The 56,724-nt window shown below is 64.5% G+C and carries 53 protein-coding genes and 2 tRNA genes (1 of these 55 only partly in view); 19 read left to right on the top strand and 36 right to left on the bottom strand.

The annotated features are described in order from the left end of the window. The 5 genes from AB6724_RS16205 to AB6724_RS16185 all read left to right on the top strand — a co-directional run. On the top strand, positions 1-620 hold the 3' portion of the coding sequence (locus AB6724_RS16205) for an ornithine carbamoyltransferase (protein ID WP_369339558.1). Its footprint begins 175 nt before the window's first position; only the last 620 of its 795 coding nucleotides appear in the window; its start codon lies off the left edge, out of view; it ends in the stop codon at positions 618-620. 75 nt (positions 621-695) lie between these two features. Continuing rightward, positions 696-1,100: a GFA family protein gene (locus AB6724_RS16200; RefSeq protein ID WP_369339557.1), complete on the top strand. Its 405-nt coding sequence runs from the start codon at positions 696-698 to the stop codon at positions 1,098-1,100. Between the two features lie 107 nt (positions 1,101-1,207). Next, complete coding sequence (locus AB6724_RS16195) at positions 1,208-1,603, top strand: VOC family protein (RefSeq protein WP_369339556.1); 396 nt, start codon at positions 1,208-1,210, stop codon at positions 1,601-1,603. Between the two features lie 96 nt (positions 1,604-1,699). Then, positions 1,700-2,287 (top strand): hypothetical protein, encoded by a 588-nt coding sequence (locus AB6724_RS16190; protein ID WP_369339555.1) that lies wholly within the window; start codon positions 1,700-1,702, stop codon positions 2,285-2,287. A gap of 89 nt (positions 2,288-2,376) precedes the next feature. Further along, positions 2,377-2,997: a DUF938 domain-containing protein gene (locus tag AB6724_RS16185; RefSeq protein ID WP_369339554.1), complete on the top strand. Its 621-nt coding sequence runs from the start codon at positions 2,377-2,379 to the stop codon at positions 2,995-2,997. Between the two features lie 74 nt (positions 2,998-3,071). Here the strand turns inward: AB6724_RS16185 and AB6724_RS16180 are convergent, their stop codons facing one another. The 8 genes from AB6724_RS16180 to AB6724_RS16145 all read right to left on the bottom strand — a co-directional run bounded on the left by AB6724_RS16180 (position 3,072) and on the right by AB6724_RS16145 (position 11,054). Continuing rightward, complete coding sequence (locus AB6724_RS16180) at positions 3,072-3,947, bottom strand: LOG family protein (RefSeq protein WP_369339553.1); 876 nt, start codon at positions 3,945-3,947, stop codon at positions 3,072-3,074. Positions 3,948-4,171: 224 nt separating this feature from the next. Continuing rightward, positions 4,172-4,549: a fluoride efflux transporter CrcB gene (crcB, locus tag AB6724_RS16175; RefSeq protein ID WP_369339552.1), complete on the bottom strand. Its 378-nt coding sequence runs from the start codon at positions 4,547-4,549 to the stop codon at positions 4,172-4,174. Positions 4,550-4,592: 43 nt separating this feature from the next. Further along, positions 4,593-5,021 carry a monovalent cation/H(+) antiporter subunit G gene (locus AB6724_RS16170; protein ID WP_369339551.1) on the bottom strand — a complete coding sequence of 143 codons (429 nt, stop codon included), beginning with the start codon at positions 5,019-5,021 and terminating at the stop codon, positions 4,593-4,595. Beyond that, entirely contained in the window at positions 5,018-5,296 is a 279-nt protein-coding gene (locus AB6724_RS16165; RefSeq protein WP_369339550.1) for a K+/H+ antiporter subunit F, read from the bottom strand. Before AB6724_RS16165 ends, AB6724_RS16170 begins: the two co-directional genes overlap by 4 nt. Continuing rightward, positions 5,293-5,793 (bottom strand): Na+/H+ antiporter subunit E, encoded by a 501-nt coding sequence (locus tag AB6724_RS16160; protein WP_369339549.1) that lies wholly within the window; start codon positions 5,791-5,793, stop codon positions 5,293-5,295. Before AB6724_RS16160 ends, AB6724_RS16165 begins: the two co-directional genes overlap by 4 nt. Then, positions 5,790-7,589: a monovalent cation/H+ antiporter subunit D gene (locus AB6724_RS16155; RefSeq protein WP_369339548.1), complete on the bottom strand. Its 1,800-nt coding sequence runs from the start codon at positions 7,587-7,589 to the stop codon at positions 5,790-5,792. The genes AB6724_RS16160 and AB6724_RS16155 overlap by 4 nt, the downstream gene beginning before the upstream one ends. Further along, positions 7,586-7,951, bottom strand: a complete 366-nt coding sequence (locus AB6724_RS16150; RefSeq protein ID WP_369339547.1) for a Na+/H+ antiporter subunit C — start codon at positions 7,949-7,951, stop codon at positions 7,586-7,588. The genes AB6724_RS16155 and AB6724_RS16150 overlap by 4 nt, the downstream gene beginning before the upstream one ends. A gap of 124 nt (positions 7,952-8,075) precedes the next feature. Next, positions 8,076-11,054: a monovalent cation/H+ antiporter subunit A gene (locus AB6724_RS16145; protein WP_369339546.1), complete on the bottom strand. Its 2,979-nt coding sequence runs from the start codon at positions 11,052-11,054 to the stop codon at positions 8,076-8,078. 304 nt (positions 11,055-11,358) lie between these two features. Between AB6724_RS16145 and AB6724_RS16140 the strand changes: the two genes are divergently transcribed. From AB6724_RS16140 to murI, 5 genes are all read left to right on the top strand, one after another. After that, positions 11,359-11,958 (top strand): hypothetical protein, encoded by a 600-nt coding sequence (locus tag AB6724_RS16140; RefSeq protein ID WP_369339545.1) that lies wholly within the window; start codon positions 11,359-11,361, stop codon positions 11,956-11,958. A gap of 70 nt (positions 11,959-12,028) precedes the next feature. Further along, entirely contained in the window at positions 12,029-12,490 is a 462-nt protein-coding gene (locus AB6724_RS16135) for a methyltransferase family protein (protein WP_369339544.1), read from the top strand. 103 nt (positions 12,491-12,593) lie between these two features. Then, positions 12,594-13,112: a 2-thiouracil desulfurase family protein gene (locus AB6724_RS16130; RefSeq protein ID WP_369339591.1), complete on the top strand. Its 519-nt coding sequence runs from the start codon at positions 12,594-12,596 to the stop codon at positions 13,110-13,112. An 85-nt stretch (positions 13,113-13,197) separates the two neighbouring features. Further along, positions 13,198-13,737, top strand: a complete 540-nt coding sequence (locus AB6724_RS16125; protein WP_369339543.1) for a hypothetical protein — start codon at positions 13,198-13,200, stop codon at positions 13,735-13,737. A 90-nt stretch (positions 13,738-13,827) separates the two neighbouring features. Next, complete coding sequence (murI, locus tag AB6724_RS16120) at positions 13,828-14,721, top strand: glutamate racemase (protein ID WP_369339542.1); 894 nt, start codon at positions 13,828-13,830, stop codon at positions 14,719-14,721. A gap of 5 nt (positions 14,722-14,726) precedes the next feature. Here murI and AB6724_RS16115 read toward each other — a convergent pair whose 3' ends face one another. The 10 genes from AB6724_RS16115 to AB6724_RS16070 form a co-directional block, all read right to left on the bottom strand. Continuing rightward, on the bottom strand, positions 14,727-15,308 hold the full coding sequence (locus AB6724_RS16115) for a YgjP-like metallopeptidase domain-containing protein (RefSeq protein ID WP_369339541.1): 582 nt from the start codon (positions 15,306-15,308) through the stop codon (positions 14,727-14,729). Positions 15,309-15,384: 76 nt separating this feature from the next. After that, positions 15,385-16,014, bottom strand: a complete 630-nt coding sequence (locus tag AB6724_RS16110) for a DUF6806 family protein (protein ID WP_369339540.1) — start codon at positions 16,012-16,014, stop codon at positions 15,385-15,387. A 181-nt stretch (positions 16,015-16,195) separates the two neighbouring features. Continuing rightward, positions 16,196-16,744 (bottom strand): LysE family translocator, encoded by a 549-nt coding sequence (locus AB6724_RS16105; protein ID WP_369339539.1) that lies wholly within the window; start codon positions 16,742-16,744, stop codon positions 16,196-16,198. A gap of 271 nt (positions 16,745-17,015) precedes the next feature. Continuing rightward, positions 17,016-17,104: transfer RNA gene (locus AB6724_RS16100), tRNA-Leu, on the bottom strand. A 100-nt stretch (positions 17,105-17,204) separates the two neighbouring features. Next, positions 17,205-17,280, bottom strand: a tRNA-Gly gene (locus AB6724_RS16095). Positions 17,281-17,377: 97 nt separating this feature from the next. After that, positions 17,378-19,000: a FadD3 family acyl-CoA ligase gene (locus AB6724_RS16090; protein WP_369339538.1), complete on the bottom strand. Its 1,623-nt coding sequence runs from the start codon at positions 18,998-19,000 to the stop codon at positions 17,378-17,380. Between the two features lie 3 nt (positions 19,001-19,003). Continuing rightward, complete coding sequence (locus AB6724_RS16085) at positions 19,004-20,077, bottom strand: 2Fe-2S iron-sulfur cluster-binding protein (RefSeq protein WP_369339537.1); 1,074 nt, start codon at positions 20,075-20,077, stop codon at positions 19,004-19,006. 85 nt (positions 20,078-20,162) lie between these two features. Then, entirely contained in the window at positions 20,163-21,887 is a 1,725-nt protein-coding gene (locus AB6724_RS16080) for an FAD-binding protein (protein ID WP_369339536.1), read from the bottom strand. A 13-nt stretch (positions 21,888-21,900) separates the two neighbouring features. After that, positions 21,901-23,631 (bottom strand): FAD-dependent oxidoreductase, encoded by a 1,731-nt coding sequence (locus AB6724_RS16075; protein ID WP_369339535.1) that lies wholly within the window; start codon positions 23,629-23,631, stop codon positions 21,901-21,903. A 100-nt stretch (positions 23,632-23,731) separates the two neighbouring features. Beyond that, complete coding sequence (locus tag AB6724_RS16070) at positions 23,732-24,919, bottom strand: acyl-CoA dehydrogenase family protein (protein WP_369339534.1); 1,188 nt, start codon at positions 24,917-24,919, stop codon at positions 23,732-23,734. A 289-nt stretch (positions 24,920-25,208) separates the two neighbouring features. Between AB6724_RS16070 and AB6724_RS16065 the strand changes: the two genes are divergently transcribed. The 5 genes from AB6724_RS16065 to tesG all read left to right on the top strand — a co-directional run bounded on the left by AB6724_RS16065 (position 25,209) and on the right by tesG (position 29,879). Continuing rightward, positions 25,209-26,186: a flavin reductase gene (locus tag AB6724_RS16065; protein WP_369339533.1), complete on the top strand. Its 978-nt coding sequence runs from the start codon at positions 25,209-25,211 to the stop codon at positions 26,184-26,186. Positions 26,187-26,262: 76 nt separating this feature from the next. Beyond that, entirely contained in the window at positions 26,263-27,102 is an 840-nt protein-coding gene (locus tag AB6724_RS16060) for an alpha/beta fold hydrolase (RefSeq protein ID WP_369339532.1), read from the top strand. Positions 27,103-27,106: 4 nt separating this feature from the next. Then, positions 27,107-27,901, top strand: coding sequence for a 2-hydroxyhexa-2,4-dienoate hydratase TesE (tesE, locus tag AB6724_RS16055; RefSeq protein WP_369339531.1), 795 nt, complete (start codon positions 27,107-27,109; stop codon positions 27,899-27,901). 6 nt (positions 27,902-27,907) lie between these two features. Continuing rightward, on the top strand, positions 27,908-28,828 hold the full coding sequence (gene tesF / locus AB6724_RS16050) for an acetaldehyde dehydrogenase TesF (protein WP_369339530.1): 921 nt from the start codon (positions 27,908-27,910) through the stop codon (positions 28,826-28,828). A 16-nt stretch (positions 28,829-28,844) separates the two neighbouring features. Next, positions 28,845-29,879: a 4-hydroxy-2-oxovalerate aldolase TesG gene (gene tesG, locus AB6724_RS16045; RefSeq protein ID WP_369339529.1), complete on the top strand. Its 1,035-nt coding sequence runs from the start codon at positions 28,845-28,847 to the stop codon at positions 29,877-29,879. Between the two features lie 194 nt (positions 29,880-30,073). Here tesG and AB6724_RS16040 read toward each other — a convergent pair whose 3' ends face one another. The 4 genes from AB6724_RS16040 to AB6724_RS16025 all read right to left on the bottom strand — a co-directional run bounded on the left by AB6724_RS16040 (position 30,074) and on the right by AB6724_RS16025 (position 34,088). After that, positions 30,074-30,652: a class I SAM-dependent methyltransferase gene (locus tag AB6724_RS16040; protein WP_369339528.1), complete on the bottom strand. Its 579-nt coding sequence runs from the start codon at positions 30,650-30,652 to the stop codon at positions 30,074-30,076. A 25-nt stretch (positions 30,653-30,677) separates the two neighbouring features. Beyond that, a complete protein-coding gene (locus AB6724_RS16035; RefSeq protein ID WP_369339527.1) occupies positions 30,678-31,571 on the bottom strand; it encodes a phosphatase PAP2 family protein in 894 nt (297 codons plus the stop codon). A 359-nt stretch (positions 31,572-31,930) separates the two neighbouring features. Then, entirely contained in the window at positions 31,931-32,869 is a 939-nt protein-coding gene (locus AB6724_RS16030; RefSeq protein ID WP_369339526.1) for a bifunctional OB-fold nucleic acid binding domain-containing protein/MaoC family dehydratase, read from the bottom strand. Between the two features lie 4 nt (positions 32,870-32,873). Continuing rightward, positions 32,874-34,088: a thiolase family protein gene (locus AB6724_RS16025; protein ID WP_369339525.1), complete on the bottom strand. Its 1,215-nt coding sequence runs from the start codon at positions 34,086-34,088 to the stop codon at positions 32,874-32,876. A gap of 215 nt (positions 34,089-34,303) precedes the next feature. Between AB6724_RS16025 and AB6724_RS16020 the strand changes: the two genes are divergently transcribed. From AB6724_RS16020 to AB6724_RS16010, 3 genes are read left to right on the top strand one after another with little or no spacing between them, the layout of a single operon-like run. Next, on the top strand, positions 34,304-35,305 hold the full coding sequence (locus tag AB6724_RS16020; protein WP_369339524.1) for a WD40/YVTN/BNR-like repeat-containing protein: 1,002 nt from the start codon (positions 34,304-34,306) through the stop codon (positions 35,303-35,305). Then, the gene (locus tag AB6724_RS16015) at positions 35,302-37,779 is read left to right on the top strand and encodes an efflux RND transporter permease subunit (protein WP_369339523.1); all 2,478 of its coding nucleotides are present in this window, start codon (positions 35,302-35,304) and stop codon (positions 37,777-37,779) included. The genes AB6724_RS16020 and AB6724_RS16015 overlap by 4 nt, the downstream gene beginning before the upstream one ends. Then, positions 37,779-38,243 carry a nuclear transport factor 2 family protein gene (locus tag AB6724_RS16010; RefSeq protein ID WP_369339522.1) on the top strand — a complete coding sequence of 155 codons (465 nt, stop codon included), beginning with the start codon at positions 37,779-37,781 and terminating at the stop codon, positions 38,241-38,243. The genes AB6724_RS16015 and AB6724_RS16010 overlap by 1 nt, the downstream gene beginning before the upstream one ends. A gap of 222 nt (positions 38,244-38,465) precedes the next feature. Here the strand turns inward: AB6724_RS16010 and AB6724_RS16005 are convergent, their stop codons facing one another. The 14 genes from AB6724_RS16005 to AB6724_RS15940 all read right to left on the bottom strand — a co-directional run bounded on the left by AB6724_RS16005 (position 38,466) and on the right by AB6724_RS15940 (position 55,610). Further along, positions 38,466-39,569, bottom strand: a complete 1,104-nt coding sequence (locus AB6724_RS16005) for a dienelactone hydrolase family protein (protein ID WP_369339521.1) — start codon at positions 39,567-39,569, stop codon at positions 38,466-38,468. A 72-nt stretch (positions 39,570-39,641) separates the two neighbouring features. Next, positions 39,642-41,132, bottom strand: a complete 1,491-nt coding sequence (locus AB6724_RS16000) for a DUF1302 domain-containing protein (protein WP_369339520.1) — start codon at positions 41,130-41,132, stop codon at positions 39,642-39,644. Positions 41,133-41,167: 35 nt separating this feature from the next. Continuing rightward, entirely contained in the window at positions 41,168-42,547 is a 1,380-nt protein-coding gene (locus AB6724_RS15995; RefSeq protein WP_369339519.1) for a DUF1329 domain-containing protein, read from the bottom strand. A 276-nt stretch (positions 42,548-42,823) separates the two neighbouring features. Further along, positions 42,824-44,539 (bottom strand): class I adenylate-forming enzyme family protein, encoded by a 1,716-nt coding sequence (locus AB6724_RS15990; RefSeq protein ID WP_369339518.1) that lies wholly within the window; start codon positions 44,537-44,539, stop codon positions 42,824-42,826. A 1-nt stretch (position 44,540) separates the two neighbouring features. Beyond that, complete coding sequence (locus tag AB6724_RS15985; RefSeq protein ID WP_369339517.1) at positions 44,541-45,668, bottom strand: acyl-CoA dehydrogenase family protein; 1,128 nt, start codon at positions 45,666-45,668, stop codon at positions 44,541-44,543. A gap of 118 nt (positions 45,669-45,786) precedes the next feature. After that, complete coding sequence (locus AB6724_RS15980) at positions 45,787-46,980, bottom strand: acyl-CoA dehydrogenase family protein (RefSeq protein WP_369339516.1); 1,194 nt, start codon at positions 46,978-46,980, stop codon at positions 45,787-45,789. 11 nt (positions 46,981-46,991) lie between these two features. Further along, positions 46,992-48,059, bottom strand: coding sequence for an MBL fold metallo-hydrolase (locus AB6724_RS15975; protein WP_369339515.1), 1,068 nt, complete (start codon positions 48,057-48,059; stop codon positions 46,992-46,994). Then, entirely contained in the window at positions 48,052-49,863 is a 1,812-nt protein-coding gene (locus tag AB6724_RS15970; protein ID WP_369339514.1) for a long-chain-acyl-CoA synthetase, read from the bottom strand. Before AB6724_RS15970 ends, AB6724_RS15975 begins: the two co-directional genes overlap by 8 nt. 30 nt (positions 49,864-49,893) lie before the next feature. After that, on the bottom strand, positions 49,894-51,075 hold the full coding sequence (locus tag AB6724_RS15965) for an acyl-CoA dehydrogenase family protein (RefSeq protein ID WP_369339513.1): 1,182 nt from the start codon (positions 51,073-51,075) through the stop codon (positions 49,894-49,896). Positions 51,076-51,091: 16 nt separating this feature from the next. After that, positions 51,092-52,264 (bottom strand): lipid-transfer protein, encoded by a 1,173-nt coding sequence (locus AB6724_RS15960; protein ID WP_369339590.1) that lies wholly within the window; start codon positions 52,262-52,264, stop codon positions 51,092-51,094. 31 nt (positions 52,265-52,295) lie between these two features. Next, on the bottom strand, positions 52,296-52,712 hold the full coding sequence (locus AB6724_RS15955) for a MaoC family dehydratase (RefSeq protein ID WP_369339512.1): 417 nt from the start codon (positions 52,710-52,712) through the stop codon (positions 52,296-52,298). 16 nt (positions 52,713-52,728) lie between these two features. Next, on the bottom strand, positions 52,729-53,832 hold the full coding sequence (locus AB6724_RS15950) for an acyl-CoA dehydrogenase family protein (protein WP_369339511.1): 1,104 nt from the start codon (positions 53,830-53,832) through the stop codon (positions 52,729-52,731). 17 nt (positions 53,833-53,849) lie between these two features. Then, positions 53,850-54,800 (bottom strand): Zn-ribbon domain-containing OB-fold protein, encoded by a 951-nt coding sequence (locus AB6724_RS15945; RefSeq protein ID WP_369339510.1) that lies wholly within the window; start codon positions 54,798-54,800, stop codon positions 53,850-53,852. A gap of 18 nt (positions 54,801-54,818) precedes the next feature. After that, the gene (locus AB6724_RS15940; RefSeq protein ID WP_369339509.1) at positions 54,819-55,610 is read right to left on the bottom strand and encodes an SDR family oxidoreductase; all 792 of its coding nucleotides are present in this window, start codon (positions 55,608-55,610) and stop codon (positions 54,819-54,821) included. 108 nt (positions 55,611-55,718) lie between these two features. Here AB6724_RS15940 and AB6724_RS15935 point away from each other — a divergent pair, with 108 nt between their 5' ends. After that, on the top strand, positions 55,719-56,531 hold the full coding sequence (locus AB6724_RS15935; protein ID WP_369339508.1) for an enoyl-CoA hydratase: 813 nt from the start codon (positions 55,719-55,721) through the stop codon (positions 56,529-56,531). Positions 56,532-56,724 lie beyond the last annotated feature (193 nt).

The following is a 56,724-nucleotide window of genomic DNA, read 5'->3' as shown; positions in this document are numbered from 1 at the left end:
TCGAGCTGCCCAATCTGCTCAAGACCGCCGAACCCGTCGCAGATCTGGCCGGCTATCTCGATCCCTTCTATGCTTTGTACGTGGTCCGCGAATCCGACCACGACAGGCTGGCGGCTTTCGCCCGGGCCAGCTCCCGCCCGGTGATCAATGCCATGTCGGGCCGCGGCCACCCCTGCGAAGTGCTCACGGATGCCTGCTACATAGACCGCAGCATCAAGCCCTTGAACGCCGCCACGATCTGCCTCTGGGGCCCGACCACCAATGTCTTTCGCTCCTGGCATGAACTGGCCGCCGTGCTCGGCTTCACGCTCATCCAGGTCTGCGATGAGCGCCATCACGATGCCACGCTGCCGGTCCGGTTCAGAACCAGCGCCCCGGAATATGCCGATGTAGTCATCACCGACGGCTGGCCCGCGGGCTCGGAAGCAGGCGCGACCGCGCTCGATGCCCCACACCTCGCGCGTATGGGCTCGCCCGCGCTGCTGCCAACGCCGCCTTTCGGCCTTGGCCGCGAGCTGCTGATCGATCCGCTGGAATACCCCGGCTTTGTCGGCTACCGGCAGAAAATGCTGCTGCTTGCCGTGCAAAAAGCCATTCTCAGATATTTATTACCGGCTTAAGCCTTGCCGGAAAAGCGCAGGCCGCCATCCTTTTCAAGACAAGGCGGAATGCAGTTCACAACCATAGAGCGGGAGATGAGTATGAAGGGCAGTTGTCTGTGCGGAGCCATCGAAGTCACGACCCAGGACCACCACGAAGCCGGCCTGTGCCATTGCAGCATGTGCCGGCGCTGGACGGGTGGGCCCATGTTCGCGGTCCACTGCGGCTCCGATGTGCAGTTCAAGGGCGAAGCGCCCGCCGTCTACCGCTCGTCCGAATGGGCCGAGCGCGGCTTCTGCGCCAAGTGCGGCACCCATCTGTTCTACCACCTGCTGCCGGCCAACGAATACGTGCTGTCGCTGGGACTGTTCCAGGAGCAGCCATTCAAGCTGACCGACGAGATCTTTATCGACGAGAAGCCCGCCTACTACGAGTTCAGGAACGAGACCCGCAAAATGACGGGGCAGGAGGTCTTTGACCGCTTCGCCTCGGGCGGCTGAGGACTCAAGGCTTTTCCGGTGCCTGCCCAGCAGGCGCCGGCAGCCTCGCTTTCATGAATTCAGCGCAGTGGCCGGATGCCGGCCGCCGCGCTCCGGAGGAGAGTTCCGTGATCGATCTTCACGCCAGCGATCTGCGCGGTTTTGTGCCCGCCAGGGATTTCGCGCTTTCCAAAGCCTTCTACCGGGCGCTGGGCTGCGCGCTGGAATGGTCGGACGAAGGCCTGGCTCTGTTCAGGCTGGGGACGTCGCGCTTTTACCTGCAGCCCTATTACGTCAAGGACTGGGCCGAGAACTCCATGCTGCACATCAGCGTGCAGGACGCTGCCCGCTGCCATGCGGACATTGCCGACCTGCTGGAGTCCGGCCGCTTTGCGCCGGCCCGGGTTGCACCGCCCAAGCACGAGCCCTATGGCGCCCTGGTCACCTATGTCTGGGATCCGTCTGGAGTGCTGCTGCATCTGGCCCAGTGGGACAGTTCGTCCGGAAGCAGGTCCGGGCAATAGGGTAGGCCCTGAAGCGGTTTAGCCCCCAGCGCGGCCGCTTTCTTCTACGATGGTATTGCCGCGCCCGTGAGCGCCCCCCGGTACGAAGGAGCCTCCATGCGCCCCAACCTGCTTCTTGCCTGCACGCTAGCGGCGGCGACCATGCTGCTGACCGGCTGCCTGGTACCCGAGCGCTTTACGGCCAAGGTCCAGGTCCAGCCCGATGCAGCCTACAGCTATCGCTTCGTCGGTACGGCGGTGAATGCCATCGCCATCATGAAGCTCAGAAAACAAGGCGTCTTGAGCGAGAAAGATCATCAGGGCCTGGCCGCCGAGGCCGAGCAGCTCCGCCGCGATCCGGACGTCAGGAAGGCCGTCTACAAGGGCAATGCACGCTATCTGCTGGAGATGGAAGGCAAGCGCGAGCCCGGTCAGTCGCTGAAGCTGCTGGACATGCTCACCGTGCAGACCGATGCCGACGGCGTGATGACGATTGCCGCCAAGCTGCTCACGGACAAGGAGCTCAACGAGCTCGAACAGCTCGGCATCGCGGTCAACGGCACGCTGCTGGTCAGCCTGCCGCAGAATGCCGAAGTCATCGCGCAAAATGCCAGCACCACGCCCACGCCGGGCCAGCCGGCCTACCGCTGGAAAATCGGTCCTCCGGGCGCGCTGCCCGAAATCAAGCTCCGCATCAAACGCTAAGCCTGCATTCACCATGGCTGCTGCCCGCGGCAGCCCCGCCCGGCCGCCATGCTTTGCGCTTCGCAGATTGAGAACCTCCCCCTCCCGACATGCAACACGAACTTCCGTTTTCCCAGGCCTGCGAGAACAATCAGGCCGCCATCTTCGAGGTGCTGAAGACCGCCCTGGTCCATAGCCGCAGGCTGCTGGAAATCGGCTCGGGCACGGGCCAGCACAGCGTGTACCTCGCGCCGCGCCTGCCGCAGCTGATCTGGCAGACCAGCGATCTGGCCGAGAACCACGCGGGCATCCGGGCCTGGCATGCAGCGCATGGCGCGGCCAATCTGCGCGCACCGCTGGAGTTCGACCTGGCCTCCAGCCCCTGGCCGGGCGACGCCACGGAAGCCGCATTTGATGCGGTCTTCACCAGCAACACCTGCCATATCGTGGCCTGGCCGCTGGTGCAGCGCATGTTCGAGCTGACCGGCACGCATCTGCCCGAGGGCGGTGTCTTTGCGATCTATGGCCCCTTCAATTACGGCGGCCGCTTCACCAGCGACAGCAACCGGGCTTTCGACGCCTGGCTGCGCCAGCGCGATCCGGCCAGCGGCCTGCGCGATTTCGAGCAGATCCTGGCGCTGGCGGAAAAACACGGGCTGCAGCTGGTGCAGGACCAGGCCATGCCCGCCAACAATCGGACCCTGGTGTTCCACAAGACGCAGCTGCGCTGACCATGCCGGACCGGTCCGAGCGAACATAAAAAAAGCTGCCCGAAGGCTGCTTCTGCGCTTGCGCGATCCGCGCCTCAGCTGTGCCAACCCTTTTGATAGAACTGCTGGATCAGCGACCAGGCCTCGGCCGGATCGTCGGTGTAGCGGAACAGATTCAGGTCCTTGGCCGAGATCGTGCCCTCTTCGATCAGCACGTCGAAGTTCAGCACGCGCTTCCAGAACTCGGTGCCGAACAGGATCACGGGCACGGGCTTGCTCTTGCGCGTTTGCACCAGGGTCAGCATCTCGAACAGCTCGTCCATGGTGCCGAAGCCGCCGGGGAAGGCCACCAGTGCCTTGGCGCGCATCATGAAATGCATTTTGCGCAGCGCAAAGTAGTGGAACTTGAAGCTCAGGTCCTGCGTGATATAGGGGTTGCCGTGCTGCTCGTGGGGCAGGCCGATGTTGAGGCCGATATTGGGGGCGCCTGCATCATGGGCACCGCGGTTGGCGGCCTCCATGATGCCGGGGCCGCCGCCCGTGCAGATGTAGAAGCGCTCGTTGGGCGGCTGCTTCATGCCTTCGGTGGCCACGATGCGCGCAAAGCCGCGTGCGGCCTCGTAGCGCTGGGCGTTGCGCACCGCACGCTCGGCCAGGGCCATGCGCTGGGTGTCGCCGCTGGCACGGGCTTCGCTCAGCTGCTGCTGGGCCTGCTCGGCATCGACGAAGCGCGCGCTGCCGTAGACCACGATGGTGTGCTCTATGCCGCGTTCGATCTGGGCCAGATCGGGCTTGAGCAGCTCCAGCTGCATGCGGATGCCGCGGGTCTCGCGGCGGAACATGAACTCGGGATCGGCAAACGCCAGACGGTTGGACTGCGGCTCCAGTGGTTTGCCGTTGTGAGCTTCGTTGTGCAGTTCTGCCCAGGCATTGGCCAGATCGGTATCGGACAGGGGAGAAGAGATTTGCATGTTCCCTCGGTACTAAGAATGCTGAACAGCACGGACTACACCGATCTCTAAAGACTTGGTAGCACTGGCCGCCCATCCGCCAAACACTTCAAGATTAAATGCGCCTGCAGCGCAGATGATGCCTGAACTATACGCTCACAAAGCGATAGCCCCACGACAGTATTCCCTCTCTGACAGCATAAGCTGTTTGCTGCCATAGTGGTGAATGCTGCGGCGCGATATCTTCAGCGCCCGAACAGGAAGCTCCAGCTCTGCATGCCTATATAGGTCATGACCAGCGACCCCAGCAGATGCAGGGCCGACCAGCCCAGAGCCGTCGCCAGGCGCTGCTGCTGCAACAGGCCTATGACCTCCGCCGAGAAGCTCGAGAAGGTGGTGAGCGCTCCCAGAAAGCCGGTGATGATGGCCAGCCGCCATGCGGGATCCAGCTGCGGCATGGCCTGGAACAGCGCCACGCAGACGCCGATCAGATAGCCGCCAATCAGATTGGAGGCCAGCGTGCCCCAGGGCAGGCCGGCTCCGGTGCTGAGCCACAGGCCCAGCCACCAGCGCGAGAGCGCGCCTATGCAGGCGCCGGTGCAAATAGCAAGAATATTGAGCATGGCCGCCAATCTAGCGCAAGAGCGGCGAGTCTGCAGCGACGGCTCAAGGCTTGGCGGAGTCCGCGGCCTCGGCGGCCTCCGTCGCCTCTTCCTCCTCGACCGGCTCGTTGAGCACCAGGCTGCTCAAGGTGGGCGGCACGGCCTCGCCAGCGCGGCGCGAGCGGAACAGCGCGGCGCGCATCAGGAAGATGGTGGTGATGGGCACGGTCACGGCGATGAAGATCGCAATCAGCACCGAGTGCATGACAAAGCCCTGGCCGCTGACGGAAAAGTAAATCCATGTGGCGTGCATGCTGAGCCAGCAGCCCATGGTGGCAATGATGGAGGGCGAGTGCACACGCTCGAAATAGCTCTTGAGCCGCCACAGCCCCATGGAGCCTATGAGGGCGATCAGCGCGCCGCCGAACACCAGGGCGGCCACCAGGATCTGGGCCCACAGCGGCAGCTCCACGGCAATGGTTTCGGTGCTCATTCGATCACCTCGCCGCGCAGCAGGAACTTGGCCATGGCGGTGGAGCCCACGCAACCGAACAAGGCCACCAGCAGCGCCGCCTCGAAGTAATTGGTGCTGTCATACAGAATGCCCATGTCCAGCATGATGAGCATGCCGTTGAGATACATGCAGTCCAGCGCCAGCACCCGGTCCTGCGCATGCGGCCCCTTGAGCAGGCGCAGCACCGCGCAGCCCATGGCCACCACCAGCATGACCAGCGAAGCGATCAGCACCCAATAAAACCAGGGGTTCATTCGAAAATCTCCATCAGCGGGCGCTCATAGCATTGCTTGATGTGGTCCACCACCTGCTGCGCGGACTCCACTTCCAGCGCATGGATCAGCAGCACCGAGCGGTCGCGCGAAATCTCGGCCCAGGCCGTACCCGGCGTGATGCAGACGATCATGGCCAGCACCGCCAGGCCGTTGGGATCGCGCAGATCCAGCGGAATGGACACGAAAGCCGCGGGGTGGCGACGCATCCTGGGAAACAGCAGAAAGCGCAGCACATTGAAGTTGGACACCGAGGTATCCCAGACCACGCGCAGCGCCAGCTTGATGATGGTCAGCGGATGGCTCACGCGCACCGGCAGGGGACGCAGGCCGCGCAGCAGCACCGGAATGAGCAGGCCCAGAATCAGTCCCAGCAGAATCTGCCCGGCGCTGACCGAGCGGTTGAGCAGCAGCCACAGCAGCAGCAGGGCCACGGACAGCAGGGGTGCGGGGAAGATGCTCTTCACAATGGTTTTCATGGCTTGCTCCCCGGCTTCTGCGCCAGGGGCAGAACCGTGGGTGCGGCAATGCCGGGCACGGGCTGCGCCTGCATTTCCTGGGCCGCGGCACGCGCCGCCGCTTCGGGGCTGGCGCTCTCCTGCGCCTGTTTCTGCTGCGGCGCCGGGATCGGCGCCAGGCCCATCACGGTACGCACATAGACATCGGGCGAATGCAGGGCGTTGGCGGCCCGCAGCGTGTAGCGCATCACATCGTCGGCCTTGACGGTCAGGGCCACGCAGCACAGCAGCAGCGCAGCGATGGGCAGGGCCTCGGCCAGCTTGAGCGAGGGAGCGCTCTGCTCCGGGCTGGCCCAGAAATGGCGGATGCCGGCGCGCGTGAGCGCAATCAGCGCCAGCAACCCGGTGCCTATGAGCAGCGCCACCATGGTCCAGCCGGCCCAGCCGGCCTGCACGCCATTGGAGGTGCCCAGGCCCAGGGGGTTGAGCAAGGTGGTCAGCATGGCGAACTTGCCCACAAAGCCCGACAGCGGCGGCAGGCCCGAGATGAGCAGGGTGCAGACCAGAAAGCTCAGGCCGACGAAGGCCGCGGCCGCGGGGAAGGCCCGGCCTATCAGCAGTTCCTCGTCGTCGTCGAGATTGAAGCCTTCGGAGGGCAGCAGCTCGGCATTGAGGAACGGCGCTTCGTCGTCCTCATAGGGCTCGCCCGCATCGTCATCCGCGCGCCAGCGGTCCACCACATCGGCGATCAGGAACAGCGCCGCCACGGCCAGCGTGGAGCCCGGCAGATAATACAGCAGGCCCGCGGTCAGCAGGTTCTGCCCGAAGCCCGTGGCGGCCAGCAGGGTGCCCGAGGACAGAATCGCCGCAAAGCCGGCCAGATGCGTGAGCCGCTGCGAACCCAGCATGCCCAGGGCCCCGTAGGCCATGGTCAGCATGCCACCCACGATCAGCCAGGTGCTGCCGAACAGGGCCGAGGCACCGGCTTCGGAGCTGAACAGCAGCGTCCACAGCCTCAGGATCACATAGACGCCGACCTTGGTCATGAGCGCAAACAGCGCACCCACGGGGGCCGTGGCGGCGCTGTAGCCGGGCACCAGCCAGAAGTTGAGCGGCCAGACCGCGGCCTTGATCAGAAAAGCCGTGCCCAGCACGCCCGCGGCCGCATGCAGCAGGCCGCGGTCCGCGTCGCGCACCAGAGGGATGGCGCGCGCCAGATCCGCCATATTGAGCGTGCCCGTGATGCCGTAGAGCATGGACACGCCGATCAGGAACAGCGAGGACGCTGCCAGATTGATGGCGATGTAGTGCAGGCCGGCCTGGATGCGAGTGCGGCCCGAGCCATGCAGCAGCAGGCCGTAGGAGGCAGCGAGCATGATCTCGAAAAACACGAACAGATTGAACAGGTCGGCGGTGAGGAAGGCTCCGCTCAGCCCCATGAGCTGCAGCTGGAACAGCGGATGGAAATGCACCCCGGCCTTGTGCCAGCGCGCGGCCGAGAAGACCAGGGCCGCCAGCGCCACCACATAGGTCACCAGCAGCATCAGGGCCGTGAGCCTGTCCAGCGCCAGCGCGATGCCGAACGGTGCGGGCCAGTTGCCGGGCATGTAGACCGACATGGAGGAGCCCGCCTGATTGGCCCAGCCCAGCAGCATGACCACGACCACCAGTCCCAGGGCCGTGGACAGGATGTTCAGGCCCAGCTTGAGCCGCTGGCGCTCCTCGCGCAGAAACAGCATCAGCGCCGCCGTCAGCATGGGCAGCATGATGGGAGCCAGCATCAGATGCGGCATCAGGTACTCGGTCCAAGCCTTCATAGCATTTCCTGCTCGGTGCGCGAGTGCACGCCATCCACATGGTCGTTGCCCGAGGAGCCGCGCGAGGCCAGCAGCACCACCAGAAACAGCGCCGTCATGGCGAAGCCGATGACGATGGCCGTCAGCACCAGGGCCTGCGGCATGGGGTCGGCGTAATGGGCCAGATCGGTGGGTACGCCGTTTTGCAGCACCGGCGTCTTGTTGATGGCCAGCCCCTGGCGCCCCATGGAGAAAATAAACAGGTTGACCGCATACGACAGCAGCGCCAGCCCCATGATGACCTGATAGCTACGGGGGCGCAGCAGCAGCCAGACGCCCGAGCCCGTCAATATTCCGATGGCAATAGCAAGCACAATTTCCATTACTGCGCCCTCTGGTGGAAAGCTGGCGCGGCCAGGGATGCCGAGCAAGGGCCGCCCCGCAGCGAGGGCATCGTTCCCCTCCAGAAGAGAGAGGGGGAAGCGGCATAGCCGCTCAGGGGGTGTTTCATTGCAAACCTCCTCGTGCCAGAGCTTCGGCGGTAGCGGCCTGCACGGCGGCCTCGGCCTTTCTGGCTTCCTGTTCCTGCTCCTCCAGCATGCGCGCATGGAAGCGATGGCCGCGCACCGATTGGTGGGCAATCGCCGTCAATATCAGCATGGTGGAGCCGACCACGAGGGCAAACACCCCGATGTCAAAAAACGTGGCACTGGCGATGTGCACATGGCCGACCACGGGCAGATGCAGATCGAAGCTGTGACTGGTCAGGAAAGGATAGCCCGCGGCGATGGACCCCAGGCCCGTGCCCAGGGCGAACAGCAGGCCGGCCGCGATCCAGCGACGCGGATACAGCGGCAGGTGAGCCTCCACCCAGTGCGTGCCGGAGATGATGTACTGCATGAGCAGGGCCACCGAAAACACCAGCCCCGCCACAAAACCGCCGCCGGGCTGGTTGTGGCCGCGCACAAAGATATAGGCTGCGACCAGCGTTGCGAAAGGCAGCAGCAAGCGCACCAGCACGGCGGGCACCATGAGGTAGCCCACGGCCGTATCGCTGGCATTGCGCGGGTTGAGCAGATCGGTCTGCAGATCGCCCGGCACATAGCGCTGCTGCTCGGGGATGTCCATGGCTTCGCGCGCGGGGCGGAAGCGGCGCAGCAGCGCATAGATGACGATGGCCACGATGCCCAGCACCACGATCTCGCCGAAGGTGTCGAAGCCGCGGAAGTCCACCAGCATCACATTGACCACATTGGTGCCGCCGCCGCCGCTCAGCGCATGCTCGAGGAAAAAGGTGGAGGTGCTTTCATAGAACGGCCGGCTCATCATGGCGAACGCCAGCCAGGCCATGCCGCCGCCGGCGATCAGGGACAGCACCAGATCGCGCAGGCGGCGCGCCCTGGCGCGCGCGTCCACGTTGTCGGCGGTGCGCATGTTCTTGTCGCGCTTGGGCAGCCAGCGCAGGCCCAGCAGTATCAGCACCGTGGTCACGACCTCGACCACCAGCTGGGTCAGGGCCAGGTCGGGCGCGGAGAACCAGAGAAAGGTCAGCACCGTGCACAGCCCCGTGCCGCCCAGCATGATCAAGGCCGTCATACGGTGGTACTTGGCTTTCCAGGCCGTGCCCAGCGCGCCCAGGCCGCCTATGACCCAGAGCAGCACAAAGGCCGTGGAGGTCGGCAGGGTGCCGCGGTTGCCGAGCTTCAGGCCCCAGGTCCACAGCGGCAGCGCCGCCGCCGCCAGCGCCACGCAGACCAGCCACAGCATCTGCCACTGCAGGCGGCGCGTGGACAGCTTGCGCCGCCCCACCCTACCCAGCTGGGTGAGGCGGGCCAGCAGATTCTCGAAGATGCTGCGTCCGCTGACACGCCCCAGCACCGGCGTGGTGTCGAAGTGCCCGGCCTCGCGCTGCCAGCGCAGCATGGTGTAGAGCACGATGCCGCCGGTCAGGGCCACCAGGCTCATGATCAGCGGCATGTTCCAGCCATGCCAGATCGCCAGGCTGTACTCGGGCAGCTCGCCTCCCACCACGGGGGCTGCGGCGGTCGCCAGAAAGCCGCCCACGGCCCAGGCAGGGAAGATGCCGACGATCAGACAGGCCAGCACCAGCAGCTCCACCGGCACGCGCATCCAGTGCGGCGGCTCATGCGGCTCGTGCGGCAGGTCCGTGGCCTTGGGGCCATAAAACACATCGGCGGTAAAGCGCAGCGAATAGGCCACGCTGAACATGCCGGCCACCGTGGCCAGCACGGGCAGCACCGTCTTGATCCAGGGCGCAGCCTCCAGATAGACGGTCTCGGCAAAAAACATCTCCTTGGAGATAAAGCCGTTGAGCAAGGGCACGCCGGCCATGGCCGCGCTCGCCACGCAGGCCAGGGTGGCGGTGATCGGCATCATATGGCGCAGGCCCGAGAGACGGCGGATATCGCGCGTGCCGCTTTCATGGTCCACGATGCCGGCCGCCATGAAGAGCGAGGCCTTGAAGGTCGCGTGGTTCATGATGTGGAATACCGCCGCCACGGCGGCCAGCTTGCTGTTGAGCCCCAGCAGCAAGGTGATCAGCCCCAGATGCGAAATCGTGGAATAGGCCAGCAAACCCTTCAGATCATGCTGGAACATCGCGCAATAGCCGCCGATCAGCAAGGTCAGCGCCCCTGCGCCGCCGACCAGCCAGAACCAGGCATCGGTGTCGCCCAGCACCGGCCACATGCGCGCCAGCAGGAACACCCCGGCCTTGACCATGGTGGCCGAGTGCAGATAGGCCGAGACCGGCGTGGGCGCGGCCATGGCATTGGGCAGCCAGAACTGGAACGGGAACTGTGCACTTTTGGTCAGCGCGCCCAACAGGATCAGCACCAGCGCCACCGGATACAGATGGCTGCCGCGTATCTGCTGGCCGGCCGCCAGCACATTGTCCAGGTCATAGCTGCCCACGATATGGCCCAGCACCAGCATGCCAACCAGCATGGCCAGGCCGCCCGTGCCCGTCACCGTGAGCGCCATGCGCGCACCGCGCCGCGCGTCCTTGCGGTGGTACCAGTAGCCGATGAGCAGAAAGGAGAAAAGACTGGTCAGCTCCCAGAAGAACACCAGCTGGATGATGTTGCCCGAGAGCACCACGCCCGCCATGGCTCCCATGAAGGCCAGGAAAAAGGAGAAAAAGCGCGGCACCGGGTCGGCCGGCGACATGTAATAGCGCGCATAAAGCACGACCAGCGCGCCTATGCCGAACACCAGCATGGAAAACAGCCAGGCGAAGCCGTCCATGCGTATGACCAGATTCAGCCCCAGCGCCGGCAGCCACTCGAGCTCCTGCCTCAGCACCGCTCCGTCGGCCACTTCGGGGAACAGCAGCGCAACCTGAACGGCACAGGCCAGGGCAATGATGCCGGCCAGAGTGGACTCTGTATTGCGCGCGTTTGCGGGCAACAGGGCAGCCAGCAGGCTGCCTGCAAAGGGCAGGAGTATGAGGTAGATCAGGGGCATGGGCGATTTATTCTAGAGGCAGCTCCCATTTTTTCCGCTATAAAAACCTGAGCATTCGACAGACTTTAGACTACCGATAACCTGTACTTGATGTCCAGAAGTTCGTCGAATACGCAGCTTGCCGGCAAATGCGAATGCGGCTTCCTCAGCACACCAAGCTTCCGCAGGGTTTGCAGCCAACCCTCCGCTCCATGCATTTTTCCAGGCGCCAGCCCTCTGCCAATCCATGCATATCGCCGCCACCGGTGCTGCGCGACGTGGCGCTGGCCAATGCCCATCTGCACAAAACTCCTTGACCCCTGTCATGCCCGACCTTCAGCAACTCAAGCAACTTCTGGCGCCCTGGGGCGAGCTTCGCCCACAAGCGGCTTCCGACTGGCGCGGAACCCGCCCTCTTCCCCAGGAACTGGTCTGCCTGTATGAGCAGATCGGTCCCTGGGGCCAGGTGTTCCATGAGCGCGTAGGCCCCGTGGGGAGTACTCTTGCCGTGGGCGGCAACCCGGTCTGCATTCCGCCGTTGCACAAGCTGTTCGATCTGCAATCGGGTTACGCCTGGCGCTCCAGCCCCGCGCAGCCCCTGCCAGACTGGCCCGAGCACTGGCTGGTCGTCGCCGAACAAGGCGGCGACCCATTCATTCTGGATACCCTCGGCGGACAGGTGCTGTTTGCCTTCCACGGCGCGGGACGCTGGGAGCCCCGGCCGTTCGCCGGGGATCTGTTCACTGCCATAGGAGCTCTGGCAACGGTGGCCAACACCCATGAAACCTTGGGCGAGCAGGAGCTCGATCCCGACGAGGGACTGACTCCCCCGGGCCGCGCCAGGATCATGACCGAGCTGGCCCTGTTTCTGGGCAGCGAGGAGCAGGCCGGGCTTATGCTTGCGGCCTGGGAGTACTACGAATAGTCTGCCTCACCTCATCGCTGCACTCATCACTGCACGCGGTGCGGGCGGCGGTGCAAAAGCCGATACCACCATGAAAGCGCTGGAACTCAAGATACCGCCACCCGTCGTCGCCCTGCTCTGCGCGGCCGCCATGTATGCCGTCGGCCGTGCCGCGCCGGCCGCGGCCTTGGGAACGGCCGTCCCCGTCCTGTGGGTCGCCCTGCCTGCCTTGCTGGGTCTGAGCGCGGACCTGGCCGGAGTCTGGGCTTTTCACCGGCATCGCACCACCGTCAACCCTCTGACTCCGCAAAAATCTTCGGCCGTGGTGCAAAGCGGTATCTACCGCTTCACGCGCAACCCCATGTATCTGGGCATGGCGCTTTTGCTCACGGCCTGGTGGCTATGGCTGGGCAACTGGCTGTCCCTGCTGGTCCTGCCGGTGTTTGTGCTCTACATCACCGCGTTCCAGATCAAGCCCGAGGAGCGCATTCTGCTGGCCAAGTTCGGGACGCAATACCAAAGCTATCTGCTGCGCACCAGGCGCTGGATCTGAATTCAGGCCGCCAGCCGGAATATCGACCGCCGCAGCATCTGCGGCCAAGCCCATGACGATGACAAACTCCCCGAAACCATGCTCCATGCCCATCGAGAACGGCCTGCCCAGGATTCTGGTCAGCGCCTGCCTGCTGGGCCAGCCCGTGCGCTACGATGGCGGGCACAAGGCCGTGCAGCATCCGGTGTTGCAAGACTGGCTGACACAGGGGCTGGTCATAGCCAGCTGCCCCGAAGCGGCCGGCGGCCTGCCGACGCCGCGCCCCGCCGCCGAGATCGTGGCCCCGCCCCGGCCCCATGGCTCGGCTGGCATGGCCGTGCTGCAAGGACGGGCCCGGGTGCTCAGCGCTGATGGCGAGGATGTCTCCGCCGCATTCCGCAGCGGTGCCGAGCAGGCCCTGGCCCTGGCGCGCAAGCACGGGATTCGGCTTGCCGTGCTCAAGCAGTCGAGCCCGTCCTGCGGCGGCCGCGACATCTACGACGGCAGCTTTGGCGGCCGGCGCATTGCGGGCCAGGGCGTGACCGCGGCCTTGCTGAGCCAGGCCGGCATCGCGATATTCGATGAACAGCAGTGGGATGAGGCCCATGCCTGCTGGCTGGCAATAAGGCACGGGGTCGGCTAAAGCGCCCTGCCAAACTGAGCGCACAGCTACGCATTGAATAGCAGCAAGACATCCGGGCGGCGCGGAGATAGGCAATACTCAGGTCATGCGCTTTTTGCTGATCCCCTTGATGCTGGTTGCGGGCCTGGGCCTGCTGCTCTGTGCGCTCGCCCAGCTGGCGGCCATCGCCGGCCTGCTGCCCTCCCTACAGAGCCACCTGAGCGAGAGCGTGCAGACGGCGGCGGCCACCATTCTCGGCGGCGGCATTTTTGCGGTCTGGTTTCCCGCGGTGCTGCTGGCCCAGCGCATCAACAGCGGCGGTCGTGCCAAGTTTTCCTGGAAGCAGGTGCTGGCCGGCTGCCCGCCGTGGATGATCTATGCGGTCTATGGAATTTTTGCCTATGCCCTGGTCAACTTTCTGCTCGCCATCGCCAGCAGGGACACGGACATGGCCAAAGGTGTGCGCCTGTTCTCAGGTCATGCCATGGTGTTCTACGGCGCGGCTTTCTGCATTTTTTTCTCGAGCTGGAGACGGCCCGACCTGCTGCGCACCCGCTGCTGCCCGGCAGGCCATGAAGTGGCCCATGAGGACAGGTTCTGCCCCGTATGCGGCCTGGCCGTGACCCAGGGCGCCGAGGGCAGCTGATTCCCAAGCCCCTGTACGCAGCACCGATGCTCGAAGCGACGCATACTGACGCCCGGCTCCAGATTCAAACCCAGACCTTATCGCCCGCCCATGCCCACAACTTCCTCTCCCATAGGCATTTTTGACAGCGGTGTCGGCGGTCTCAGCGTGCTGCAGGCGCTGCGCCACGAGCTGCCCCATGAGAGCTTTGTGTATCTGGCCGACAGCGGCAACGCCCCCTACGGCGATGCACGCGGCGACGCCTTCGTCCAGGAGCGCACACTGGCCATCGCCCAGCATCTATGCGAGCGCCACGGCATCAAGATACTGGTCATCGCCTGCAACACGGCGACGGCAGCCGCCGTCGAGATGCTGCGCGCGCAGATGCCTGAGCTGCCCGTGATCGGCGTGGAGCCCGCGATCAAGCCCGCCTCCTTTTCCAGCCAGACCCACCATGTGGGCGTCATGGCCACACGCGGCACGGTCGGCAGCCAGCGTGTTGCCAGGCTCGTGGCCGAGCATGGCCAGCGTGCCCGCTTCCATCTCCAGGCCTGCGACGGCCTGGCCAAGGCGATAGAGCGCAGCACCGAACAGCCGCTGCCGCAGCAACCGGAAACCTCCGAAATCAGAGCACTCTGCGCAAAGTACACCAGCGCTTTAGGCAGTTTTGGCCTGAAAACCGGGCAGATGGATACGCTGGTGCTGGGCTGCACCCACTATGTGTTTGTCAAGGACGAGCTGCGCGCGCTGCTGGGGCCTGACATTCAGTTGCTGGACACCGGCGCGCCCGTCGCGCGCCAGACCCGCCGCATGCTGGAGCAGCGCGCCCTGCTCGCGCGCGAAACCGATGAACGGCAGCTGGCGCCGGCGCAGCAGATCCGGCTCGTGACCACGGGGGCGCTGCCCGCACTCGAGGCGGCCGCCCAGCGCTGGCTGGAGCTGCCCGCCAGCTGCTGCAGCCATGTGGACGTGAGCTCGCCCAGCGCGCTCGCCATTGCGGCCTGAGCCGCTCAGGTCCAAAGCGGCTCGCCGCCCGCGTCCAGATAGCTGAGATAAAAGCGCACATCGAATTCGAGCTGGTGGTAGTCCGGCTCCATATGCGTGCATAGCTGATAGAAGGCCTTGTCGTGATCCATGATGCGGATATGGGCCAGCTCATGCACGCAGATCATGCGCAGGAAAGCATCGGGCGCCTGCTTGAACATGGTGGCCACATGGATCTCGTGGCGAGCGTTGAGCTTGCCGCCATGCGCTATGGCGCGGCGCGTGTGCAGGCCCAGCGCATTGCGCACCACATGAATCTTGCTGTCGTAGGCCACCTTGTGCAGCTGGCCTGCATTGCGCAGATATTCGGCCTTGATCTCGTCCACATAGGCGTAGAGCGCCTTGTCCGTGCGCACCGCATGGGCCTGCGGATATTTGCGCCGCAGCCACTCCCCGGCCTTGCCCGCCTGCAGCCAGTCACGCACCTGGTTCTGCAGCGCAGGCGCATAGCCGCTCAGATACGGCAAAGCCAGCGCCGAGGCACCCGCCGCGGCCTCGCGCCGCGGCATGATCGCACCTGAGTACTTGGGCGTGGGAATGGGCTTCATATCGACGAAAAGCCCCAAAGGCGCTGCAGCCGCAGCGCCGGGGCTTGGTCTCGCTGGCGTCGGTTGACGACGACGCTCAATGCAGATGGCGCGGGCGGCGGTTGCCGCCATGGCCCGAACCCGAACCACCCAAGCCGCCGCGCGGCGGCTTGCCCAGCTCCAGCGAGCTGACCAGGGCCTCGAAACGCTCGGAGAACAGCTTGTCTATCTCCTGCACCACGCCGCCCAGCTCGGAGCCGTCGAAGTGGCGCTCCATGAGGTTGACGACATCCTGCACCAGCAGATCGCGCTGCACCTGCATGATGGCGGCGGGATTGGGGCCCACGAACAGCATCATGAAGTCATCGCGGCTCTGGACCTCGGGCGGAGCCTCTTCCTCATCGAACTCGGTGTCGTAGAACGTCACCTCGATGGCTGCGCCCTGGTCGGCCAGCTCGTTCAGGCCCATGCACATATCGTCCAGTGCCTGGCGGAAATCGTCGTCGCCGCGCACCGTCCAGCACATCTGCAGCACATGCTCCTTGGCATCGAACTGGATGCCCGGCTCCTCCTCGTAGAAGCTGGCCTCGCCGTCCGCCAGCGAGCGCGCACCCGCATAGGCCCACAAGGGGCGCAGCGCATCTTGCAGCTGCTCATACGTGACATCAGCACGGAGCAGAACCTGACCGTGGACATGGATTTCAAAAGCAGCGTTGTAACTAGACATCTTCATTCTCTTGGAGTGCAGGCCCCGCCAGCATGGCAGAACTACCGCCCCATCTTGCATCGAAGCCGGAGCTTTTCCAAGCTCCTTAACCAATGCCTGGCACCCCTGTGCCAAATAGCATTACAGAGAGAGATTTTCTCACCGAAGTCATAACCGCGCAGACTCGTGGACTCAACAGCGCTCAGAAGAAAATACCGTTGACCAGCAACCAGACCGAGAACCCCCACAGCGTCAATGCCGCCAGGCGCTGAAACACCTGGGGCTGCAGCCAGCGAACGCGGCCGGCCATGAGCACGGAGCCAAAGACAATCCACAGGCCGCCGATCGATGCCACCAACAGCACAAAGCTGCCCATGACTCCCGCATAGTTGGAGACGCTGAGCCAAGTCTGCACCGGAAACAGCGCCATCGCGAAGATCACGGCCTTGGGGTTGAGCAACGTCGCAATGAACAGTTCAAGGGGCTTGACCGAAACCAGCAGCTCCTGCAGCGGATCCCGCCTGGCTTGATACCAGAGCCGCAAGCCCAGTTTGGCGATATACAGGCCGCTGACCACCTTGATGAGGTTGATGACAAAAGGATAGTCATGCATCGTGGTGTTGAGCACCAGTCCCCAGATGCTGGTCGCACAGACATAGCCCAGACACTCAAAGGACAGCAAAGGAGCCGAGCGGCGCAGCCCCTGGCTGATACCCGAAGAGGCCAGCAAAGTATTCGTGGGCCCGGGCATGAGGAGAATGGTCGCAATGACCAGAAGAAAAGACCAATCTTTAACGTTCATCCCTGAACAAGCCCCGTGATCACGGCAGTACAGGGCATGTTTTGTTGCAATGCAGCAAGAATAACGACATCAAGAGGATTTTTCGATGCAGGGCACGGGAGCCGACAGGTTTCTGTCATCCATGTTTTAGGCGCCGAGAACGCTATTTTTCAGCGGCCGCAAAAGCAAAAAGGACTTCAAGGCCACAAGCCTGAAGTCCTCATCAACACCCTAAAAGAACTGGTGCCCCGAACCGGAATCGAACCGGTACGCTCCGTAAAGAGCGGCAGATTTTAAGTCTGCAGTGTCTACCAATTTCACCATCGGGGCCCACTTCAGGCGCTGGCGCATGCACCAGCGCAGAAGTATTGCATCAGCCATGCGACCAAGGCAATAAAAAAGGGAAGCTTTTGCTTCCCTTTTCAAAATTTGGAGCGGGAAAACGGGTTCGAACCGTCGACCTATACCTTGGCAAGGTATCGCTCTACCAACTGAGCTATTCCCGCATTTCTGAAAAGCATCTTGCTTCACAGAGCAGACTCAGATTATAGCCACGAATTTCACCCAGATTTGGGAAGCCGGCATTTTTTCGTTTTGCAGCCTTCAGGCCGGCTGTGCGGCCGCTTCCAGCTTCGCCTTGACGATCTGCACCAAGTCGCGCTTTTGCACCTTGTTGGAGGCGTTCACGGGCAGGCTGTCGAGCTGGAGCACAAAGCGCGGCACCTTGTAGTTGGCCATATTGGCACGGCACCAGGCGATGAACGCCTCGCGGTCCAGTCGCACGCCATTGCGTGCCACCACGCAGGCGCAGCCCACTTCGCCCATGCGCTCGTCGGCCACCCCCAGCACCGCCACCTGGGCCACGTCGGGGTGGTTGGAGAGCATGCGCTCGATCTCGGCCGGGTAGCAGTTGAAGCCGCCCACGATGAACATGTCCTTGAGGCGGTCGGTGATGCGCAGATAGCCGCGTTCGTCGAGCACGCCCACGTCGCCCGTGTGCAGCCAGCCATCGGCATCTATGGTTTCCGCCGTGGCCTGCTCGTCCTCGAAATAGCCTTGCATGATGTGATAGCCACGCAGCAGCACTTCGCCGGCTTCGCCGGCCGCCACGGGCAGCCCCTGCTCATCCACGCAGCGCACCTCGGTGCCGGGCAGGGCCTTGCCGCAGGTATTGGCCACCGTGCCCACATCATCGGCCGGATCACAGAGCGTGGCGCAGCCGCCGCACTCGGTCAGGCCGTAGGCCGTGGTCACATTCTTGATGCCCAGCTCTTCGCGCATGCGCCGGATCAGGATCGGCGGCACGGTGGAAGCACCGGTGACCGAGGACTGCATCGAACTCAGATCGAAGTTCTTGAGCCCCGGATGGGCCAGCATGGACAGGAACAGCGTGGGCGGCCCGGGCATGAAGCTGATGCGGTCGCTTTCGATGCGGCGCAAGATCGCGTCGGCGTCGAACACCTGCTCGGGATAGACGGTCGCACCCTGCAGCAGGGCCGCCACCCAGCCGGCCTTGTAGCCGAAAGTGTGGAAGAAGGGGTTGACGATCAGATAGCGGCTGCCCTCGCTCAGACCCACCACCTCGGACCAGGCCTTGAAGGCCAGAATCGTCGGCCGGTGCGCGCACATCACCCCCTTGGGGCGGCCCGTGGTGCCCGAGGTGAACATCAGGTCCGCCGTATCGTCGGGCCGGATCTGCGCTTCGCGCTGCAGCTGGGCCTGGGCATCGGTGCCCGCCGCCCTGGCCATGAACTGCTCCCAGCTCAGGTCGGCACTGGCCTGCACCTTGTCGCCCAGCACCACCAGATGCTCCAGCGTTGCCGGACGCAGGCCGCCGAGCAGGTCGGGGTAATAGTGGTTCAGGAAGTCGCCCACGCTGACCAGGACCTTGGCACGGCTGCGCTCCAGGATATCGGCGGCCTCGGCGCCCTTCATGCGCGTGTTCAGCGGCACCAGCACGGCGCCCGCGGCATGCACGCCGCAGGCCGCGACAATCCATTCGCTGAGATTGGGCGCCCACAGGGCCACGCGATCGCCGGCCTGCACCCCAAGCGTCATCAGCGCACGCGCCGCCTCGCGGCTGAGCTGCTGCAGCTGCTGGTAGCTGATGGACCTGCCATTCTCGACAATGGCCGCGCGGTCGGCGAAGCGGCCGGCCACATCGGCCAGCATGCCGGGCAGGGTCTGCCATGACTCCTGCGCCGCGCTCTGATTGATATTCGACATAAATTACTCCGGGAATTTGACGCGCAGCTTTTCGCTGGTGGGCACGGACTGGCAGGCCAGGGTCCACTTCTTGGCCAGGTCCTTGGCATCGAGCACCTCGTTGTGGCGCAGATGCACGCTGCCGTCCTGCACCTGGCACATGCAGGAAGCGCACATGCCGGCCTGGCAGGAGAACGGCACGTTGATGCCCGCGCGCAGGCCGGCTTCGAGCAGCGTTTCCGTGCCACCGCAGGTGAATTCGTATTCCTCGCCATCCAGGCGCAGCTGCACCACGGCCTCGTCGACGGCGGCCGCCACGGGAGCGGCCGCATCCTGCTGCTGCATCTGCTGCAGGGTTTCCTCGTCGGGCAGCGAGACGAAGCGCTCCACATGCACCTGCTCGGCGGCCATTCCCGCCTCGACCATGGCCGCCTGCGCCGCATCCATGAAGGGGCCGGGTCCGCAGATAAAGGCCTGACCCGCATCGGCAACCCAGGGCCTGGCCCAGGCCGCGAGCTGCTGCTGCGAGGGTGCGCCCTGGACCGAGTCCAGCCAGTGCACGATCTGCAGGCGCTGCGGGTATTCGGCGGCCAGCTGCTGCAGATCCTGCTTGAAGATCACCGAGCGCTCGTCGCGATTGGCATAGAACAGCACCACCTGGCCCTGGTGCTGCTTGAGCACGGTGCGCAGGATCGAGAAGACCGGCGTGATGCCGCTGCCGCCGGCCAGCAGCAGAAAGTTCTGCGCCAGATTCCTGGGCGAAAACAGGCCCGAGGGCGGCATGAGCTCGATGGTGTCGCCCACGCGCACCTTGTCGCAGACCCAGTTGGAGCCGCGCCCCTGGTGCACGCGCTTGACGGTCACGCGCAGCGCATCGTCCAGCGCCGGCGCACTGGACATGGAATAGCAGCGCGGCACATAGCGGCCTTCGATCGGCAGCCGCAAGGTCAGGAACTGGCCTGGACGGTAGCGGAACTGTTCCGCCAGGGTCTCGGGCACATCGAACACAATCGACTTGGTGTCATGCGTTTCGTCGATCACCGCACGCACCCGCAACGGGTGGTAGCGCGATGCGGCACCGTTGGCTTCACTGCTCATTTTTTATATACCCCTTACTCACTCACACTCTTTTGCGCAGCCTGGTGCCGACGCCCCGGCACCAGGCTGCCCCCACACCATGGGGTCAGGAACTCAGGCTTTCCATAGCCGCAGCCGGCTGCGCGACGGCCTGGTCACTTGCCAGCGCTGCCGCCTTGCCGGCGCGGCGGCCGGAGAACACGCAGTCGGCCAGCGACAGACCGCTGACATAGCGTGACGAGGCGATGCCGATCGCGGTGCGGCCCGCGGCATACAGGCCCGGAATATCCCGGCCCGCGCCATCGGTGACCGCACCGCTGTCCTCGTTCACCTGGAGGCCGCCGAGACTGAGCACGGCAATCGGGAACATCTTCTGGCTGATGGAGATATCGATGGCGAACAGCGAGCCGTCCTTGAATTCATGGCGCATGTCCCGGGACTTGCCCATGGGGTCGTCGCGTTCGCCGCGCGCCGCGGCATTGGCCGCATCGAACTGGCGCTGCAGCACCAGGGCATCGGCGCCTATCTTTTTGGCCAGATCGGCCACCGACCGCCCCTTGACCGCCACCTTGTACATCAGCGCCAGCGCTGGCATGGACTGGAACGCCCAGAGACCGCCGAACAGGCACTGCCAGGTCGCCTGGCGGCGCAGATGGCTGTCGATGATGAGCCAGGCCTTGCCGCCCTGGTTTTCCATCATCTCGTAGCCCAGCTTGGCGCCATAGACCTGCTCATTGCAAAAGCGCTCGCCCCTGGTGTTGACCACCAGGCCCTTGGGCCAGACCGAGGGCGGCGTGATGAAACGCCAGGCCGAGATATTGTTCAGATCCTGGCCTATGCCGCCCACCGACTGGCCCAGGCGCAGGCCCGAACCATCGCAGCCTGCGGCACCCGTGAGCCAGCCCGGCGTATAGGCCGGAGCATGCTGGTTCATGAGTTCGGAATTGAAGACATAGCCGCCCGTAGAGAGCACCACGGCCTGTCTGGCGCGGATGAAGCGCCTCTCGCCGATCTCGCTTTCGATCTGCGCGGCCTCGCGCCGGCCCGCCTGGGCGCGCGGCGCCTGGTACAGACGCCATTTGGCCACCAGTTCGTCGAGCTTCTTGTGGCGCTCGGTGCGCGCATCGCCGGCCGGCAACACCATGACCTCCACGCCCAGCACCCGGCCCGTATCCCGCTCGCGCACCAGGCGCTGCACGCGCGCCTGGGTCAGCGCACGCGCGCCCTGCGCCAAGGTGGACTGCTTGAGGGCCGCATAGAAGGTGGCGCCCGACTGCCCCTTGGCCACCACGCGGTGGCCGCGCGGTGCGGGCTTCTTGGCCAACTTGGGATTGCCGTAGGCCGGCACTACCTCGTTGCCCGAGTAGTACAGGTAAATGCCATCGGGCGGATACGAGGTCTTGTAAGCCGGCATGGTGGAGCCGAAGCTCACGCCCTGCTTTTCCAGCCACTGCAGATTCGCGACGCTGTCGCGGCTGAAGCGTGCAAGAGTCGCATCGCTGACCACGCCGTTGACTTCATGCTTGAGGTAGTCCGCCATGGCCTCGGGCGTGTCCTCGAAGCCGGCTTGCTTCTGGTAGGCCGTGCCGCCGCCCGCATAGACCACGCCACCCGAAAGCACGCTGGCACCGCCGCCGCCGAAGCGGTCTATCACCAGCACCTCGGCGCCCTGTTCGCGGGCCTCGATGGCCGCACTCGCACCCGCCGCGCCCCAGCCGACGACGACCACGTCCGCGGCGTCCGACCACAGGACTTCGTCGGCAGAGCCCACGTCCAGCGCCGCATCCACGGGATTGATGGTGCTGATTTGTTTTTGGGAACTGTTTTTCATCGCGCGCTCCTGCTCAGACGGCCTTGCCCAGCAACTGGGGGTTTTCGAGTGGCAGCGGCTTGCCCAACATGTCGGCCACCGCGCGGAAGGCAAAAGTCATGGCCGGACCCAACGTCGAGCCCGCGCCCGGATAGGTTGGCCCCATCACGGAAGCGGAGTTATTGCCCACGCAGTACAGACCCGCTATGGTCTGGCCCTGGGTGTCGAGCACGCGGCCCTCGCGATCGGTGAGCAGACCGCCCTTGGTGCCGATTTCTCCGGGCCAAAGGCGCATCGCATAGAACGGGCCTTTTTCTATGGGGCCGAGATTGGGGTTCTTCAGGCGCGGATCGCCGTAATAGCGGTCGAACACATTGCCGCCGCGATCAAAGTCCAGATCCTTGCCGGTCCTGGCATATTCGGTCATGCGGCGCGCGCTGTCCTTGAGACCCGCGGCATCGACACCGATCTGGGCCGCGAGTTCATCGAGCGTCTCACCCTTCCAATACACGGTATTGAGCCAGCTCTTGCGCAGCTTGCTGTCGGGCACGGCGGAGCCGGGCATCAGCGGCCCCATGGGGTTCCGGGCGCGGAAGCTGGCGTCGAACACGATCCAGGCCGGCACGCCGCCATGGCCCTTGGCATGCTCAGCCAGCATGGCCTGCTGGAACTCGGGATAGGGACCGGACTCGTCGAGAAAGCGCTGTCCCTTGGCATTGACCACCATGCAGCCCGGCAGGGAGCGCTCCACAAAGATGCCGCGGTATGAAGGCTCCTTGGGCACGTCCATCGTCGGCACGCCCCAGGACCAGTCCATCAGATGCAGCTGTGCCCCTGCGGCCTGGCCCGCACGGTGCGCATCGCCGGTGTTGCCGCCCACGGGGGTGGCCGTCCACTCGGCCTGGGTGGGCTTGTTCAAATACTGCTCGCGCATCTGCTGGTTGCGCTCGAAACCGCCTGCGCCCAACAGCACGCCGCGCCTGGCGCCGAGCTGCAGGCGTTGACCGTTTTTCTCGACGATGACGCCCGTCACGCGGCCCGCGCCATCCTGCACCAGTTCCTTGAGCGGGGCATTGCGCCACATCTCGACACCGGCCTTGCGCGCGGCCGTCAGCAGGCCCGCCACCAGCGCCTGGCCCCCGGTCAGGCGGCGGTCGCGGCACGTCTTGCTGCGCCAGGGGTAGTCAAGAAAGTACTTGAGCATCATGCCGATGATGGTGAAGCGCGATTTGAGCTCGCGCGACAGCATGGAATGGGCCTCGAACGCGCTGATGCTCATGCGGCCGAACAGCTGGTTGCCGGGCAGGCATGGGCGCATGGTCTCCAACGCCTCCAGGCCGAGCTTGGAAGCGTCGAAATCCATCGGGTCCATGGTGCGGCCGCCGGACTTGGAGCCCTCGATATGCGGGTAGTAGTCCGCGTACTTGGCCATGGCGCGGTAGGGAATGCCGATCTGGCGCAGATACTCGGCCATCTTGTTCGCGGTTTCCACATAGGCCAGCACCCGGTCATCCGTGGCCATGCCGCGCACGCAGCGCTTCATGTAGCTGAAAGCGGTGTCCAGATCGTCCTGGACGCCCGCACGCGGCTGGTCGTAGTTGAGCGGAATCCAGATGCCGCCACCCGACAGGGCCGAAGTGCCACCGAACAGATCGGCCTTCTCGACCACCAGGGTCTTGAGGCCTTGCTCCTGAGCGCGAATGGCGCCCAGCATGGCACCCGCGCCCGAACCCACGACGATCAGGTCATATTCTTGTTCTGCCATACCTTGTCTCCCGGAATACTTGTTTTATGGATGGACTGTTGCCAACGGATATCGGCGGCGGCCACCGCCGGGTTGCCGCCGCCGTCCCAGCCTGCTGCGATCAGACGAAGGGTTCCTGGTTGGGAATGCCCAGCACATGCGAGCCGTAGGCGCGCACATAGGCGTCGGTGTTGTTGGCGATATGGGTGCGGCCCTGGTGGATGTCGCGGAACACGCGCTCGATGGGGTTGGTCTTGAACGTGCCGCTGGCGGCGCAGGCGCGCATCAGCTCGTTGGCATGGAAGCCCGTGAGCTTGGGCACATAGGAGGCCTGGGCGCGCTGCAGCAGGCGCTCCTCGAGCGAGAGCTGGATGCCGGTCTTGGCGGCATCGACGATGCGCGCATAGTTGCGGAACAGCGTGAGCTTGAGCTGATCCAGCGCTATCGAGGCTTCGGTCACGGCGGTCTGGGCATTCACGTCCTCGGCCATCTTGTTGCCGTGCTTGCCCACATGGGAGATGGCGCGCTGGGTGAATGCGGCGATCGCGCCCTCCAGCGCGCCCAGGCAGGCCGTGGAGACCGCGCGCTGGAACACATGGGTGAAGGGAATGCGGAACAGCCAGCCGGTGTTTTCCTGGCGGCCGGGACAGCCCGCGTCGCTGTGGTCGTTGGTGTACTGGATGCGGTGGGCGGGCACGAAAGCGTTTTCCACCACGATGTCGTGGCTGCCCGTGCCGCGCAGGCCCAGCACGTCCCAGTTGTCCTCGATGCGGTAGTCGGACTTGGGCAGCAGAAAGGTCACATGCTCCAGGCCCGGCGTGCCATCGCGCTTGGGCAGCAGTCCGCCCAGGAACAGCCAGTCGCAGTGCTTGGAGCCGGTGGAGAAGCTCCAGCGGCCGCTGAACTTGAAGCCGCCTTCCACGGGCTCGGCCTTGCCCGTGGGCATATAGGTGGAGGCGATGCGCACGCCGCTGTCCTTGCCCCAGACATCCTGCTGGGCCTGGTCGGGGAACAGCGCCAGCTGCCAGGGGTGGACGCCGACCACGCCATAGATCCAGGCCGTGGACATGCAGCCCTTGGCCAGCTCCATCTGCACGCTGTAGAACACGCGCGGATCCATCTCATAGCCGCCCCAGCGCTTGGGTTGCAGCACGCGGAACAGACCTGCCTCGGCCATCTCGGCAATGGTCTCGTCGCTGATCCTGCCTTCACGGTCGGCCTGCTGGGCGCGTTCGGCCAGCTTGACGGCCAGGGCCTTGGCGCGCTCGATCACGGCGAGAGCATCCGGGGTGAGGTAGTTATCTGTCATGGCGTTCATTACAAGTCTCCAGTTGCCGCTCCACCGGGCGGCTTGTGGTGTGGTGGGCAAGGCATCGCGCCTATGGCAAAGAATGCTCTCACCATGCGAAAACGCATTCATCGTCCGATCAGACTAACGGCATCCATAGCGGCCCCCAGCGCCCCGCGGCGCGCTCTGCAGCCCTCCGGAAAACACCTGCCTAGGGCAAATACCGAGCACGTTTTTTCCCTGCTAGTCCATGTGAAGGATTCAAAAAAAAGCCGCTGGCAGCACTCTTGCAGCAAGGAGACCTTCAGCCATGCAAAGTACTGCAGCCACTTACGACCCCAAAGACTTCCGCCGCGCCCTGGGCATGTTCGGCACCGGGGTCACCATCGTCACCACCCGTGCCGAAAGCGGTGAGCCTGTGGGGATCACGGCCAACAGCTTCAACTCGGTCTCGCTGGAGCCGCCCATGGTGCTGTGGAGCCTGGCCAAGAACGCGCGCAGCCTGCCCGTGTTCCAGAGTGCCGACACCTGGAACGTGCACATCCTCTCCAACGAGCAAGAAGCCCTGTCCAACCGCTTCGCCAGGGCCGGCGAGGACAAGTTCTCGGGTCTGGCGCTGGACTCCGAGGCCGCCCATGCTCCCCTGCTGCAGGACTGCAGCGCGCGCTTCAAGTGCAAGACCGCTTTCCAGTACGACGGGGGCGACCACATCATCTTTGTGGGCGAGGTCACCGACTACGACGCCAACCCGCATCCGCCCCTGCTGTATGTGACGGGCGGCTACGCCCTGGCTTCGCGCAAGGCCCAGCCCATTGCCAGCGAACCCGCGGCCGACACCAACACCGCCTATTCCGAGAATCTCATCGGCTATCTGATGGGCCGCGCGCACTTCCAGTTTCTGAGCGGCCTGCGCAAGCCCATGGCCGACTTCGGCATGACCGACGTCGATTTCTACGTGCTCTCGCTGCTCAGCATCCAGCAGCCGCAGACGCCGGCCGAGATTGCCGCGCACATGGCTTATACCGGCACGGATATCGGTGCCGTGGCCCTGCAGTCGCTGATTCGCAAGGGCTGGGTCGAGGAAAGCCCGGAGCGCGAACGGTCGCTGCAGCTCACGCCCCAGGGCAACGAGGCCATCCTCCATGTGCTGGCGGCCGCCAAGGCCGTCGAGACCGACCTGATCGCCAGCCTGGGCGAAATGGAAGCCGCCACCCTGCGCAATCTACTCAAGAAAGCCATTGCCGCCACCGACCCCGGTCTGCCCAAGCTCTGGCAGGCCAAGACCTGAGCCCCCGTCAATGCTATCCCTCACCCGAAGGCAGGAGACAGCCTTCGCCTATCCACTCCAAGCATAAAGAACAGAGATGAGCACTTTTTCCATTCCAGAAGGCAAATATGTGGACATCGGCCTGGTGGCCGGTCTTCCCCAGCGCGTGCACTATCACGAGCAGGGCTCGGGCGACCCCGTGATCTTTCTGCACGGCGCCGGCACCGGTGCCAGCGGCTACAGCAACTTCAAGGGCAACTATCCCGAATTTGCCAAGGCCGGCTTACGCTCCATCGTGCCCGATCTGCTGGGCTACGGCCTGTCTTCCAAGACCGAAGAGCCCAAGCAGTACGACATGGACTTCTTCATCGCTGGCGTCAAGGGCCTGGTGGAGCAACTGGGGCTAAAGAACATCACCCTGCTGGGCAACTCGCTGGGCGGCGCGGTGGCCCTGGGCTATGCGCTCAAGTACCCAGAAGATGTCAAAAGCCTGATCCTCATGGCACCCGGTGGCGTGGAAGAGTTTGAAGCCTATATGGCCATGCCCGGCATTGCCAATATGTTCAATGTCTACAAATCGGGCAAGACCGGCCCCGAAGCCATGCGCGCCGTCATGAGCATGCAGGTGGTGGACCAGGCCCTGCTGACCGACGAGATCATCAACGAGCGCGCCCCGATTGCGCTGACACAGACCGAGGCCTCGCGCTCGCGCCTGTACATCCCCAATATGACCGAGCAGTTGCCGCAGCTGCAATGCAATGTCCTGGGCTTCTGGGGCATGCAGGATGCCTTCAACCCCGTGGGCGGCGCCGACAAGCTGGCCAAGGGCATCAAGAACTGCCGCGTCGTGCTGGTCAACCAGTGCGGTCACTGGGTGCAGGTCGAGCATCGCGAAATGTTCAACCGTACCTGCATCGACTTCATGAAAAACGGCTGAATCCATGAGCGACAAGCAATTCATTGAAACCCAGGGCCAGCGCCTGTATGAGGCGTTGCGCGCCGCCAGGACCCTGGCACCGCTGACCGACAGCCACCCCGAGATGACGGTGGAGGATGCCTATCACATCTCCCTGCACATGCTGCGCCTGCGCGAAGCCTCGGGCGAACGCGTGATCGGCAAGAAGATAGGCGTGACCTCCAAGCCCGTGCAGGACATGCTGAACGTGCACCAGCCCGACTTCGGCTTTCTGACCGACAGCATGGAATACGAAGACGGCGCTGCCGTCTCGCTCAAGCGGGCCGGCCTGATCCAGCCGCGCGCCGAGGGCGAGATCGCCTTCATGCTCAAGAAGGACCTGCAAGGCCCGGGCGTAACCAGGGAAGACGTGCTGGCCGCCACCGAGTGGGTAGCGCCCTGCTTCGAGATCGTGGACTCGCGCATCAACGACTGGAAGATCCGCATCCAGGACACGGTGGCCGACAACGCCTCCTGCGGCGTCTTCGTCATCGGCCGCCAGCACACCGATCCCGCCTCGCTAGACCTGGCCGCTGCCGCCATGCAGATGAGCAAGAACGGCCAGAGCGCGGGCTCGGGCCTGGGCAGCGCCGTGCAAGGCCATCCGGCCGAAGCCGTGGCCTGGCTGGCCAACACCCTGGGCGCTTTCGGCATTCCGTTCAAGGCCGGCGAAGTGATTCTCTCCGGCTCCCTCGCTCCCCTGGTGCCTGCGGCCGCCGGCGACTATTTCGAGATGGTCATCGAAGGCCTGGGCACCTGCTCCATTCAATTCACTGAGTAAGACACCATGACGCAAAAAAAGATCAAGTGCGCACTGATCGGTCCCGGCAATATCGGCACCGATCTGCTCATGAAACTGCAGCGCTCCCCGATTCTGGAGCCCGTGTGGATGGTCGGCATCGATCCTGAATCCGATGGCCTCAAGCGCGCCAAGGAATTCGGCCTCAAGACCACGGCCGAAGGCGTGGACGGCCTGCTGCCCTTCGTCAAGCAAGACGGCATCCAGATCGCCTTCGACGCCACCAGCGCCTATGTCCATGCCGAAAACAGCCGCAAGCTCAACGAGCTGGGCGTGCTGATGATCGACCTGACGCCCGCTGCCATCGGCCCCTATTGCGTGCCCAGCGTGAACCTGGCCGAGAAGGTCGCCGAAAAGGCCATGAACGTGAACATGGTCACCTGCGGCGGCCAGGCCACCATCCCCATGGTGGCTGCGGTATCGCGCGTGCAGGCCGTGAGCTATGGCGAGATCGTGGCCACGGTCTCCAGCCGCTCCGTCGGCCCCGGTACCCGCAAGAACATCGACGAGTTCACCCGCACCACGGCCGGTGCCGTCGAGAAGATCGGCGGCGCGCAAAAGGGCAAGGCCATCATCGTGATCAACCCGGCGGAGCCACCGCTGATCATGCGCGACACCATCCACTGCCTGACGGTGGACACGCCCAAGCCCGCCGAGATCGAAGCCTCGGTGCAGGCCATGATCAAGGAAGTGCAGAAATACGTGCCCGGCTACAAGCTGGTCAACGGCCCCGTGATCGACGGCAACCGCGTCTCCATCTACATGGAAGTGGAAGGCCTGGGCGACTACCTGCCCAAGTACGCGGGCAATCTGGACATCATGACCGCCGCCGCCGCGCGCACGGCCGAGATGTTTGCCGAAGAAATCCTGGCTGGCCGCTTTGAGCCCGCTGAAGCCGCACTGGCCTGATTTGCAGGAGAAAAGAATGAGCCTCAAAGGTAAGAAGATCACCGTCCACGACATGACGCTGCGTGACGGCATGCACCCCAAGCGCCACCAGATGACGCTGGAGCAGATGAAGTCCGTGGCCTGCGGCCTGGACGCCGCGGGCGTGCCGCTGATCGAAGTCACCCATGGCGACGGTCTGGGCGGCAGCTCGGTCAACTACGGCTTTCCTGCCCATACCGACGAAGAGTACCTGTCCACCGTCATCCCGCTGATGAAGCAGGCCAAAGTTTCGGCCCTGCTGCTGCCCGGCATTGGCACCGTCGATCACCTGAAGATGGCCCACGAGCTGGGCGTGTCCACCATCCGTGTGGCCACGCACTGCACCGAAGCCGACGTGTCCGAGCAGCATATCTCCATGGCCCGCAAGATGGGCATGGACACCGTGGGCTTTCTGATGATGGCCCATATGAACAGTGCCGCAGGCCTGGTCAAGCAGGCCAAGCTGATGGAGAGCTATGGCGCCAACTGCATCTACATCACCGACTCGGCCGGCTATATGCTGCCCGATGACGTGAAGGAGCGCCTGACCGCCGTGCGCCAGGCCCTCAAGCCCGAGACCGAGCTGGGCTTCCACGGCCACCACAACCTGGCCATGGGCATCGCCAATTCTCTGGCCGCCGTGGAAGTCGGCGCCAACCGCATCGACGCTGCGGCTGCAGGCCTGGGCGCGGGCGCGGGCAACACCCCCATGGAGGTGCTGGTCGCCGTCTGCGCACGCATGGGCATAGAGACCGGCGTGGACGTGTTCAAGATCCAGGACGTGGCCGAGGACCTGGTCGTGCCGCTGATGGACTTCCCCATCCGTATCGACCGCGACGCGCTCACGCTGGGCTATGCGGGCGTGTACGGCAGCTTCCTGCTGTTTGCCAAGCGTGCCGAAGCCAAGTACGGCATTCCCGCACGCGAGCTGCTGCTGGAGCTGGGCCGCCGCGGCATGGTGGGCGGCCAGGAAGACATGATCGAGGACACGGCCCTGACCATGGTGCGCCAGCGCCAGAAGGTAGCGGCCTAAGCCGGCTTCCGGCCTTTCATTTCCACTTGGTATTCGGGTTCAGCGGCTGCTTGGGGCGGCCACTGAACTCTTTTTTTGCGCCTGCTCCGGGCGCTTAGGCCTATGCCGGGGTCTGCAGGCATGAGGCACGACCGGGCCGCAGTCATCCCGGACAGCGGTCTGGACGATGCCGGCAGCTGAATGAACCGATGGAGTCAGGGGCTCGAAAACACCTCCACCCGCGCGGGCGGGAAGTTGGCCCACACGGTTTCGCAGCCGATCCGTTTCAGCCCTGCATCCTGCCAGGCCGACGCACCAAACGGCGCATAGGTGAACTGGATGATGCGACCGTCGCTCGCCAGCGAACGCACCCAGGTGGCCGTGATCTTGGCGACGGCGCTGCCGGGAAGCGAACGCAGTGGCAGGCAGGAGACCACCGCCTTGACTGCCGTCTGCCCGAGCACGGCTGGAAAATCGCCGGCATCTGCATGGACGACGCAGATATCCGGAAATCGCTCGGACAGGTAACAGGCGAACGGCTCGGACTTTTCTATGACGATCAAGCGGCTTGGCGCGATACCGCTGCGCAGCAGGGATTCCGTGATGACGCCCGTCCCCGCTCCCAGCTCTACCACCAGCCCCTGCTCCCCGTCGTCAATCAGCGACGCCATGACATCGCCGAGACGCGCCGAACTAGGGAGGATGGCTCCGATCTCGCGCGGCGCCCGGATGATCTCGTGCAGCAGCATGGCGCCAAGCGACAGATTTTTCGTTCTGTGATTTCCCAAACGCATACCTGCCTCGCGGGTTAGTTTGAAATTACCTGTTCAGGAAAAATCTGACGCGCTGCATCAGGTAGATGGAACACACGGTGACAGCACCGCCGCCTATCATGTCCACCAGATAGTGTCCGCCATTGATAGGAGTGGATATCAGCATGAGGACGTTCAGCGCCAGAACCCAGCGGAATATCCCAAGCTGTCGATACACATAGATGAGCAGCAAGGCAGTCGTCGTGTGAAACGAAGGGAAGGTCACAATACCCTTCATTTCGTCGAATGAGAACGCGGTCATGCTTCCATCCCGGAGTGCCAGGAAGTGAGGCAGGTGCACCGCGTTCTCCAGTCCTATGGAATAGTAGAACAGGGTACCCCCGGCGGGAAACAGGCCGGACAGCAGGGAGGTCAGAACCAGGGCTATCGTAGACGACCACCATAGCTCGTCGTTCCTGTCGCTTCTTCCTATATGGGCAAGGTAGATGATCGAAAAGAAGATCTGCGGCAGGCCGCTGAAATAGGCAATGGTGAGAATGGTGGCGACCAGCCTATGCTCCCGAACAAAAGCATAGAAGCTCAGCCAATGAAAGCCCAGGGCGAGATCGGCATTCGTGAACTCCTCATCCAGCAGGGGCAGGTTCAAGGTCGCGCAGAGATAGGTCAATATCGCGCCTATCAATGCAGCCACCACCCACAGGGCCGCGTAGTAAGACATCTCCGACAGCGCCCGGCTGCGCCCGGTCAAGCCATAGGCCGCGCTGATCGATATCAGCACCAGCGTTGCCCACAGGACAGGCTCGGTGCCCACAAAGACCAGTTTATGGGCCTGTATCCATGCCGCCTCCCCTCCAGCCAGGGCTGCGAGAAAAAGAACTGGAGCCAGCTTTCCAGCGCTTATGAACCGCCGGCCATCTGCGATCCCCTGCATCAAGCTCATCACGCCCCCCAACAGGTCAATGCAGCCAAGGTATCGCCCGGGCTGTCGCGCACCAAGGAAGTGCGCGCAGACCCAGTTCACGAAAATAGAACATGGCCGTCCGCTCCATCTTAATGAGCACCGGCTTGCCTGCACAACTCGACAGCATTCCCGTTGCTTTGTGTTTCATGCCGGCCCTAGAATGCCCGCCCGGCCTGCTGGCAACTCGTCAATGAGTCCTAGGATGGCCGTAGGTGTGAGCGACGCGGCACGTCAACATGCGCCGACACCGACATAGAAAAGGGCTTTGCTCCGGCAAAGCCCCAACCTGGAGAACGCAGACACCGCCCGGACGGCTACCACCGCCCGGGCTGCGGCGATCACATATAGAGAATCACCAGATCGTTGATGACCGAGGGGCGTTCCTGGCCCACCACATGGATGTTGAGCTCCATGGTCATCTGCACGCCGCTCTTGACCTGCTCCACGGACTTGATGCGGCTGCGCGCGCGGATCTTGCAGCCCGAGGGGACGGGGGTCGGGAAGCGCAGGCGGTCCGAGCCGTAGTTGACCATGTTGTTGAAGTCCACCACCTCGAAGTCCAGCGGAATGCGCAGCTGGCTGGCCAGCACCTGCACCAGCGCGCCGTGGGCGATGGTGGTGCCGAACGGGCTTTTCTCCCTGGCCTGCGCCGGGTCGGTGTGGATCCAGTAGTCGTCGCCGGAGAGCTTGGCGAAGTCGTTGATGACTTCCTGGCTCACGGTGAACTCGTTGGACCAGGGGCTGTACTCCTCGGACACCAGCGACTTCATGGCCTCGATGTCCTTGACCGAAATCCTGCGTCTGGGGGCTTCATCCTCGGCCACGGCCGCAGCGACAGGAGCTTCCTCAGCCTTGATCACCGCGGGGTGGCTGCCGGCCTTGTCGGTAAAGCGCAGCAGCGTGATTTCACCGGGGCGCTCGTCGAACACGGGGCGCACCGCCATGCCGATCCTCAGCGCCTCGGGCGGCACGCCGACCATGGTGGTGTTGATGCGCACGCCTTCCTTGAGTTCGACCACGGCCAGCGCCTGAGGCATCTCGTCCGTGAACTCGGGCATGGTGGGAATGCGCGCAACAGTGAAGCTGTAAAGCGTGCCCTCACCCGAGACTTTGCTCCACTTCAAGGAGCGTGAGCCGCAAGTGGGGCAATGGGTACGCGGAAAAAACAGTGAATGTCCACGATCGCATTGCTGAATGCGCACTTCGTGGGCCTTGAGGCCTTCCCAGTACGGAGCCGAGATTTCGGTCGGATGGGGCAGAGGTTTGTTCCAAGCCATGTTCTTACGCTCCCCGCAGGATCAAGGCGCCCTGCTCGCTCATCACACCGCCGGTGCCCGACACATAGGCCAGATCATGACGACCCAGCTGGCGCTCGCCCGCGCGCCCCTGGATCTGGTGGATGGCCTCTATCACCTGGGACATGCCGCCGGCCGTGCCTGACTGGCCGAAGCTCAACTGGCCGCCGTGCGTGTTCATGGGGAAATTGCCCTTGAAGGTGAAGTCGTTGCTGCGCAGGAAATCCATGCCCTTGCCTTTGGCACAGAAGCCCGCATCCTCCAGCGTCAGCATCACGGTGATGGTGTAGCAGTCGTAGATCTGCGCCATGTGCATGTCCGCTGGCTTGAGGCCCGCCATCTCGAAGGCCTTGGCCGACGCCGGGCCTATCGGGGTCTGCAGCATGTCTGCCATATAGGTGGGCGACTTGCTGCTCACATGTTCGCCGCAGCCGATGATGCTCACGGGACGGTTCTTCGTGGACCTGGCGCGGTCCGCGCGCGTGACTATCATGGCACCGCCACCGGCGGCCGGCAGCACGATCTCGAGCACGCGCAGGGGCTCGGCCACCATGCGCGAGTTCAGCACGTCGTCCACCGTCAGCGGCTGGCCGTAGAACATGGCGTTGGGGTTGTGGCAGGCGTTGAAGCGCTGGTCCACGCTGATGCGCGCCAGCGCCGCCGCGTCGTAGCCATAGATGGCGCCGTAGCGCTGGGCAATCATGGCGTAGCCGGTGTTCTGCGCCATATGGCCATAGGGCAGGTCCATTTCGGCCTCGGGCGCGCCGAAGCGGGTGCTGTGGCCGCCGAAGCGGCTGGCCTTCATCACCTCCCGGATATGGTCGTCGTGCTCGGAGATCGGTGCCATGCGCGCGGGCAGCACGCAGGCCACGGTGTTGCACAGGCCGAGCTCGATGGCAGCGGCCGCACGCCAGACCATGGCCACCGAACTGGCACCGCCCAGGTCCACGACCTCGGCGAAATTCAGGCGCACGCCCAGGTATTCGCCGGCCATGGCCGGCACAAAGCTGTTGGCCTCGTGGAAGTGCGGCGCGCTGGTGATCAGGCCATCGACCTCGGACAGCTCCATGCCCGCATCATCCAGCGCCTGCAGCGTCAGATCGGCGATCTGCTCCAGATGGAACATGCGCGGCGCTGTCGCGTACTTCTCAGGCTTGTACTGTGCAGCGCCGACCAGCGCTGCCTTTCCTTGCAAACCCATATGTCTCCCTATCAAGAAAGTGTGGCTTCATTGTGTGGAATGAAGCGGGCCGCAACCATCGTCAACACAGACTAAGACAGCCGCCCCGTAGATACCCGCGATTCTCGGGACAAACGTCCATTCGGACGATGCTTCAAAACCCTCGAAACAACAATCTCCGCCCTAGGTTTTTTGGCTCACGCATGGGCCGTCAAAAGACTGATAAAGGAGACAACGTGAAAACAGCCGTCGGTATCGGCGCAGCAGCATTGGTGGCATTCGCCTCTGCTCTGGCCTTTGCACCCCGCACCCCGCCACCGCTGGCGCCAAGCTCGATTGGCGTCGAAGGCAGCCATTTCAATGCCATCGACCAGGTCGGAAGCCGTCTGCTGACGGCCGGTGCCATGGGCGAAATCCTCTACTCCGACGACCGGGGCGCGCACTGGGCGCTGGCCAAGCTCAACCAGGACCGCCAGGCCCTGCTGGTCAGCATGGCTTTTGCCCCCGACAACAAGACCGGTCTGGCCGTGGGCCACGAAGGCTGGATTCTGCGCACCCGGGACGGCGGCAGCAGCTGGGAAGAAGTCGCTTTCACCAAGGAAAACGGCGAGCCGCTGATGTCGGTGGCGCGCCTGCCTTCGGGCGACTGGATCACCGTCGGCGCCTTCGGCAAGGCCATGGTCTCCAAGGACGGCGGCCAGAACTGGCAGCCCATGACGCTGCCCGCCGAGGTCGAGGACAAGCACCTGAACCGCATCGCCAGCTCTGCCGACAAGCAGCACTGGCTGATCGTGGGCGAGCGCGGCCTGGTGCTCAAATCCGATGACGCGGGCGCAACCTGGCAGGCCGAGCCCGCGTTCTACAACGGCTCCTTCTACAACGCCATGGCCACCAAGGACGGCGGCTGGCTGATCTACGGCATGCGCGGCAATGTCTTCCTGCAGGCCGCACCCGGTGCGCCATGGGCCAAGTCCGAAGTGCCCGCCGCAGTCTCCTTCTTCGGCCACGCCCAGGAACAGGACGGAACCATTGTTCTGGTCGGCCAGGGCAGCATGCTGGGCATCAGCAAGGACGGCGGCAAGAGCTTCGCGCTGCAGCGCGCCCAGGGCCGCGCCACGCTGACCGATATTGCGCTGACCGGCCCCGACAGCGGCTGGATCTCCAGCGATGGGGGCCTGCAACCCTTCTCCACCCGGGCCAAGGCGGCCTCTGCATCTGGCCAAGGAGCGAACCCATGACTCTTTCCGAACCCGTAAGCCGGCTGGACCGGCTCATTGCCGCCACGGCACGCTGGCTGATTTCCTGGAGCAAGACCATCGTCTCGCTCACGCTGATCGCCACGGCCCTGCTCGGCGTTTCCGCACTGCGCACCCACCTGGACCCGGGCTTCAACAAGCTGATTCCGCTGCGCCATGAGTACATGGCCGCCTTCCTCAAGCACGCGGCGACCTTCTCGGGCGCCAACCGTATCCTGGTGAGCGTGGAATGGAAGGGCCAGGGCGATATCTACAACAAGGAATTCCTGGATTCGCTGCGCGGCGTGACCGACGAGGTGTTCTTCACCCCCGGCGTCAACCGCGGTCAGGTGTATTCGCTGTTCACGCCAAACGTGAAATACATAGAAATCACCGAAGACGGCTATGTGGGCGAAGTGCTGATTCCCTCGCGCTTCGAAGCCAACGAACAGGGTTTGGCCCAGGTGCGCTCCAACGTGGCCAAGTCCGGCCAGATCGGCAGCCTGGTCAGCAACGACCTCAAGTCGGCCATGGTGCGCGCCGACCTGCTCGAAGTGGACCCCAAGACCGGCGAGAAGCTCGACTACCACCAGGTCGCCCAGCGCATGGAGGAGATCCGCAGCAAGTTCGAGAACAAGGACATCTCCATCCACATCATCGGCTTCTCCAAGGTCCTGGGCGATGTGATGGACGGCCTGTTCACGGTGATGACCTTCTTTGCCGTGGCCTTTGTGATCACCGCCGTCATGCTGCGCCTGTACACCCGCTCCACCAATCTCACCGTGGTCGGCCTGCTGGTCGCGCTGCTGCCCGTAATCTGGCTGCTGGGCCTGCTGCCGCTGGTGGGCTATGGCATCGACCCCATGTCGATCCTTGTGCCCTTTCTGATCTTCTCCATCGGGGTCTCGCATGCGGTGCAGATGACGGGCGCCTGGAAGCATGATGTGCGCGCCGGCCTGACATCCAAGCTGGCCGCCGAGAACGCCATTCGCAAGCTGGCCATTCCGGGCACGCTGGCGCTGCTGACCAATGCTCTGGGCTTCATGGTCATCATGCTGATCGACATTCCCATCGTGCACGAGCTGGGCCTGACCGCCTGCCTGGGTGTGCTGCTGATGATCATCACCAACAAGGTGTTCCTGCCCGCGGTGCTGGCCAATATCCGCCTCGAGAAGACCGCGCTGACGGCTGTCTCCTCCGACGCCAACGGCCGCAACACGCGCTGGTGGAAGCTCTCGGCGCTTGCCGAGTCGCGCCCCGCCCTGCTCACGCTGGCCGCGGCCATGGTCTTCCTGGTGGTCGGCACCTACGAATCGCGCGGCCTGCGCACCGGCGACATCGGCACCGGTGCGCCCGAGCTGCGCGCCGACTCGCGCTACAACCGCGACAACGACAACATCATCGGCCACTACTCCATAGGCATGGATGTGTTGTCCGTGTATGTGGAGACCTCCAACCTCACGGAAAGCTGCCTGAACTGGCCGGTGATGAACGCCGTGGAACGCTTCGAAGCGCACATGAGCCGCGTCGACGGCGTGCAGTCGGTCTCCACCGTCTCCGGCCTGGCCAAGATCGCGACCTCGGGCAATAACGAAGGCAATCCGCGCTGGGCCGCGCTGCAGCGCACCGAAGCCGCGCTGCGCTCGGGAGCCAAGGCCCTGTCGCCCGACCTGGGCCTGAACACCGAAGGCTGCCAAGTCATCAACCTGCAGGTCTTCCTCAAGGACCACGAAGGCTCCACGCTGACCCATGTGATGGGCGAGGCACGCAAGTTCATCGCGGCCGAGAAGACGCCCAATGTGAAGTTCCTGCTCGCGGGCGGCAATGCCGGCGTGGCGGCCGCGACCAACGAGGCCGTGGAACATGCCGAGGTACAGATGCTGGGCTCCATCTTCGGCGCCATCACCCTGCTGTGCTGGCTGACCTTCCGCAGCTGGCGCGCCGTGCTGTGCATCGTGGTGCCGCTGGCCATCGTGTCCATTCTCTGCAATGCGCTCATGGCCTGGCTGGGCATAGGCCTCAAGGTGCCCACCCTGCCCGTGGTGGCGCTGGGCGTGGGCGTGGGCGTGGACTATGGCATCTATCTGTTCGAGAGCATGCAGCACGCGCTGCGCGAGCGCGACATCACGCTGCGCGAGGCCTTCTACGAGGCCATGCGCCAGCGCGGCAACGCCGCCATCTTCACGGCGCTGACCATGTCGATAGGCGTGGGCACCTGGGCCTTCTCGGCGCTCAAGTTCCAGGCCGACATGGGCATTTTGCTGGCCTTCATGTTCCTGGTGAACATGCTGGGCGCCATCTTCCTGCTGCCCGCCATGGCCTGCTGGCTCAATGTGGAAGGCGCCGAGGCCAGGGCCCGCGCCAGACAGCTGCGCCGCCAGCCCCAGGCCGGCGCCGCCTCGGGCAGCGCAGCCATGCATGCCGGCGGCCGCATTCTCAAGCCCGAGCCCCAGTCCTCGGTGAACGGCAAGCTGTGATGCAAGCCGCAGCCAGCACAACGGAGCAGCTTCTGCTCGAACATGCTCTGGCCCAGGTGCTGACCCGCTATGCCACGGCATGCGATACGCGGAACTGGGAGCTGCTACAGCAGGTGTTCGCACCCGACTGCAGCACGCTCTACGGCGGCAGCTATGCCTGCCAGGGCCTGGACCAGGTCCGCCGCATGATCAGCTCGCATCTGGACGGTTGCGGCCCCACCCAGCATCTGCTGGGCAATCTGGAGGTGGACGCCAGCGATCCCAGCCGCATCCGCAGCAGGATCCAGGTGCGCGCGGCCCACCGCGGCCTGGGCGAGCGCTCGCAGCTGCGCTACGACGCCATCGGTTTCTACGAGGACAGCTGGGTGCAGCTGCCTCAGGGCTGGCGCATTCAGCAGCGCAGCATGACCATGCTGCTGGAGATCGGTGAGCGTTCGGTGCTGCAGCCAGCGCTTCGAAGCTGACGATAGACCCTAGATCCGGCTCCAAGCCACGCAGTTTGCTCTGCGTGGCTTTTTTCATCACAGCACCGGCAACCCAAGCCGCAGCTGCCGACCATATGAATGCGGTTCCGCACATGGCTTGCGGCGCAGATTGCACAAGCGTTCTACGGCAGAAACAACTTGTAGGCAGACAGAAAAAAGCCGGCATGACTGCCGGCTTGGGACTTGGTCTGCAGCCCAGCTCTAGAGCTCGAAGCGGGCCTTGAGAAACTGCAGCAGCTGCTTGCCCGCCAGGCTTCTGGCCGTTTCGTCGCGCCCGCTGATATAGCCGACCTTCACGCAATCGCCGAGCGCCTTGCTGCTTTGCACGCGGATCTGATAGCGGGTCTGGCGGTCCGGCTGAGCCCCGGCCGGAATCAGGGCGCGGCCGTTGAGCGTGGGCAGGTCCTTGTCGTTGAACTCGATGGTGCAGCCGGCCAGATACGGGCGCTCGGTCAGCTCGCGCGGCGTATTGCTTTCCCAGTCGTGGCCGGCCCGCGCATAGACCACCGTGCTGACATCGGAACCCGCCTGGCGCAACACCGCCTCCTGCTTGGCACAGGCCACCAGATCGTTGGAAGCATCTGCGCCGGCGCGAAAGCTCAGCAACGGCGCCCCCGTGGTCTTGCGCGTCGGTATGGCCGCATAGCAGGGGCCGTAGAAGTCCACATGCAGGGCAAAGGCCGGCAGCTGGGGCGCGAGCTTGTCCCGTATGCGTTCGTCCATGCTCATGCGCGCGGCAATGCCGCCCTTGGAAAAGCCCATGAGCCCGATGCGTTTGGCATCGATGGCCGGATGCTTGTTCAGGACCTTGAGCGCCGCATAGGCATCGGCCACGGCATCAAACTCCGAGGCTCCCATGATCTTGAGCGCATAAGGCATCTCCTCGCTGATGCCGCGCGGCTTGAAGCTGTCGACCACCAGGGCCGCGATGCCGTTGTCGGCCAGTGCCTGCGCGGTTTCGTTTTCGCGGCCGGGAATCACCCCGGCGCCGCCGGGCAGGATCACCATCGCGGGCACCGGCGTTCTGTCGCTCGCCGCGCGCGGCAGGATCAGCCGGCCCATGCCCATGGTGGCTTCGGCCTTGGCCGGCTGGTTCAGCAGCACATCGAGGTCGTAGGGGCTGCTGGACTTGTAGCGGATATCGCCCTGGGTATCGCTCTGCAGCACCGTGGAGGGCATCATCGGGACCACTTTCGGCAAGGGCGGCAAGGCATCGAATATGAACTGGGCCGAGGCCACGGTAGTCCACAGACACATCGCACCCATGCCGGCCAGGCGCCAGGTTTTTTCATTCAGGATTTGCATTTGCTTACTCCCAGGCTCAGACACAAAAGCCCGGCAAACCCGGGCTTTTGTGCAAGGCTTCGTCCGTGGGATTTAGAACGAGTACTTCACGGTCATGGACAGCTGATCGCGGTCGGCGAGGACGCGGTTGCGCAGCGGATCCGCGGAGGGGTTGCCCATGTAGTTGGTGTAGGTGACATTGACCGAGAGATTGCTCTTGCGCACAAAGGTCGCGCCGATGCTCAGACGGCTGTCGCCCTGGCCGCCGCCGAAGGTACCGACCATGGCGCGGCCGCTGATCTGGGACTGGTAGCTGATGGGCACGCTCAGGTCCCAGCCCTCGAAGATGCCGGGGTAGCCCAGGGTCAGGGTTCCACCCGCCACCAGGGAATTGCGGGTCTTGAAAGACAGGTTGTCGATGCTGCCCTCGTCGACGCTCATGACGCGCGAGCCCGAGACTTCGGCGGCCAGCGAGACATCGTCGGCAAAGCTGGTGCGGCCGATGTTGAAGATGCCGCCCACGTTGCCCTGGATCACATCCGAACGCACCGGCGTCGAGGCAGCACCCATCAGCACCGGGGTGCCCTTGCGATAGCTGGCTTCGCCAAAGGCCGAGAACATGCCGAAGGTCGTGCTGACCGTGGTGCCCAGCATCTTGATGCCGTCGAAGTACTTGACCTGATAGCCGCCGCCATTCATCACAATGCTTGGCGAACGATCCTTGTAGTCCAGGTAGTAGAGGCCCACCTCGGTTTCATCCGTCACGCGGTAACGCGAGCCGATGCCCCACTGGCCTGAGTTGTTCGGGCGGATGTCGTTGCCGCGCGGCAGGAAGCAGTTCGCACCGACCTTGTAGCCGCAGGTGGCGCCCGGGCCCAGCAGATTGGTGGTGCTGGTGTACATGCCCACGGCCGGCAGCAGGGTCTCGTGGAAGCCGAACTGGTAGTGGGCCAGCAGCGACAGTTTGGGAGTCACCTCGAGCGACGCGGAAATCTGGTCTTCGGGCAGCAGGATTTCCTTGATTTCCGCACCTGGAGATGCGGCCTTGGCCGCATCGCTGGGGCCCTGGGCACCAGCGATATTGGCAAAGTACATGGACTCGCCCCAGTTCACGACCTGCTTGCCCACGCGCACCGTGGCCCGGCTTTCGCCGAGGTTGAAGCTGGTGTAGGCATAGGTGTCGAGCAGGCGCGAATAGCCGCCGCCGTAGCGCTTGGCCGCCGAGGTGAACTGATTCGCCGGACCCGAGGTGCTGATGGGCCCCTTGTTGTCATTGGTCTGGTGATAGACATCGTCATAGAAGGTGCTGGCGTTCAGCACAAAACCACTATCGCCCTTGGACAAGCGGCTTTCCCACACCGCGCCAAGACGGTTCGCGGTCAGCGAACCCTTCTTGAAGTTGTTGTCACCGTCGGTGGCGATGACGGGCGAAGGATTCTCCAGACGCGTGGCGATGCCGTAACTCATGTTCAAGCGCCAGTCGAACTTCAGGCCGTCCCCCAGCTCGATGGTCTCCCCCGCGTGAACCGAACCCATGCCCAGGGCCAGCAGTGTCGCCACCGCAATGGGGGTGAGTTTCTTCATGTTGTTTTTCATAGTCAGTCGCTCGTTGGTAAAGCTTAGTTGCCGGCGTTGCGCGCGGCCTCAGGAGTGAACATGGAGGGCGTCAGGTCGCCCTTGTTCAGAACCGGTCCGAGAGGACGCTCCTGGAACAGGTTGTAGGCCATGTAGGAGCCCGAATTCAGGTCGTGGTAGAACGAGGTCCCCGCATGCCAGGCCTTGATATCGAACGAGTAATAGGTGTTGATGAAGGCGTGCTGCCACAGCTGGCTGCGCGCGTCGTACATATCGCTGGCCACCGCCTGGCCCGTGTCCTCGTCGACGAACAGCACGCGCTTGCCATACAGGTGGCGATAGCCTTCCTTGAGCGTGCCCTCCACCACCCAGACGCGGCGCAGCTCATAGCGCATGAAGTCGGGATTGGCGTGATGCTGCTTGAGCAGGTCCGCGTACTTGACCGTGGCCTGGTGGATCTTGTAGTTGTTGGCAGGGATGTACATCTCCTTCTTGCCAATCAGCTTCCAGTTGTAGCGCTCGGGCGAACCATTGAACAGGCGGTCGGAGTCGATGGTCATCTTGCCGCCGGTCCCCACCATGGGCTGGTCAAAGCCGTACTCGGGCACCTGGCGCACGCGGCGCGTGCCGGGGTCGTAGGCCCAGGCCAGACGCTTGTCCTTGCCGAAGTTGGTGGGCTCCACCGAGTTGGTCACGCCGCCTTTTTCGCGGTCCGGCAGCAGGCCCTTGGTCATGGTGTAGGCCATGGGTCCTTCCACGGGCTTGCCGAGGTTCTCGGGCTTGTTGACCATGTCCAGATTGCGATTGTCCTGGCGGCCATAGGTGATGGAGCCGTCGGAGAGCACGCTGGCCGTGTCGCGCACGATGGACTCCGTGTAGGCGCGCGTGGGCAGCAGGTTGTTCCAGATCACTTCCGTGCCGTTCTTGGGGATAGGGAAGTTGATGGCGCCGAAATGGCCTTTGACGCCCAGGCCGTTTTCCGTGACCTCGGACTCCAGCGCATTCTTCTTCAGCACCGCGCAGACCTCGTCGGTGTAGCGGAAGTCGCGATGGCCCTGATACACGGGAATCTGGAAAGTCTTGGCGTACTTCTTGAGCATGGCCTTCTGGCCGTCGCTCAGCTTGTCCGCGTACTTGTCCATGTTGTCGGCCGTGATGCTGAACAACGGCTTCTCGTCGGCATAGATGTCGGCGGGATGCTTGCCGCTGGCCTGCACATGGGCCACACCGGCCGGCGCGCCCACCCACTTGCCCGTGAACTCGGGAATCGTGCCTTCCTTGTTGGCCGCCTTGATGGCACCGACACAGGTCAGGTCCTTGCCCAGGTGATCTGCTTCGCTGGCCGGAACTTTTGCCCATGCCGACGCGGCCATCATCAAGCCCACCGCTACGGCAAGTGGAGTCTTGTTCGTCACAAACTTCATCTCTGTCTCCTAAGTTCTGAAACTTATTTTTGAAAGTGCTACAAACGGGTCTGAACCTGCGCCGAGCCCTTCTTGTTGCGCCATTTGCTGGCATTCGCATACTGGGGCTGGGAGGCTTTTTGCCCATCGTCTGATGGGACTACTGACAGACCCTAGCCACTCACCACCCAGGGCCGTACCCAATGAAAAAACCCGCCTCTGCAAGCGCAGCGGCGGGTTCAACCAGGGTAAACAGGGATGCCGATTTCTCGGCCTGTCACCTGCAGCTATCGAAGATCAGAGCGGGCCCATCAGCGGCTCGCATTCCTTGCGTATGGAGGCCTTGAGCATCTTGCCCGCGGGGTTGCGCGGCAGGGGCTGAACGCGCACCACAATCCTGCTGGGCACCTTGTAGCCGGCCAGGCGCTGGGAGACAAAATCGCGCAGCAGCGCTTCCGAAAGCCGGGCCTGGGGCTTGCCCACCACCACGGCCACGACCTGCTCGCCGGTCACCTCATGCGGCATGGAAAACACGGCGGCCTCCTCCAGCCCCTCGTGTTGCAGCAAGCAGGCTTCGACTTCGGCGGCGGCAATCTTTTCACCGCTGCGGTTGATCACGTCCTTGATGCGATCCACGATGGTGATGAAGCCTTCGTCGTCCACCACGCCTATGTCGCCGCTGCGAAACCAGCCGTCCTGCACGGCCTTGGCCGTGGAGGCGGCATCGCCCCAGTAGCCCCGCATCAGCGTGACGCCGCGCAGCCAGACCTCGCCGGCCTCGCCATGGGGCAGAGCCGCTCCGTCAAGGTCGGCAATGCGCACCTCGATCACGGGCGACAGGGTTCCGGAAGCCCGCGGATAGGCTTCAAACATCTTTCCCGAACTGCCCGCGCACACGCCGTTGGATTCGGTCAGGCCAAAGCCTATGCCCGACATGCGGCCGCCGAACTTGCCCAGCACCTCGTCGATCAGGCGCGGATGCAGGCCGCCGCCGCCAAAGCCCAGGCCCGAAAGATTGCCCGAGTACTCGGGGTCCATGAAATTCGGCAGGCCTATGAGCTGCTGCACCATGCTGGGCGCTCCGTTGAACTGGGTCACCTGCTCCTTGCGGATCAGCTCCAGCGCCTGCTGCGCATCCCAGCGGTACATGAAGACCAGGCGCCGGCCATGGCGCAGCGAGGCCAGCAGCTGCGCATGCAGGCCGCTGACATGGAACAGCGGCACGATGGACAGGGTGGTGGGCTGGAGCCTACGCGCCATGATGGCGGCCACCGCTTCCGGCGAGCTCATGGCGGCCAGAGCGCCGATGAAATCGATATTGAACACGGCCTGGCACACGGCGCGGTGTGTCGATTCCACGCCCTTGGCACGGCTGGTGGCCCCCGAGGTGAAAAGAATCAGCGCGGTGTCATCGGGCTGCAGCACGGGCGCCAGCCAGCCATCGTGGCCGCCCGCGATCAGCTGCGCCCAGGGCACATCGCCCCCCTCGCCATCGACCACCGCGACCTTGAGCGCACGACCCTGGATCGCCTGCTTCACGCGCTCATGGCGATCGGCATCGCAGATCAGCCAGACCGGCGTGGTGTCGTCGAGATTGGACATCAGCTCGCTGCTCAGGCCGAAGCTGTTGATGGGCACGGGAACGGCCCCGAGCAGCGCCACCGCGGCAAAGGCCACGACCCATTCGGGGCGGTTGCGCATGGCGATGGCCACGCGCTGGCCGGGCTTGAGGCCCTGCTGTTTCTGCAGCCGGCTGGCCAGCGCATCGACGGCGGCAAAAAAACGGTCGAAGGTCCAGCGATCCTCGCCATAGACCATGAACTCGGCCGCCCCATGGCTGCGGCCGGCGTTGATCAGCTGGGGCAGGGTCTGGAACGCATGGCGATAGGCCGCGACCATGCGGCCATCGCCGAGGCCGACCTGCTCCAACTCGAATGGAGCGCCGGGCCCGGTGAGCTGGGCGCGAATGCCGCGAAGCTTCTCGCCGATGGAAATCTCGGTGTTTGTCGTCATCTCAGAAACCTTTCAGCTGCGCGAAGCGCGCACGGTGGAAACCACCATCCCCCAGCAGTCTTTGCAGCACCCGGGCCCGCTTGAAGAACAGGCCTAGGTCCAGCTCATCCGTCACGCCTATGCCCCCATGCATCTGTATGGCCTCGTTGCACAGCTTCTCGCAGAGATCCGAGGCCCTGGCCTTGGCCAGGCTCGCATGTTCTGCCACCCCGGCCTCACGGCCCGAGTCGATCGCCTCCAGCGCGGCAAGCACGCAGCTCTCCAGCAGCTCCAGCTCCACATACAGACGGGAGGTACGGTGCTGCAGGGCCTGAAAAGAGCCTATGGGCACATCGAACTGCACGCGCTCCTTGAGATAGGCCACCGTGCGTCCGAACACCTCGCGCAGCAGGCCCAGGGCCTCGGCGGCCAGGCAGGCACGGGCGCGGTCCAGCACCTCATCCAGAGCCTTGGCCGCGGGCATGGCGACCAGGGCCATTTCGGCGCTCAGGGCGACTTGGTCGAAGCGCACGCGCGCCATATTGCGGCTGTCGATCATGGACTGGCGCTGCACGCTCACGCCGGGGGCGTCGGCGGGAACCAGCCACAGTCCGGGCGCGCCGGTGCTGGAGGCAGCGAGCACGATCAGCGCATTGGCTCCCACGCCATCGATCACAAAGTGTTTTTCACCGCTCAGGCTCCAGCCGCTTGCGGTCTGCTCGGCCACCGTCTCCAGCCTGGCGGACAGATGCCGCCCCGACTGCTCGTCCAGCGCCAGCGCGATACGCGCCTCGCCGCCGGCCAGCAAAGGCAGCCAGGAGATCTGCTGTACCTTGGAACCCGCACGGATCAGCAGTTCGGGTGCCATCACCGCCTGGCTCAGCAAGGGCTGGGCCGACAGATTGCGGCCTATCGCCTCGAATACTCCGCCCAGGCCCAGATAGCCTGCGGCCAGGCCCTCGTGCTCCTCGGGCAGCACCGCCACGGGCCAGCCCATCTCCACCATCTGCCGCCACAGCTGCCCGTCAAAGCCCTGCTCGGCCTTGGCGTCACGCAGGCGGCGCTGCTGGGCCACGGGGGCTTCTTCGGCCAGAAAAGCGGCCGCACTGTCCTTGAGCAGCTCCTGCTCCTGCGACAAAAGCATGGTCATATCGTTGTCTCCATATCCATTCGTTATCTGCAGCCACCGCTCGAGAGTGCCTCCCCTGAGCCTGAGCCAGTGACAGCCATCGCTCCCCTGGGAGAAAGCGGCGAAGCTGCCCAGAGGGTCAAGGCAGCTCCAGCACCCGCTTGGCAATGATGTTGAGCTGCACCTCGGAGCTGCCGCCCGCGATGGTGTAGCTCTTGGAGCGCAGCCAGGCGCGGCATACATCGATCTCGTCGGCGCTGAATTCCTCGCCCTCCCAGCCCAGGCCGCGCAGGCCCATGGCCTGCTCCAGCAGCTCGTACTTGGCGACCTCCTGTTCGGTCTGCACCAGCTTCATGATGCTGGAGGGGCCGGACACATCCTGGCGCGCCAGGGCTTTCTCGGTCACGCGGCGGTGGGTCAGCGCAAAAGCCTGGGCATCCATGAGCACAGCGGCCAGCCTGTCGCGCAGCGCCGGCTCCGCCACCCGGCCCTGCTCGTCCACCATATAGGGCAGCGCGGTCTTGAGCGCATCGTGCGACGGCGCACCGCCCTCGGTGAACTTGGACATGGCGGCGCGCTCGTGCTGCAGCAGCTTCTTGGCCAGGGCCCAGCCCTCGCCCTCCTTGCCCACAAGCTGGCGCACGGGCACGCGCACATCGTCGAAGAACACCTGGCAGAAGCTGGACTTGCCGCTGATCAGCTCGATAGGCTTGACCGTGACGCCCGGGCTCTTCATGTCGATCAGCAGAAAGCTGATGCCGTCCTGCTTCTTGCCCTCGTTGCCGGTGCGCACCAGCGCATACATCCAGTCGCCCTTGTCACCGTCCGAGGTCCAGATCTTGCCGCCGTTGACGATATAGGCCTCGCCCTGCTCGTCCGTCACGCGGCGTGCCGAGGTCTTGAGGCTGGCCAGGTCCGAGCCCGCATTGGGCTCGGAAAAGCCCTGGCACCAGCGCTGCTCGCCGCGCATCATGGGCACCAGGTGCTCGAGCTTCTGCTCATGCGTGCCGACCTCGACCAGCACCGGCCCCAGCATCCACACGCCCAGGTTGTACTGGGGCTGGCGGCAACCCAGGCGCGCCATCTCGGTCTCGAGAACGCGCGCTTCCTTGGGCGAAAGGCCGCCGCCGCCGTACTCCCTGGGCCAGGCTGGCGCAAACCAGCCGCGATCGCGCATGCGCTCGAACCACAGCTTCTGGTCCTCGTTCAGAAACTGCAGCTTGGAGCTGCCCCACACCATCTCCTCGGCCACAATGGGGCGGCGCATGCTAGCCGGGCAGTTCTGCTCCAGCCATTGCGCGACTTCCTGTTTGAATGTTTCCAGTTCCGTCATGGCTTCTCACCTCAGGCCAACGAAAAAAATTCGATATTGCCTGCTCCGGGCCGGCGCAAAAGCACTCCGGCCTGCTGGAGCAGGTTCAAATGGGCTATGGTTTCCCCTAGGGCCATCAAGCGGTCCACGGGGCTGCGCAAGCGCGGGAACAGCACCGGCACCAGCTCGGCCGCCGTGGCCCGCGCGGCCTCGCGCAGATGCTGCTGGATTTGCGCGAACTGCTGCTCATGGTGCTCCCGCACCTGATCCAGGCGCTCGTGCAGGCCGTAGAACACGCCCTGATGCGATGGCAGGACCAGCGTATCGGCCGGCAGCTGGCGCAGGCGCTGCAGAGACTCCAGCCAGGCCTGGAGCGGATTGCCTTCGGGCTCTATGGGGCTGACCATCACGTTCGAGGTGATGCGCGGCAGCACCTGATCGCCGGCCAGCAGGATGCCGTCGGCCTCGCTGTACAGGCAGGCATGCTCGGGGGAATGCCCCTCGCCCAACACGACGCGCCACTGGCGCTCCCCGATCTGCAGCAGCTCGCCGGGGCGTATGCGCTGGTAATGGCTGGGGTGCGGGGGCATGAACGGATCCTTGCGCATGGCACCGAGCATGGCCTCCAGCTCATCGGCCGTCACGCCGGCACGCGTGTAGAACTCGCGGTGCGCTTCGGGCAAGGGGTCGGGCGGCGGTCCCATGAGCGAGCGCAGCATCATGAATTCGCCATAGGTCATGTACAGCGGCACTTTGAAGCGCTGCTGCAACCAGCTGGCCGCACCCGCATGGTCGTAGTGGCAGTGGGTGCAGATCACGCGGGTCAGCGGCTGGCCCGCCAGCTTTTCCGTGAAGATCCGCTCCCAGAGCTCGAAGGTCGCGGGAATGCCCAGGCCCGTATCCACCAGGGCCCAGCCCTGGCCATCGCGCAGCAGATAGACGTTGATATGGTCCAGCGCCATGGGCATGGGCATGCGCAGCCACAGCAGGCCCGGCGCAATTTCCACATGGCTGCCGTCGGGCCTGGGCGGCTCGAACGGGTAGTCCAGCACATCGGCGGGCTTGGCACGCTCCCGCAGAGCCACGGCCGCGCTAGCCACGCAAGGCCTCCTCGATGGCCGCGGCGCTCAGCGGCACATAGGTCTGCAGCCTGTCGTTGCGCACGAACAGCGGATCGCCGGTCTGCGCGCCGTCATAGCCCTGCTTTTGCAGATCGACCTTGCGCAGCTTGTAGTTGCCCGTCATGTCGGGCGTGTCCATCAGGCGCACGAACAGCGGCGCCGCGTAGCGTGGCAGGCGGGCGATGGCCAGCTCCCAGAAGGCCTTGGGGTCGAAGCTGGCGCCCCCGTTCATGACCAGGGCCGCCATGCCCGCGCGGCCGCCGTGGCCCGGCACCTGCACGCCGTAGACAGTGATGGCGTCCAGACCGCCGAAATCGCCCAGCGCATCGCCGACCTCCATGGTCGAGACGTTCTCGCTCTTCCAGCGGAAGGTGTCGCCTATGCGGTCCACGAACCAGCAATAACCTTCCTCGTCGCAGCGCAGCAGGTCGCCCGAGGTCCACCACACATCGCCGGGCCGAAACACATTGCGCAGCAGCTTTTTCTCGGAAGCCTCGGCGTTGGTATAGCCCTCAAAGCGGCCGGCCACCACATCGGGGTAGTCGATCACCATGCCTATGGCTTCGCCGGGCTCGTTCACGCCGGCCAGCTGCAGAAAGCCGTTCTCGTCGCGGATGTAATCGCCTTTTTCCTGGTCGTAGCGCACCAGGCGCAGATTGGTTTTTTCCCAGAACGGCACGCGGCCGCAGGATCCCACGCGGTTGTCCAGATTGATGGTGTTGGTGTTGGACTCGGTGCCGCCCCAGCCTTCGTAGATCTGGAACTGCTCGCCGAAGCGCGCGGTCCACTGCTGCCAGATCTCGGGCGACAGGCCCGTGCCGGCCATTTTGCGCAGCGTGTGCTGCCGGTCGTCGGCCGCGGGCGGAACGCTGAGCAGAAAGCGGCAGATCTCGCCCACGTACTGGCAGAAGCTGATCTCGTGGCGCCGGATATCGTTCCAGAACTCGCTGCGGCTGAACTTGCGGCGCACCACGATGCGGGCCCCCGCGCTCATGGCCGTGGAGGTCAGCGACATGGACGCCGCACCGTGGTACAGCGGCAGGAAGCAGTAGAAGCAGTCGTCTCCGCTGATCTCCCACAGAATCTGCATGGAGTCGCCGGCCATCAGCCAGCGTGCATGGCTGATCACGGCGGCCTTGGGCAGGCCTGTCGTGCCCGAGGTGAAGATGTACTGGGCCGTATCGCCGGCCTTCACGCCTTCGCGCCAGGCCAGCGGCGTGTCCCCGCCGTCCTCGGCCATGGACAGGGCCTGCAGGTCGGCGCCGAACTGAGCGAGCACGCCGGCCTCGGCGCGGCGGTCTTCGTCGGGCCAGTGCCAGTAGTTCAGCGCTGTGTTCAGTCCCTCGGTAGCCGCAAAGCGGCCCGCGCACTCCTCGCCCACGATGACGGCATGGGACTGGGTCACCTCCAGCGCATGCACCAGGGGCTTGCCCGCCACATGGGTGTTGATGAACGCGGCCACGGCCCCGAGCTTGGCAATGCCGAACCAGGCAAAGAAGAAGGCCGCGCGATTCTCTATGGCCATGGCCACCACGTCGCCCTTCTTCACGCCCTGCGCGCGCAGGGCACGCGCCACCTGATTGGCACGCTGGTTGAACTGCGCATAGGTGTAGCGCACATCGCCTTCCGTCAGAAAGATGCGCTCGCCGAAATTGCGTGCGCACTCCTCGAGGCGGTCTGCCGTGGTGTAGGGCGTGGACGCCATATAGCGGGCCGCGACAGGGCCGCGCCGGTCCAGCTTCTGCTGGGTCTGCTCACGCGAAACAATGCCGGTTGCACTCATCCCGGGTCTCCTTGTTGTTATGGGCTGCGATCAGCGCTGCGGGCGCGGCAGGCCCAGGCCGAACTGGGCAATCAGCTCGCGCTGGATCTCGTTGGTGCCGCCGCCGAAAGTGTTGATGGGAGCCGCGCGCAGCTCGAACTCCAGCTCGCCCATCAGATAGGCGGCGGCCGAACCGCCGCGCACCAGGGAGCTGCTGCCCACGATGTCCATCAGGCGGTGCAGCACCTCCACCACGCCTTCGGAGCCATAGACCTTGGTGGCCGATGCCAGGCTCACGTCCATGGCGCCGGCCTCCAGGCTGGCCGCGATGCGGAAGTTGGTCAGCCGCATGGCCTCCAGCCGCGCATAGCACTCGGCCAGGCTTTGGCGCACCCAGGCCTGATCCACGGCGCGGCGGCCGCTCTCGTCCCTGGACTTGGCCCATTGCAGCACCTTGGTGAAGGGCGCGAACACCTTGTCGGACCAGGCCCCCAGGCCCAGCCGCTCGTGGTTGAGCTGGGAGGTGATGAGCTTCCAGCCGCCGTCGAGCTCGCCGATCAGGCGGCTGGCCGGCACTTCCACGTTGTCGTAGTAGGTGGCCGCGGTGAAGCTGCCCACGGTCTCGATCAGAGTATGCGAGAAGCCCTTGGCCTTGGTATCCACCACCATGATGGAGATGCCTTTGTGGCGCGCCAGTTCGGGATTGGTGCGCGCGGCCAGCCACACATAGTCGGCGGCTTCGATGCCCGAAGTCCAGAGCTTCTGGCCGTTGACCACGAAGTGGCCGCTGGCCAGGTCGCCCTTGAGCTCGGCCTGGGTCTTGAGCACCGCCAGGTCCGAACCCGCACCGGGCTCCGAATAGCCGATGGCGAAAATGATGTCGCCCGTGGCCATGCCGGGCAGGAACTCCTTCTTGAGCGCATCGGTTCCATGCTCCATGAGCGCCGGGCCCACGGTGCTGATGGTCACGAAAGGCAGGGGAGCCCCCGCGATATTGGCTTCCTCGAAGAAGATCAGCTGCTCGGTGGCCGACAGGCCCTGGCCGCCGTACTCCTTGGGCCAGCCTATGGCCAGCCAGCCGTCGCGGCCCATCTTGCGGATGGTGGCGCGGAACTCGTCGCCGCCCTCGGCGCCGCGCATGCGGGCCTTGAGCTCGGGCGTCATCAGCTGCTGGAAATAGTCGCGGCACTTCAGGCGCAGCGCATGCTGCTGCGGGGTCAAATCAATGAACATGGCTTGCCCCTTGCTATCAGATGTCGTCGCCCAGGATCAGGCCGCTGGTGGGCACGCCGGTACCTGCGGTCACCACCACGTTGTGCACCTTCTCGACCTGGTTGACCGAGCTGCCGCGTACCTGGCGCACGCCCTCGGCAATGCCGTTCATGCCGTGGATATAGGCTTCGCCGAGCTGGCCGCCATGGGTGTTCACGGGCAGACGGCCGCCGCGTGCATGCTGGCCGGCGCGCACAAAGTCCTTGGCCTCGCCGCGCTTGCAGAAGCCGAACTCCTCGAGCTGGGTCATGACGAAGGGCGTGAAATGGTCGTAGAGCACGGCGGTCTGGATGTCGTCGGGCGTCAAGCGGCTTTGCTTCCACAGCTGCTGCGCCACATGGCCCATCTCGGGCAGGCCCGTGATGTCCTCGCGGTAGAACGAGGTCATGGACTGCTGGCCTTCGCTCATGCCCTGGGCCGCGCCCTTGATGTAGACGGGCTTGGCCTTGAGGTCGCGCGCCCGCTCGCTGGAGGTGATGACCATGGCCACGGCGCCGTCGGACTCCTGGCAGCAGTCCAGCAGGTGCAGCGGATCGGCGATCCACTTGCTCTTCTGGTGCTCTTCCAGCGTGATGGGCTTGCCGTAGAAGAAGGCCGCGGGATTGGTCGCCGCAAAGTCGCGCACGGCCACGGCCACGCGGCCGAAGTCCTCGCTGGTGGCGCCGTAGGCGTGCATGTAGCGGCGCGCAAACATGCCTACCCAGGCCGCGGGCGTATGGAAGCCATGGGGCATGTACCAGCCGTAGTTCACGCTGTCGAAAAAGGGCTTGTCGCCGAAGTTATAGTCGCCGGTGCCGAAGCGGTACCAGCTGCGCTCGTTCATGGCGCGGTAGACCACCACGGTCTTGGCAATGCCGGTGGCCACGGCCATGGCCGCATGCAGCACGGGTGCGCAGGCGGCGCCGCCGCCATGGGGAACCTGCGAGAAAAAGCTCACCTGGCGCGAGCCCAGCAGACGCGCGATCTCGTACTCGGGCACCTTGTCCATGGTGTACGAGGAAAAGCCGTCCACCTCCTTGGGGTCTATGCCCGCATCGGCCAGGGCCGCCAGCGTGGCCTCCATGGCCAGGCGCAGCTCGGTGCGGCCGGAGTTCTTGGAAAATTCTGTAGCACCCAGCCCCACGATGGCGGCGCGGCCGGAAATATTCATATCGTTCACGGGAATGTCTCCGCTTCTGGTTTTAAGGCAGGGCCACTTGCACGGTGCCGCTGACATGGGAGCCCATGGAGTTGGCGCCCTTTAGCGTGACTTGCACGCTGCGCGTGGCGGCGTTCTTTTCGGTCACGGAGCCCGAGAACTTCATGGTGTCGCCCGGGTAGTTGGGGGCCCCCAGACGGATCTTCAGATCCATCAGGCGCGCCCCGGGGCCGGCCCAGCCCTCGACAAAGCTCTGCACCAGGCCATTGGTGGTCAGAATGTTCATGAAGATATGGGGCGAGCCCAGTCCGCGGGCCGCATCGCGGTCGTGGTGGCCGGGAAAATAGTCGCGCGTGGCGATGGCACCGCCGGCGATCAGGGGCACGGTGATGGGCACGCTGAGGGCCTGGAGTTCGTCGCCGACGTTGACCGATTCAAAGCGAAGTGTTTGGTGAGCCATGATGAGTGAGATTCCTTTAGCGGTCTTCGGGCAGGTCGTACTTCCAGCCTAGGTTGTCGTTGTCGGCCAGCCACTGGCCCAGCGCCTCGAGGTGGTGAGCGGCACCGCCGAACTCGGCGGCCAGCGCGCGGCACCAGAACATGAAGCGGTGCATGTGATAGGTCACGTCCACGCCCATGCCGCCGTGCACGTGCTGCGCCACGCGGCCGACCTTCAGGCCCAGCTCGTTGGACTGGGCGCGCAGCGCATGCGCCTGGGGCACGCAGGGCAGGCCCGCATCCAGGCGCCAGACCAGCTGGCACAGCGCGCTGCGCTGGGTCTGCATGAGGATGTAGCCGTCGGCCATCTGACCCTGGACCAGCTGGAAGCTGCCGATCGGGCGGTCGAACTGCTGGCGCTCGCTCACATATTCGACGGTGCGGCGCAGCTGCTCCTGGGTCACGCCCTGCTGCAAAGCGGCCAGACAGGCGATCGCCTGCTCGCTGACCCAGTCCGCGGCGCGGCCGCCCAGCACGGCCAGCACCGGGGTGTTGCTGAACGCGATGTCGGCCACGCCGCAGTAGTCCTGGCGCATGCCCGCCTCGCGCAGCACGCCTTCGGTCTGCAGATCGACCAGCACCATCTTCGGCACATCGGCTTCGACCGCCGCCACCAGTGCCAACCTGGCCTGGGCACCCAGGGCCACGGCCTGCAGCCTGCCGTTGAGCAGCCGGCCCTGCAGCCGCAGGCCCGCACCGCGGCTGGCCACCAGGCTCTCGAGCGACAGCGCCATCGGCTCGCCGTCCATGGCGGACCGCACCGCAGCCTCCAGGCCCGTGCCGAACTTGACCAGCGCGGCCGCGGCCACCTGCTGCGGCCACAGCGGCACCTGGGCCAGAGCCCGGCCCTGCTGCTCCAGCACGGCCAGCAGCTCGGTCGCGCCAAGGCCCAGGCCGCCCGCGGATTCGGGCACCAGAATGCTGTGCAGGCCGGCCGTCACGCATTGCTGCCACAGCTCCTGCATGAAGGGCTGTCCCGAGGCGTCGTGCTCGCGCAGCTTGTCGTCGCTGCAGTAGTCGGCGAACAGGCTTTGCGCCATGTCGGCAAACGCGCGCTGATCTTCGCTGAGTTGAAAGTCCATGACTGCTCTCCTCGCGCTCAGGCCACGGGGCGGAACTGCGGCAGGCTCAGGTCGCCGTCAAAGCGGTTGAACTCCACCTGCACCTGCTGTCCGATCTGGATCTCGCCGGGCTTGACCCCCACCAGCTGGGCAATCATGCGCGTGCCTTCCTCGAGCTCGATCAGGCCCACGGGATTCGGGTATTCGAACGGCGGCACTTCGGGGTAGTGCATGACCACGAAGGAATAGACCCGACCCTTGCCGCTGGCCTCGATCGCATCCCATTCGAAGGAATGGCACTTGGGGCAGACGGGACCGGGCGGATGGTGCAGATCGCCGCAGCTCTTGCAGCGCTGGATCATCAGCTTGCCCTGCTTCACGCCTTCCCAGAAGAAGCGGTTGTCGTCGCTCACGCCGGGGGCCGGGCGCCTGATCTGGGGAATGGCGGGCTCGGCCGCCGCCGGCGCGGGTGCATGAACCTGAGCGGGGCGGAACTTGAAGACGCGGAACATCAGCTGGCCGACCTTCTCGTCCCCGCCGTTGCTGGCGCCAATGGAGAAGTAATCCATGATCTGCGTGACGAAGTAGCCCGTGCCCAGCGCCGTGGTCTTCTGTTCGCTGATGGACTCCAGGCGCGTGGTGTAGTACAGGTCTTCGCCTTCGAGCACGTCGCGCTCGAACGTCAGCTCAGAGTTCACGGCCACCGTGGACGGGAAGTCGTGGGCCTCGATCAGCTTCAGCACCTCGTAAGGGTTCTCGGTGGTGGAGCCCGGTGGGTAGTTGTTCTGTACCGGTCCTTCCATGCACCAGACCTGGAGCATGGCGGGAGGAGCAATGGTCTTGCCGTCCGGGTTGCTCTTCACCTGTACGCCCATGAGCTCGCACCACTGGCGAATCATGGGGGCGTTGACCTTGTCCCAGGCATGGACGCGCCCGTACTGCTTGCCCACATATGCGCGGACCTCTGCCATCCAGTCTTGATCAGTCAAGATTGTCTCCTTTGAAATTCAGTGGCTTTTGGGCGTTGCCTCGGCGTTCGAGGCACCCAGGAATGCGGGGCGTTCGCCGCCGCCGTGCAGCAGCAGATTGGTGCCGCTCATATAGGCAGCGCGCGGCGATGCCACATAGAGGCAGGCCTGGGCGATGTCCTCGGGCTCGGCCAGGCGTCCCGCGGGAATGGTCTGGGCCACGGAGGCGATGCCGTCGTCGTCGCCGAAATGCAGATGGGACTGCTCGGTGCGCACCAGGCCCGGGCTCACGGCCACCACGCGCACCTTGGGCGCCCACTCCACAGCCAGGGAGCTGACCAGGCTCAGCACCGCGGCCTTGGCCGCGCCGTAGGCGGCCGTGCCCGGAGACGGCCGCAACGCGCTGATGCTGCCTATGCAGACGATGACCCCGCCGCCTTCCTGCTGCTGCATCACCGCGTTCGCGGCTTGCGAGGCATGCAGCGTGGAGAACAGGTTCAGGCGCAGCACGCCCTCGTGAAAGCGCGGCGACACGGTGGCCGCGTCCACGGCCGGCGCGCCGCCGGCGTTATTGACAAGCACATCGAGGCGGCCGTGGCGGGCCTGGACCTCGGTGATCAGGTCCTTGACGGCCTGGGCTTCGCGCACGTCGCAGGCGATGAACTCGGCACTGCGGCCCCGGGAGTGCGGCAGCTCCTCGGGCTGCTGCCGGCCGCAGACCACCACCGTGGCGCCGGCCTCCAAGAATGCCTGGGCAATGCCCTTGCCTATGCCCTTGGTGCCGCCGGTCACCAGAACCACCTGAGATTGAAATTCGTTTTTGGTATCCATGCCTGCCAATTTAGGTTTCGCCCCCCTCGGCAGATACGTCCAAAAGGACGATGTAACTCCCCCCCCGGCAAACGACCATCGGCTCAGTTCAAACCCTTGGGAACCCTTATGATTACGCCGCCGCCTGCTACTGAAAATGCTAGCAACCAGCCCCCAGAGCTGCTGCTCAGACGCGAGGACGACGGGGTGGCCGTGGTGTGCCTGAACCGCCCTCAGGCCACGAATGCGCTGAGCCTGTCGCTGCAGGCCGCGCTGTCGCAGACATTCCAGGAGCTGAGCGCAGACGCCAGCGTGCGCTGCATCGTGCTGACCGGCGGCGACAAGGTGTTTGCGGCCGGCGGCGACATCAAGAGCATGGATGACTGCGGCCCCATCGAGATCATGAAGCGCCATACCGAGCGCGTCTGGGCTCCCATAGAGAACTGCCCCAAGCCCATCATTGCCGCCGTCTGCGGCTATGCCTTCGGCGGCGGAGCCGAGCTGGCCATGCATTGCGACATCATCATTGCCGGCAAGGGCGCCAGCTTCGCCCAGCCCGAGATCCGCATCGGCATCATGCCCGGCATAGGCGGCACCCAGCGCCTGGTCAGGGCGGTGGGCAAGTTCCAGGCCATGCGCATTCTGCTGACCGGCAAGCCCGTGAGCGCCGAGGAGGCCTATGCCATGGGTCTGGTCAGCCTAGTCTGTACGGACGATCAGGTAATCCCTGAGGCACTGAAGATGGCCAGACTGATCGCCAATATGCCGCCGCTGGCCGTGGCGCAGATCAAGGAGGTGGTGATTGCGGGCATGGATGCATCGCTGGATGCAGCCCTGATGCTGGAGCGCAAGGCCAACCAGCTGCTGTTTGCCACCCAGGATCAAAAGGAAGGCATGAATGCGTTCATTGAAAAGCGCCAGCCCCGCTTCAAGGGGGAATGAGCGCTTTTCATTTTCTTAGGAGCAAGGAAGACTGCAGCCTTGGCCTTCCTCCGCCTCGGAGACGACGACCGGCCCATCGCGGCTATCGGCAGCTCTGCAAAGCCATCCCTTTTAGATGTACGGTCCCAGGAAGTCATGGTGCATTCTTCAACTCAGAACAGGAGAAAGCACTATGGCAATCCGCCTGCATGGC

The organism is Comamonas guangdongensis (assembly GCF_041079535.1).
In the GTDB taxonomy this organism is placed as follows: Bacteria; Pseudomonadota; Gammaproteobacteria; order Burkholderiales; family Burkholderiaceae_C; genus Comamonas; species Comamonas guangdongensis.
Note: the sequence above shows the minus strand (reverse complement) of the source record. Positions and strands in the feature narration are given on the sequence as shown.

Bases quoted from the DNA above. Each gene is read 5' to 3' on its own strand.
- AB6724_RS16060 (WP_369339532.1), top strand. From the start codon at position 26,263: ATGAGCACTTTTTCCATTCCAGAAGGCAAATATGTGGACATCGGCCTG.
- AB6724_RS15980 (WP_369339516.1), bottom strand. From the start codon at position 46,980: ATGACGGAACTGGAAACATTCAAACAGGAAGTCGCGCAATGGCTGGAG.
- AB6724_RS16180 (WP_369339553.1), bottom strand. From the start codon at position 3,947: ATGCAAATCTCTTCTCCCCTGTCCGATACCGATCTGGCCAATGCCTGG.
- AB6724_RS15950 (WP_369339511.1), bottom strand. From the start codon at position 53,832: ATGGACTTTCAACTCAGCGAAGATCAGCGCGCGTTTGCCGACATGGCG.
- tesE (WP_369339531.1), top strand. From the start codon at position 27,107: ATGAGCGACAAGCAATTCATTGAAACCCAGGGCCAGCGCCTGTATGAG.
- AB6724_RS16025 (WP_369339525.1), bottom strand. From the start codon at position 34,088: ATGGGTTTGCAAGGAAAGGCAGCGCTGGTCGGCGCTGCACAGTACAAG.
- AB6724_RS16110 (WP_369339540.1), bottom strand. From the start codon at position 16,014: ATGTCTAGTTACAACGCTGCTTTTGAAATCCATGTCCACGGTCAGGTT.
- AB6724_RS16035 (WP_369339527.1), bottom strand. From the start codon at position 31,571: ATGAGCTTGATGCAGGGGATCGCAGATGGCCGGCGGTTCATAAGCGCT.
- tesG (WP_369339529.1), top strand. From the start codon at position 28,845: ATGAGCCTCAAAGGTAAGAAGATCACCGTCCACGACATGACGCTGCGT.
- AB6724_RS16065 (WP_369339533.1), top strand. From the start codon at position 25,209: ATGCAAAGTACTGCAGCCACTTACGACCCCAAAGACTTCCGCCGCGCC.
- AB6724_RS16105 (WP_369339539.1), bottom strand. From the start codon at position 16,744: ATGCCCGGGCCCACGAATACTTTGCTGGCCTCTTCGGGTATCAGCCAG.
- AB6724_RS16145 (WP_369339546.1), bottom strand. From the start codon at position 11,054: ATGCCCCTGATCTACCTCATACTCCTGCCCTTTGCAGGCAGCCTGCTG.
- AB6724_RS16150 (WP_369339547.1), bottom strand. From the start codon at position 7,951: ATGGAAATTGTGCTTGCTATTGCCATCGGAATATTGACGGGCTCGGGC.
- AB6724_RS15935 (WP_369339508.1), top strand. From the start codon at position 55,719: ATGATTACGCCGCCGCCTGCTACTGAAAATGCTAGCAACCAGCCCCCA.
- murI (WP_369339542.1), top strand. From the start codon at position 13,828: ATGCCCACAACTTCCTCTCCCATAGGCATTTTTGACAGCGGTGTCGGC.
- AB6724_RS16155 (WP_369339548.1), bottom strand. From the start codon at position 7,589: ATGAAGGCTTGGACCGAGTACCTGATGCCGCATCTGATGCTGGCTCCC.
- AB6724_RS16000 (WP_369339520.1), bottom strand. From the start codon at position 41,132: ATGAAGAAACTCACCCCCATTGCGGTGGCGACACTGCTGGCCCTGGGC.
- AB6724_RS16170 (WP_369339551.1), bottom strand. From the start codon at position 5,021: ATGAGCACCGAAACCATTGCCGTGGAGCTGCCGCTGTGGGCCCAGATC.
- AB6724_RS16085 (WP_369339537.1), bottom strand. From the start codon at position 20,077: ATGAGCAGTGAAGCCAACGGTGCCGCATCGCGCTACCACCCGTTGCGG.
- AB6724_RS16010 (WP_369339522.1), top strand. From the start codon at position 37,779: ATGCAAGCCGCAGCCAGCACAACGGAGCAGCTTCTGCTCGAACATGCT.
- AB6724_RS16070 (WP_369339534.1), bottom strand. From the start codon at position 24,919: ATGACAGATAACTACCTCACCCCGGATGCTCTCGCCGTGATCGAGCGC.
- AB6724_RS16165 (WP_369339550.1), bottom strand. From the start codon at position 5,296: ATGAACCCCTGGTTTTATTGGGTGCTGATCGCTTCGCTGGTCATGCTG.
- crcB (WP_369339552.1), bottom strand. From the start codon at position 4,549: ATGCTCAATATTCTTGCTATTTGCACCGGCGCCTGCATAGGCGCGCTC.
- AB6724_RS15990 (WP_369339518.1), bottom strand. From the start codon at position 44,539: ATGACGACAAACACCGAGATTTCCATCGGCGAGAAGCTTCGCGGCATT.
- AB6724_RS16160 (WP_369339549.1), bottom strand. From the start codon at position 5,793: ATGAAAACCATTGTGAAGAGCATCTTCCCCGCACCCCTGCTGTCCGTG.
- AB6724_RS16075 (WP_369339535.1), bottom strand. From the start codon at position 23,631: ATGGCAGAACAAGAATATGACCTGATCGTCGTGGGTTCGGGCGCGGGT.
- AB6724_RS15960 (WP_369339590.1), bottom strand. From the start codon at position 52,264: ATGAATATTTCCGGCCGCGCCGCCATCGTGGGGCTGGGTGCTACAGAA.
- AB6724_RS16015 (WP_369339523.1), top strand. From the start codon at position 35,302: ATGACTCTTTCCGAACCCGTAAGCCGGCTGGACCGGCTCATTGCCGCC.
- AB6724_RS15970 (WP_369339514.1), bottom strand. From the start codon at position 49,863: ATGAGTGCAACCGGCATTGTTTCGCGTGAGCAGACCCAGCAGAAGCTG.
- tesF (WP_369339530.1), top strand. From the start codon at position 27,908: ATGACGCAAAAAAAGATCAAGTGCGCACTGATCGGTCCCGGCAATATC.
- AB6724_RS16030 (WP_369339526.1), bottom strand. From the start codon at position 32,869: ATGGCTTGGAACAAACCTCTGCCCCATCCGACCGAAATCTCGGCTCCG.
- AB6724_RS16140 (WP_369339545.1), top strand. From the start codon at position 11,359: ATGCCCGACCTTCAGCAACTCAAGCAACTTCTGGCGCCCTGGGGCGAG.
- AB6724_RS16090 (WP_369339538.1), bottom strand. From the start codon at position 19,000: ATGTCGAATATCAATCAGAGCGCGGCGCAGGAGTCATGGCAGACCCTG.
- AB6724_RS16135 (WP_369339544.1), top strand. From the start codon at position 12,029: ATGAAAGCGCTGGAACTCAAGATACCGCCACCCGTCGTCGCCCTGCTC.
- AB6724_RS15995 (WP_369339519.1), bottom strand. From the start codon at position 42,547: ATGAAGTTTGTGACGAACAAGACTCCACTTGCCGTAGCGGTGGGCTTG.
- AB6724_RS16200 (WP_369339557.1), top strand. From the start codon at position 696: ATGAGTATGAAGGGCAGTTGTCTGTGCGGAGCCATCGAAGTCACGACC.
- AB6724_RS16040 (WP_369339528.1), bottom strand. From the start codon at position 30,652: ATGCGTTTGGGAAATCACAGAACGAAAAATCTGTCGCTTGGCGCCATG.
- AB6724_RS16125 (WP_369339543.1), top strand. From the start codon at position 13,198: ATGCGCTTTTTGCTGATCCCCTTGATGCTGGTTGCGGGCCTGGGCCTG.
- AB6724_RS16190 (WP_369339555.1), top strand. From the start codon at position 1,700: ATGCGCCCCAACCTGCTTCTTGCCTGCACGCTAGCGGCGGCGACCATG.
- AB6724_RS15985 (WP_369339517.1), bottom strand. From the start codon at position 45,668: ATGACCATGCTTTTGTCGCAGGAGCAGGAGCTGCTCAAGGACAGTGCG.
- AB6724_RS15940 (WP_369339509.1), bottom strand. From the start codon at position 55,610: ATGGATACCAAAAACGAATTTCAATCTCAGGTGGTTCTGGTGACCGGC.
- AB6724_RS16185 (WP_369339554.1), top strand. From the start codon at position 2,377: ATGCAACACGAACTTCCGTTTTCCCAGGCCTGCGAGAACAATCAGGCC.
- AB6724_RS15955 (WP_369339512.1), bottom strand. From the start codon at position 52,712: ATGGCTCACCAAACACTTCGCTTTGAATCGGTCAACGTCGGCGACGAA.
- AB6724_RS16080 (WP_369339536.1), bottom strand. From the start codon at position 21,887: ATGAAAAACAGTTCCCAAAAACAAATCAGCACCATCAATCCCGTGGAT.
- AB6724_RS16115 (WP_369339541.1), bottom strand. From the start codon at position 15,308: ATGAAGCCCATTCCCACGCCCAAGTACTCAGGTGCGATCATGCCGCGG.
- AB6724_RS16005 (WP_369339521.1), bottom strand. From the start codon at position 39,569: ATGCAAATCCTGAATGAAAAAACCTGGCGCCTGGCCGGCATGGGTGCG.
- AB6724_RS15965 (WP_369339513.1), bottom strand. From the start codon at position 51,075: ATGTTCATTGATTTGACCCCGCAGCAGCATGCGCTGCGCCTGAAGTGC.